Source organism: Bradyrhizobium sp. S69 (genome assembly GCF_009766005.1).
Lineage (GTDB): Bacteria > Pseudomonadota > Alphaproteobacteria > Rhizobiales > Xanthobacteraceae > Bradyrhizobium.
Window position 1 is genome coordinate 55506 of the sequence record NZ_LMUK01000038.1, and the last position, 57671, is coordinate 113176.

47 protein-coding genes and 2 pseudogenes (1 of these 49 only partly in view) are annotated in these 57671 nt (G+C 59.1%); 33 read left to right on the forward strand and 16 right to left on the reverse strand.

The window, feature by feature from the left end; genetic code table 11:
- The first annotated feature begins 359 nt into the window (after nucleotides 1-359).
- Entirely contained in the window at nucleotides 360-1220 is an 861-nt protein-coding gene (locus tag GSQ88_RS15075) for a L,D-transpeptidase (RefSeq protein ID WP_174248024.1), read from the forward strand.
- Between the two features lie 69 nt (nucleotides 1221-1289).
- Here the strand turns inward: GSQ88_RS15075 and GSQ88_RS15080 are convergent.
- Nucleotides 1290-1442: pseudogene (locus GSQ88_RS15080) on the reverse strand (non-homologous end-joining DNA ligase); the annotation flags it as partial.
- 521 nt (nucleotides 1443-1963) lie between these two features.
- Here GSQ88_RS15080 and GSQ88_RS15085 point away from each other — a divergent pair.
- The 5 genes and pseudogenes from GSQ88_RS15085 (at nucleotide 1964) to GSQ88_RS15105 (ending at nucleotide 5372) form a co-directional block, all read left to right on the forward strand.
- Nucleotides 1964-2365 carry a globin family protein gene (locus GSQ88_RS15085; RefSeq protein WP_159008537.1) on the forward strand — a complete coding sequence of 134 codons (402 nt, stop codon included), beginning with the start codon at nucleotides 1964-1966 and terminating at the stop codon, nucleotides 2363-2365.
- A gap of 1 nt (nucleotide 2366) precedes the next feature.
- The gene (locus tag GSQ88_RS15090) at nucleotides 2367-2855 is read left to right on the forward strand and encodes a GntR family transcriptional regulator (protein WP_159008538.1); all 489 of its coding nucleotides are present in this window, start codon (nucleotides 2367-2369) and stop codon (nucleotides 2853-2855) included.
- A gap of 18 nt (nucleotides 2856-2873) precedes the next feature.
- Nucleotides 2874-3143, forward strand: a pseudogene (locus GSQ88_RS36180) (FCD domain-containing protein); the annotation flags it as partial.
- A gap of 515 nt (nucleotides 3144-3658) precedes the next feature.
- Nucleotides 3659-4132, forward strand: a complete 474-nt coding sequence (locus GSQ88_RS15100; protein WP_159008540.1) for a YbjN domain-containing protein — start codon at nucleotides 3659-3661, stop codon at nucleotides 4130-4132.
- A 280-nt stretch (nucleotides 4133-4412) separates the two neighbouring features.
- On the forward strand, nucleotides 4413-5372 hold the full coding sequence (locus tag GSQ88_RS15105) for a M20/M25/M40 family metallo-hydrolase (RefSeq protein WP_283810686.1): 960 nt from the start codon (nucleotides 4413-4415) through the stop codon (nucleotides 5370-5372).
- A 378-nt stretch (nucleotides 5373-5750) separates the two neighbouring features.
- Here the strand turns inward: GSQ88_RS15105 and GSQ88_RS15110 are convergent, their stop codons facing one another.
- Nucleotides 5751-6995: an MFS transporter gene (locus GSQ88_RS15110; RefSeq protein WP_159008542.1), complete on the reverse strand. Its 1245-nt coding sequence runs from the start codon at nucleotides 6993-6995 to the stop codon at nucleotides 5751-5753.
- A 100-nt stretch (nucleotides 6996-7095) separates the two neighbouring features.
- On the reverse strand, nucleotides 7096-7683 hold the full coding sequence (locus GSQ88_RS15115; RefSeq protein WP_210253818.1) for a DUF1203 domain-containing protein: 588 nt from the start codon (nucleotides 7681-7683) through the stop codon (nucleotides 7096-7098).
- Nucleotides 7684-8168: 485 nt separating this feature from the next.
- Between GSQ88_RS15115 and GSQ88_RS15120 the strand changes: the two genes are divergently transcribed.
- Nucleotides 8169-9350 carry an acyl-CoA dehydrogenase family protein gene (locus tag GSQ88_RS15120; RefSeq protein ID WP_159008543.1) on the forward strand — a complete coding sequence of 394 codons (1182 nt, stop codon included), beginning with the start codon at nucleotides 8169-8171 and terminating at the stop codon, nucleotides 9348-9350.
- A gap of 103 nt (nucleotides 9351-9453) precedes the next feature.
- On the opposite strand, the gene GSQ88_RS15125 is transcribed toward GSQ88_RS15120, so the two are convergent.
- The 3 genes from GSQ88_RS15125 to GSQ88_RS15135 all read right to left on the reverse strand — a co-directional run bounded on the left by GSQ88_RS15125 (nucleotide 9454) and on the right by GSQ88_RS15135 (nucleotide 13420).
- Nucleotides 9454-10662 (reverse strand): ABC transporter substrate-binding protein, encoded by a 1209-nt coding sequence (locus GSQ88_RS15125; RefSeq protein WP_159008544.1) that lies wholly within the window; start codon nucleotides 10660-10662, stop codon nucleotides 9454-9456.
- Between the two features lie 32 nt (nucleotides 10663-10694).
- On the reverse strand, nucleotides 10695-12221 hold the full coding sequence (locus tag GSQ88_RS15130) for an acyl-CoA synthetase (protein ID WP_246784807.1): 1527 nt from the start codon (nucleotides 12219-12221) through the stop codon (nucleotides 10695-10697).
- A 128-nt stretch (nucleotides 12222-12349) separates the two neighbouring features.
- Entirely contained in the window at nucleotides 12350-13420 is a 1071-nt protein-coding gene (locus tag GSQ88_RS15135) for an AraC family transcriptional regulator (protein ID WP_159008545.1), read from the reverse strand.
- A 212-nt stretch (nucleotides 13421-13632) separates the two neighbouring features.
- On the opposite strand from GSQ88_RS15135, the gene GSQ88_RS15140 reads away from it, so the two are divergent.
- The 8 genes from GSQ88_RS15140 (at nucleotide 13633) to GSQ88_RS15175 (ending at nucleotide 27809) form a co-directional block, all read left to right on the forward strand.
- Complete coding sequence (locus tag GSQ88_RS15140; protein WP_246784808.1) at nucleotides 13633-14580, forward strand: NADPH:quinone oxidoreductase family protein; 948 nt, start codon at nucleotides 13633-13635, stop codon at nucleotides 14578-14580.
- Between the two features lie 471 nt (nucleotides 14581-15051).
- Nucleotides 15052-16569 carry a benzoate-CoA ligase family protein gene (locus tag GSQ88_RS15145; RefSeq protein ID WP_159008547.1) on the forward strand — a complete coding sequence of 506 codons (1518 nt, stop codon included), beginning with the start codon at nucleotides 15052-15054 and terminating at the stop codon, nucleotides 16567-16569.
- A gap of 214 nt (nucleotides 16570-16783) precedes the next feature.
- Nucleotides 16784-18472 carry a 2,3-epoxybenzoyl-CoA dihydrolase gene (boxC, locus tag GSQ88_RS15150; protein WP_159008548.1) on the forward strand — a complete coding sequence of 563 codons (1689 nt, stop codon included), beginning with the start codon at nucleotides 16784-16786 and terminating at the stop codon, nucleotides 18470-18472.
- Between the two features lie 99 nt (nucleotides 18473-18571).
- Nucleotides 18572-20017 (forward strand): benzoyl-CoA 2,3-epoxidase subunit BoxB, encoded by a 1446-nt coding sequence (gene boxB, locus GSQ88_RS15155; RefSeq protein WP_159008549.1) that lies wholly within the window; start codon nucleotides 18572-18574, stop codon nucleotides 20015-20017.
- Between the two features lie 113 nt (nucleotides 20018-20130).
- A complete protein-coding gene (boxA, locus tag GSQ88_RS15160) occupies nucleotides 20131-21339 on the forward strand; it encodes a benzoyl-CoA 2,3-epoxidase subunit BoxA (RefSeq protein ID WP_159008550.1) in 1209 nt (402 codons plus the stop codon).
- A 1094-nt stretch (nucleotides 21340-22433) separates the two neighbouring features.
- Nucleotides 22434-23654 (forward strand): efflux RND transporter periplasmic adaptor subunit, encoded by a 1221-nt coding sequence (locus GSQ88_RS15165; RefSeq protein WP_159008551.1) that lies wholly within the window; start codon nucleotides 22434-22436, stop codon nucleotides 23652-23654.
- Nucleotides 23655-23766: 112 nt separating this feature from the next.
- Nucleotides 23767-26937, forward strand: coding sequence for an efflux RND transporter permease subunit (locus tag GSQ88_RS15170; RefSeq protein ID WP_159008552.1), 3171 nt, complete (start codon nucleotides 23767-23769; stop codon nucleotides 26935-26937).
- Nucleotides 26938-27083: 146 nt separating this feature from the next.
- Entirely contained in the window at nucleotides 27084-27809 is a 726-nt protein-coding gene (locus GSQ88_RS15175) for a hypothetical protein (protein WP_159008553.1), read from the forward strand.
- 73 nt (nucleotides 27810-27882) lie between these two features.
- Here the strand turns inward: GSQ88_RS15175 and GSQ88_RS35975 are convergent, their stop codons facing one another.
- A complete protein-coding gene (locus GSQ88_RS35975; RefSeq protein ID WP_283810687.1) occupies nucleotides 27883-28014 on the reverse strand; it encodes a hypothetical protein in 132 nt (43 codons plus the stop codon).
- A 987-nt stretch (nucleotides 28015-29001) separates the two neighbouring features.
- On the opposite strand from GSQ88_RS35975, the gene GSQ88_RS15180 reads away from it, so the two are divergent.
- Complete coding sequence (locus tag GSQ88_RS15180; RefSeq protein ID WP_159008554.1) at nucleotides 29002-29451, forward strand: ester cyclase; 450 nt, start codon at nucleotides 29002-29004, stop codon at nucleotides 29449-29451.
- Nucleotides 29452-30433: 982 nt separating this feature from the next.
- Complete coding sequence (locus GSQ88_RS15185; protein ID WP_159008555.1) at nucleotides 30434-31087, forward strand: flavin reductase family protein; 654 nt, start codon at nucleotides 30434-30436, stop codon at nucleotides 31085-31087.
- Between the two features lie 99 nt (nucleotides 31088-31186).
- Here the strand turns inward: GSQ88_RS15185 and GSQ88_RS15190 are convergent, their stop codons facing one another.
- Nucleotides 31187-31573, reverse strand: coding sequence for a winged helix-turn-helix transcriptional regulator (locus GSQ88_RS15190; RefSeq protein ID WP_159008556.1), 387 nt, complete (start codon nucleotides 31571-31573; stop codon nucleotides 31187-31189).
- 103 nt (nucleotides 31574-31676) lie between these two features.
- Between GSQ88_RS15190 and GSQ88_RS15195 the strand changes: the two genes are divergently transcribed.
- Nucleotides 31677-32285 carry an NAD(P)-dependent oxidoreductase gene (locus GSQ88_RS15195; RefSeq protein ID WP_159008557.1) on the forward strand — a complete coding sequence of 203 codons (609 nt, stop codon included), beginning with the start codon at nucleotides 31677-31679 and terminating at the stop codon, nucleotides 32283-32285.
- A gap of 158 nt (nucleotides 32286-32443) precedes the next feature.
- Here the strand turns inward: GSQ88_RS15195 and GSQ88_RS15200 are convergent, their stop codons facing one another.
- Nucleotides 32444-32632: a hypothetical protein gene (locus GSQ88_RS15200; protein ID WP_159008558.1), complete on the reverse strand. Its 189-nt coding sequence runs from the start codon at nucleotides 32630-32632 to the stop codon at nucleotides 32444-32446.
- 27 nt (nucleotides 32633-32659) lie between these two features.
- Here GSQ88_RS15200 and GSQ88_RS15205 point away from each other — a divergent pair, with 27 nt between their 5' ends.
- The 15 genes from GSQ88_RS15205 to GSQ88_RS15275 all read left to right on the forward strand — a co-directional run bounded on the left by GSQ88_RS15205 (nucleotide 32660) and on the right by GSQ88_RS15275 (nucleotide 50699).
- Nucleotides 32660-34102, forward strand: coding sequence for a benzaldehyde dehydrogenase (locus GSQ88_RS15205; protein WP_159008559.1), 1443 nt, complete (start codon nucleotides 32660-32662; stop codon nucleotides 34100-34102).
- A 155-nt stretch (nucleotides 34103-34257) separates the two neighbouring features.
- On the forward strand, nucleotides 34258-35895 hold the full coding sequence (locus GSQ88_RS15210) for a GMC family oxidoreductase N-terminal domain-containing protein (protein ID WP_159008923.1): 1638 nt from the start codon (nucleotides 34258-34260) through the stop codon (nucleotides 35893-35895).
- A 342-nt stretch (nucleotides 35896-36237) separates the two neighbouring features.
- A complete protein-coding gene (locus GSQ88_RS15215; protein ID WP_159008560.1) occupies nucleotides 36238-37704 on the forward strand; it encodes an amidase family protein in 1467 nt (488 codons plus the stop codon).
- A 183-nt stretch (nucleotides 37705-37887) separates the two neighbouring features.
- On the forward strand, nucleotides 37888-38052 hold the full coding sequence (locus tag GSQ88_RS15220; protein WP_159008561.1) for a hypothetical protein: 165 nt from the start codon (nucleotides 37888-37890) through the stop codon (nucleotides 38050-38052).
- A gap of 370 nt (nucleotides 38053-38422) precedes the next feature.
- Nucleotides 38423-38845, forward strand: a complete 423-nt coding sequence (locus GSQ88_RS15225; protein ID WP_159008562.1) for a YybH family protein — start codon at nucleotides 38423-38425, stop codon at nucleotides 38843-38845.
- Nucleotides 38846-39052: 207 nt separating this feature from the next.
- Nucleotides 39053-39952 carry a class II glutamine amidotransferase gene (locus GSQ88_RS15230; RefSeq protein WP_159008924.1) on the forward strand — a complete coding sequence of 300 codons (900 nt, stop codon included), beginning with the start codon at nucleotides 39053-39055 and terminating at the stop codon, nucleotides 39950-39952.
- Nucleotides 39952-40638, forward strand: coding sequence for a protein glxC (locus GSQ88_RS15235; RefSeq protein ID WP_159008563.1), 687 nt, complete (start codon nucleotides 39952-39954; stop codon nucleotides 40636-40638). Before GSQ88_RS15230 ends, GSQ88_RS15235 begins: the two co-directional genes overlap by 1 nt.
- A gap of 14 nt (nucleotides 40639-40652) precedes the next feature.
- Nucleotides 40653-41993, forward strand: coding sequence for an FMN-binding glutamate synthase family protein (locus tag GSQ88_RS15240; RefSeq protein WP_159008564.1), 1341 nt, complete (start codon nucleotides 40653-40655; stop codon nucleotides 41991-41993).
- A 30-nt stretch (nucleotides 41994-42023) separates the two neighbouring features.
- A complete protein-coding gene (glnT, locus tag GSQ88_RS15245; RefSeq protein ID WP_159008565.1) occupies nucleotides 42024-43322 on the forward strand; it encodes a type III glutamate--ammonia ligase in 1299 nt (432 codons plus the stop codon).
- Nucleotides 43323-43477: 155 nt separating this feature from the next.
- Nucleotides 43478-44242, forward strand: a complete 765-nt coding sequence (locus GSQ88_RS15250; RefSeq protein WP_159008566.1) for a response regulator transcription factor — start codon at nucleotides 43478-43480, stop codon at nucleotides 44240-44242.
- A gap of 540 nt (nucleotides 44243-44782) precedes the next feature.
- Nucleotides 44783-45979: a substrate-binding domain-containing protein gene (locus GSQ88_RS15255; protein WP_159008567.1), complete on the forward strand. Its 1197-nt coding sequence runs from the start codon at nucleotides 44783-44785 to the stop codon at nucleotides 45977-45979.
- A complete protein-coding gene (locus GSQ88_RS15260) occupies nucleotides 45967-46821 on the forward strand; it encodes a branched-chain amino acid ABC transporter permease (protein ID WP_159008568.1) in 855 nt (284 codons plus the stop codon). Before GSQ88_RS15255 ends, GSQ88_RS15260 begins: the two co-directional genes overlap by 13 nt.
- A gap of 10 nt (nucleotides 46822-46831) precedes the next feature.
- Nucleotides 46832-48535, forward strand: coding sequence for a branched-chain amino acid ABC transporter ATP-binding protein/permease (locus tag GSQ88_RS15265; protein ID WP_246784809.1), 1704 nt, complete (start codon nucleotides 46832-46834; stop codon nucleotides 48533-48535).
- A complete protein-coding gene (locus GSQ88_RS15270) occupies nucleotides 48532-49227 on the forward strand; it encodes an ATP-binding cassette domain-containing protein (RefSeq protein WP_159008570.1) in 696 nt (231 codons plus the stop codon). The genes GSQ88_RS15265 and GSQ88_RS15270 overlap by 4 nt, the downstream gene beginning before the upstream one ends.
- A gap of 50 nt (nucleotides 49228-49277) precedes the next feature.
- Complete coding sequence (locus tag GSQ88_RS15275) at nucleotides 49278-50699, forward strand: amidase (protein WP_159008571.1); 1422 nt, start codon at nucleotides 49278-49280, stop codon at nucleotides 50697-50699.
- Between the two features lie 77 nt (nucleotides 50700-50776).
- Here the strand turns inward: GSQ88_RS15275 and GSQ88_RS15280 are convergent, their stop codons facing one another.
- The 7 genes from GSQ88_RS15280 to GSQ88_RS15310 all read right to left on the reverse strand — a co-directional run.
- A complete protein-coding gene (locus GSQ88_RS15280) occupies nucleotides 50777-51442 on the reverse strand; it encodes a helix-turn-helix domain-containing protein (RefSeq protein ID WP_159008572.1) in 666 nt (221 codons plus the stop codon).
- Between the two features lie 313 nt (nucleotides 51443-51755).
- Nucleotides 51756-52625: a bifunctional methylenetetrahydrofolate dehydrogenase/methenyltetrahydrofolate cyclohydrolase FolD gene (gene folD, locus GSQ88_RS15285; RefSeq protein WP_159008573.1), complete on the reverse strand. Its 870-nt coding sequence runs from the start codon at nucleotides 52623-52625 to the stop codon at nucleotides 51756-51758.
- 3 nt (nucleotides 52626-52628) lie between these two features.
- Nucleotides 52629-53483 (reverse strand): formyltetrahydrofolate deformylase, encoded by an 855-nt coding sequence (gene purU / locus GSQ88_RS15290; RefSeq protein ID WP_159008574.1) that lies wholly within the window; start codon nucleotides 53481-53483, stop codon nucleotides 52629-52631.
- A 36-nt stretch (nucleotides 53484-53519) separates the two neighbouring features.
- A complete protein-coding gene (locus tag GSQ88_RS15295) occupies nucleotides 53520-53966 on the reverse strand; it encodes a sarcosine oxidase subunit gamma (RefSeq protein ID WP_210253820.1) in 447 nt (148 codons plus the stop codon).
- Nucleotides 53967-54012: 46 nt separating this feature from the next.
- Nucleotides 54013-56970 (reverse strand): sarcosine oxidase subunit alpha family protein, encoded by a 2958-nt coding sequence (locus GSQ88_RS15300; RefSeq protein WP_159008576.1) that lies wholly within the window; start codon nucleotides 56968-56970, stop codon nucleotides 54013-54015.
- Complete coding sequence (locus GSQ88_RS15305) at nucleotides 56967-57218, reverse strand: sarcosine oxidase subunit delta (RefSeq protein WP_159008577.1); 252 nt, start codon at nucleotides 57216-57218, stop codon at nucleotides 56967-56969. The genes GSQ88_RS15300 and GSQ88_RS15305 overlap by 4 nt, the downstream gene beginning before the upstream one ends.
- A 10-nt stretch (nucleotides 57219-57228) precedes the next feature.
- A protein-coding gene (locus GSQ88_RS15310) for a sarcosine oxidase subunit beta family protein (RefSeq protein ID WP_159008578.1) crosses the window boundary here: on the reverse strand, nucleotides 57229-57671 show its 3' portion. 811 nt of this gene lie beyond the right edge of the window; 443 of the gene's 1254 nt are visible here — the last part of the coding sequence; its start codon lies beyond the right edge, outside the window — the gene reads right to left on this strand; its stop codon occupies nucleotides 57229-57231.

Consider the following 57671-nt stretch of genomic DNA (forward strand, 5'->3'; position numbering starts at 1 on the left):
GCGCCATCAGCCCGCATTGGCCTACGAAGGAGCGGCTACGCTCTGCTTCCGCTTTCGGCGGCATAGCTGACGTGGCCGGACTTGCCGCTCTGTCGCTCGTGTAGCGATTTACCCAAAGGCGACGTTAACGAAAGAGTGGAGGCGTGTCCGCTCCGCTGGGCGATTCAGACCTCGCTCGTTCGGCGATGTGCGTTGTCCACGTCGCTGGCTAAATATCAAGCGGAACTCCCAACTATTATAGTGCCGAACAAGAGTTCGGCGTTAACCATCGCCAACGGTTCCAGTCTGGGCGACATCGCTTCGAAGTTTCTTAAATTTTGCTGGGTACCTCTTCAGGGCATTGTGACTTGGAGAGAGATATGAGTAAGCGGGCCAAACGTGGAATGGCAGACACGCTCGCACTCCCAATGGTCGGGAGAGTTGCAATTGGCGCCGTGGCCGTCGCCGCATTGGGGTACAGCTTGCTGTTTCGCCCGGCGAGCGTGCAACCGATACGAAAACCGTCTGCACCCCAGGCCCAGGCATCGTCAACTCCGGTATACGTGTCAACTCCGGTTCATGCATCAGCGCCAGCTCCGGCTCCGATTCTGGCCCCGGCGCCTCTGGTCGAACCACCAAAAGCCGCTGACGGTCCCGGAGCATTTGTTCGGCAGGTGGTCGACTACGCCAGCCACCAGACGCCGGGCACCGTGATCATCGATACCGGAAACACATTTCTTTATTTCGTTCTGAACGACACGCAGGCGATGCGCTACGGCATCGGCGTTGGCCGCGAAGGTTTCGCATGGTCAGGCCAGCAGACCGTGGCTCGTAAAGCAGAATGGCCGGATTGGCATCCGCCTGTGGAAATGGTCTCGCGTCAGCCTTATCTGCCGCGCTTTATGGCAGGCGGCCCCGGCAACCCGCTCGGCGCTCGGGCGATGTATCTAGGCGAGACCGAATTTAGAATTCACGGCACCAACAAGCCCGAGACGATCGGGAAGCGGGTTTCGTCCGGCTGTATCCGGCTGACCAATGAGGACGTCGTGGACCTTTATGAGCGGGTGAAAGTCGGAGCGAAAGTGATCGTGCTTCCGGCAACCGCTGCCCGTCGACCATCCCAGGGAGCGCCGCCAGACGCCGCTTTCCGATCGCCGGACCCGGCATCGCCGTCGAACCGGCCCTCGGCAACTAACGCGCAGATGCTGTCATCTGGACCGAAGATCGCGGAGGTCCAGTAGCTCAGTCCTCCTGTCCTCGATCTGCACCTGAGGACAAGGAGGCAATTCAAGTCGTCGCTTCCAAGTCAGCTCTGCCTCGGCGAAGAATTTCGTGCCGTCGCCTTTGCGGTGAGCGCTGATGGCGATCAGCTTGTCGCGCGGCAGAATCGCCTTCAGCCGCTTCTTGCGCTCGAGGAGAGGCTTCTTGCGCAAGTCCACTGCGTTCTCGAACATGAGATCAAAGGTGCGGATCGGCGTGGCTTTTGACCCCCAATCGGCGCCCAAGGTTGACCCCGCGTAGTGCGCCGTAAGTGTCGAAACCCATTTTGGAATTTTCTGCTTCACTGGGGTCAATGTTGGACGCCGAAAGGGGTCAATATTCGGAGCCGCGACACAGCCTTTAGTAGGTTGACGAGGCCCGTAACCGCCATTTCCGCGGTCCGCTCGACAAAAAGGCGAGCTCGCGGAATTCCGCCGGTGTCGGAGTTCATCGCCAGATTAACGCCGGCCCAGCATGTGTTTGCCGCGTCTATGCGCTTCAGTCCGCCGCCGAGAATTTTCCCACAGCAGTCACGATCACGGTCTATTCGATTCTTCGACTCGACAACAATCGATGATTAATGACAATCCGCAGATATCTGCGTAGCCACGTGGGGCCCCTGTTGGATTTGATTTGAAAGCAAGGATCGGATTGCGACGAGGCTACGCGCCATACTAATCTGCTTACTATCGTAGTTTATCCGACCCGGAGTGTGAGCCAAGACATGACTCCTGCTGACATCGATTTAGTAAAAGAATCGTACGCTTGGGTGAAGCCCATTTCCGAAGTAGCGGCTGAACTATTTTACCAACGCCTGTTTTTGATCGCGCCGGAGGTGAAGCCGCTGTTCAAGGGGGACATGAAAGAACAAGGCCGTAAGCTGATGATGACCACCGGATCGGTGGTGAATGCGCTAGATCGGCTTGAAACCATTCTTCCCACTGTGAAGGAGCTGGCCGTCCGCCACGTCGGTTATGGCGTCCGTGATGAGCATTATGATAAAGTCGGAAGCGCCCTCCTATGGACGCTTGAAACGGGTCTGGGAGCGCCTTTCACAAAATCACATAGCGCTGCTTGGGGTGAAGCCTACGCCGCATTGTCAGGCGTAATGCGTAAAGCAGCCTAAGATGCCTCCAACGCCACGGCAAGATATTATCAGGTTCGCTGCTGAAGCTCTGCCTCGGGAAGCCGATTCGCTGCAACCGAAGAGCGTGGCTATTGACCGGGCCAGGACGTTCTCGAAGAACTCGTACGTTCTAGCCGCGCTTCGAAGCGACATTATCTCAGCGAAGTTCAAGCCCAATGCGCGATTACATCTGAAATCGCTGATGGCCTGTTATGACACGAGTGTCGCGCCGGTCCGCGAGGCTCTTGCGGTTCTCGCCGGCGTGGGCCTGGCAATCTCCGAAGGTCGGCGCGGTTTTCGCGTCGCGCCTGTTTCGAGAGAAGACTTCCTCGACACAGCCGCGATGCGGAAGCTTCTTGAGGTCTCCGCCCTGAAGACGTCGATCGAGTTGGGCAGCGATGATTGGGTCAGGGAGATCCGGCGGGTACATAAGACATTCTCGCGAATTTCGCAAAAGGCCGGCCATGATGATCCCATCTCGGGTGCCTGAGAAGCCTATCATCGCGAGTTCCATTTTTCATTGATCTCGAAATGCGGTTCGCCCACGTTTTTGAAATTCTGGTCTCAGTTGTATGACCGATTCGATCGATACCGTTGTCTGACGCTATCATCCGGCTCATACATGGCAGGGACGGCAAGCGACCACGATGCTATTATGGAAGCGGTGACAGAGAGAGACATTCCCAGGGCTGCGGCGCTCGTGGGCAATCACATTCAAAGCGTTGCCGATGTTGTTCTTGAACAGTACGTGGATCCAGACGTCGCAAGATTGTCCTGAAGGAAGCCTCGGCGCGGGACAAATCTCCTGTCGTTCGGACGGTCTCGGATCGGGCGAGGAGTAGATTCCGCAACGGTTGCCGGAAGTTCTCGCGTACCGCGTCCGTTTGAAAGCGCGAGGCGGCCACTTGCCGATACGCCGGTGGCCGAGAAAAGTGGAGTACGCGTTGCGATCCGTACTTTCTTCGATCACCAGTAGCTGCGATCCGCCAGCGATCGGATACCGTGTCTTCACAAGCCAGCGTTCCGATAGGAAGCGCAAGGGATCGGTCTGAGTTCCAGTCCTCTCGCAAGCCAGACCTGGAATTCGACGGCAAGAAACGGAGTGCTTTTTTCGTCGCATTAGACATCTTTCGACTCCTGCCGGCCGACCTCGCAGGGCATGACGAAACGACGCAGACATAAATCGACGGAGCACACGTCCGAAACCAGGCCGCCGGCGCGCCAAGCATCCGACTCCGCGAATGTGGGCGATGCCGACCCGCCACCAAGAAATCTTTCACCAAGGTGAACGCAGTGTCCGATAACGCCGTTGCCAAACTTACGCTTGAGAGCCTGCGCCAGATGCTCCAGCAGAGCGGCTACCAGGTCGAGGTGGCGACCGATCGGGTCGACCACCTTTCCTATCTGCGTTCGACATCAAACGGGGTGAGCTTCGCCGTTCATCTCGGCAATCCGGTCCCCGGAGACGCGCACGGCTTCGCGGATGCTGCGTTCACCGCGGCCATCCACGTTCAGGGCGACTTTCCATTTGACATCATCAATAACTGGAACGCGCAACGCCGCTTTTGCCGCCTTCAACGCACGCCGACGATGATCGTGCTGTGTATGGACGTCAGCGTCGCTGGCGGTGTGACGCCTGATTTCCTTCTGGTTCAGATCGCAACCTGGGGCCGGCTGATCGGAGAGTTGATCACTTATCTGCAAGAACCGAATGCCGGTGGCGTCCTGGTAATGGCACCGAGAGAGCCGGTAGCCTGCGCTGACTGACGGTCTAATCGTGAACCTGTCCGGCAAATCATCATGATCCAATTATCGATCGTAGACTTGACGCCCGTCACCAGCATGGTGGTCCAAGGCTGGGAGCGGGGCTGAAGAAGAAGGCGCCATGCAGATTGACCCCGTCTCCCTAACCCGCGAACTGCTGACTTTTGATACCGTTAACCCACCGGGAAACGAAAAACCCTGCGTGGAGCATTTGGCCACGCTACTGGCATCGGCGGGCTATGACGTTCAACGATTTTAGATCGGCGAAAACCGCCTCAGCATTGTGGCACGACTCGAGGCCGCAATGGCCGCGCGGCCGCCGCTTGTCTTCACCGGGCACCTCGACACCGTGCCGCTGGGAACAAGGCCATGGACATTTTCGCCGTTCGAAGGTGATGTACGCGACGGCAAGCTCTACGGGCGGGGTGTCTCGGACATGAAAGCGGGTGTGGCCGCGGCCGTCGCTGCAGCCGTGGAGGCCGCCACCGGTCGGCCGAACCGTAACATAGCCCTTATTCTGACGGCGAGCGAGGAAGCCGGATGTGTCGGCGCGAGATCGATTGTCGAAACCGGCGGACTGGGGATCGCCAGCGCCTTGGTGATAGCCGAACCGACCGGCAACCTTCCTGTTATTGGTCACAAGGGGGCGCTCCATTTGCGGGTCAACGCCGCAGGCGCGACCGCGCATGGGTCGATGCCGGAGTTAGGCGTCAATGCAATCTACCACGCGGCAGCGGCAATAGGCAGGATCGAGGCCTATTCGCTGAGCCGGACACCCGCCCACGATTGGCTCGGTAAGGAAACGGCCGTAGTCGGCACGATACGGGGCGGACAGAACTTAAACTCGGTTCCAGACGCCTGCGAATTTACTATTGATATCCTGACAGTGGGAGACAGGGCCCACGCCGCCATTCTGGTGGAGATCGGAGAGGTACTTGGCGAACATGCGAGTGTCGCTGAGACTGTTGCCAACCTACCATCCGTTTTCACCGAACCCGAGCATCCGTTCATTGCCTGTGTGCTGAGAATTCTTCGTAAACGAAGGCCCGAGGTTGCCTTCGAGCTCGGGATCATGCCCTATTTTTCGGACGGATCGGTGCTGCAACCCGGCTATGGTAACTGCCCAGCGATCATTCTGGGGCCCGGCGAAGCGTCGCAGGCCCACCAGACCGACGAATTCTGCTTCGTGCCGAACATCCGTGATGCGAAGGACATTTATATTGATCTGTGCCGTAGCTGGTAGGGTCTGATCCGAGTGCGGTCCCGAGCTTCCTCGGTCCATCGATCGCGGACTGTCCGATAGACTGGCGAGGCACTGAGTCCTCCGGTTCGTATAAACGGACTAGATTTTGCGATGCAACGAATGAAGCATTTGCCGTGGACTCCCACATTCGTATCCCATCGTCCATCGACGATCATTGTTTCCAAGGGTCGGTCGCAGGGCAATTATTCCGCGGCGACAGTGCCAGGAGATGCCGACCAAGCCCTTTGCGAAGGTTCGAGAGGAGCTGCCGCCAGAACCACGTGGATGGTCACGCCGCAGAGACCCGGCGGGTAACGCCGTCATCCCTATGGGATCGCACTCGGTTCGGCCGTTACCGCAGTCTGTGGCATCTTGCTTTCACGCCCTCGGCGAATCTACGGCCATATCCGGCTGGCGTTGCAGCGAGACCGCGGGCGAGGCCAAAATTACAATCATCTGCCAGGCAAAAGCGGCAACGGCAAGGTAGAGACAAGCCTCGGCATTGTACATTCCGCCGACGATGGCAGCGATACCGGTACCGACGGGACGTGCACCGAAGCTGAGGACATTGATTGCCGAAACGCGGCCGAGCAGACTCGGCGGCGTCACCGACTGTCGCAACGTTGCGGTCGATATGACCCAAAGGATTGGGCCGACGCCGAGCAGAAAGAAGCTCAGGCAGGCAAGGGCAGGCGATGGAAGCCATATCGTCAGTGCCATGACGACGGAAGCGGCGAAACCAACTATTGGCCCCAGCGCGATCACCGTACCAAATGGCAGTCGCTGCATAAGTCGCGCCGCGACCAGCGCGCCGATCACCATGCCGACGCCATACATCGCAAGCGTCAGACCGACGCCCGAGGCAGAAAGTCCAAGATGTCTGACGGCATATGGCACGAACACCGCGAGGGTCAAGAATGACGCGGCGCTGAAAATGAATTGCGTCACGAACACAGGGCGCAAAAGTGCATGATTCGCAACGAAGGAAAGCCCCTCAGCGATGTCGTGCGTTGGTTTGCGCCGCGGGATAATCGGGCGCGCCGGCTCGTGGATGCCCGACAGCAGGACGACAGCGATGATCGACAAGGCGGCAGCGAAGCCGAACGCGGGTGCCGCACCCACAAATCCTACCAGAGCGCCCCCCACGGCAGGTCCGCCGGCAAAGGCTACCGTACGCGCCAATTCGATCCGGGCGTTGGCGATCGGAAGGTGATGTGGACGAACAAGCGAAGGCACCAGGGAAGGCGCCGCCACGCTGTAAACGACGGTGCCACAAACTGCGACGAAGCCCAGCAGGGCGAGCAGCCACATGGACAAGGTGCCCGACCAGACCAAAGACAAGATCGCGAGCAGCGATGCCGCGCGGAGTGCCTCTGCCGACGCCATGAGGGTCCGCCGTGATATCCGGTCGGCCATCAAGCCGGCGGGGATCGCGAACAAAACAAAGGGCAGCGTTAGCGCGGTCTGCAGCAGACTGGTCTCGCTTACGCCTGCGCCCAGCAGAAGCACGGCCACGATCGGCGCCGCCGCCAGCGCGATCTGTTCGGCGGACTGCGCCGCGAGATTAGACCAAGCAAGACGGTTGAAAGTGTCGGGTAAGAGGCGCTCGGGTGAAGCGGGCATGGTGTCTCCGTTAAGTCCCGAAATGCAACGCGCGATCCGCCCCGCGGTGCTCGGCGACGTGTCGCCCAGTCCTGCGAGGCGGCGCTGGCCAAGTGTGTGTTTAGGCCCGCTCGATCTTTGCTGCGTAGCAGCCGGGACGAGCGTAGTGCGCGTGAAGATAGGCGACGGCCGGATCGTTGAAGAATTTTTCGATCAACGGGGGTAACTGATCGCCATCGACGACGTCCGCGGCCGCCAGTTCATGTTCGTGCGAAAACGCGCGAAGCGAAATCAGGCGTGTCTTCAGCAAATCAGGGATGACATCGACCTCGTTGCAGGATTGAACCGCTCCCTCACGAATGAATATCGCGTGACTGGCGCGGTAAGCTGTGTCCGCGGGCTGGTGCAGGTAATTCAGCAGGATCGCGGTTTCGCCAGCCCGGACTTCGCGAAGCTCGATGCGGTCCGGGACTACGGAACCCTCGGCCAAGACTTTCCTGCGGGCACCGTGCTTCGCGAGTTCCTCGTCAGTCATGCCGTAAAGATGAGAAAATTGATCGGAATCCAACCCGGTGATCCGGAATGACATTTGCGTCGTCCTTTTGTCTATGGCGCTTGGCCCGATTCGAAATGGGCCAACCTCGGAGCTCTCGGAACGGATGGATCGTAGCCTGATCGCGCGGATGTGCCGTTGGGCGATCCTCTCCACCGTTCGTCTGATATGTACGAATTTTGCACTGCGCTCGACCGAGCCGAACTCCGAATCTTGTCATCGTATTGGAAGTCGCTTGCTTCCAAATCGAAAAACGCGGGGTGAAACATGCGAGCGGCTGCGCCGGAATTTGGGCCGTGAGCGGCGAGGGAACGGGAGCGTCCATTGATTGCGTTTTGCACCGATATGCGGTGCGGGAGCCCTGTAATGACCACGCTCTATGGTCAAGCTCGAGTCTCCCGGCGCTCCGGATCACAACGTTTCGCCCGCAAAGGGCTCGATCAGCGAACCGGCGCGGATCCGGATCGGGAAGTTCTTTGCCGGGATCTGCGTTCTCGACGGGGACCGTCAGGTGCTCATCGAACTCGGATGGGTAAATGTGCGCAGCGCATTTAGCCAATCACTTTGGTCGGCGCTGCCATATCGCATCCCGCCTTCGGCCGCTAACGTCCTCGATGTCATCTCGCAGCAGGAGCGGTCGAATGGATTTCGAATTGTCGAAAGAACAAAGGGAGATAAAGGCACGTGCATCCGCCTTTGTCGACGATGTGTGCCGCCCGCTCGAAGACATGTGGGGGATCGACGATTACGCCGTTCCTCACGATATATTCATGGGTGTAGTAAGAAAATTCCGGGAATACGGCTTCCGCGGTCTTGCTGTACCGAAGGATGCGGGCGGTCAGGGGCTCGGTACCGTAGCAAAATGCCTGGTTTATGAAGAGATAGTCAGGTCGCCTGTGATGCACGGTCTCCTGACTTCATGGTCGGGATTCCTGGATCCTCATCCGGCTTTGCACTCGGCACCCGAATGGCAGAAGGAGGCCTATCTCTACCCGATCCTGAAAGAGGATAAATTCTATCACATCAACATCTCAGAGCCGGGAGCGGGATCGGATGCTGCCGGCATCGAGACCACGGCCAGGCGCGACGGAAATAATTTCGTCATCAACGGCATCAAGCGTTGGGCGCCGCCGCCGAACCATCCCGGCATCGTGCCCAAGTACCTGCTGTGTTACGCGGTTACGGACTCGACCAAAGGCTACGAGGGTATCAGCCTATTCCTGGTAGACTATCCGAATCCAGGCGTTTCGGTATTGCGCGAGTACGAAACGATGGCGCCCGGCACCTACTTGGGACGTAGCTGCGACTACGAATACAAGGACTGCAATGTGCCTGCGAAGAACATGCTTGGCGGCGAGGGCATGGGCTTTCGCTATTTGATGGATCAGCTCAACCGCAACCGCACCGTGATCGGCGCGCGTCTCACTGGAACCGCCACATGGGCGCAGAAGCAAGCAGTCAAGCGCGCGAAGGAGCGCGAGACTTTCGGAAAGCCGCTTGCCGACCGGCAGGCGATCCAATGGATGCTGGCAGAGTCGGAGATGGATCTCGAGCAGTCGCGTCTCATGGTGTACAAGACCGCCTGGATGCTCGATCGCGGGTTGGACGCCCGCAAGGAAGCGGCAATGGTGAAATGCTTCTCACCGCTTGCAGCTTGCCGGGTGATTGATCGTGCCATTCAAATCCACGGGGGACTTGGTGTCCTTAAGGAAAACCGCTTCGGGCAGCTCTACTTTCAAAGCCGGATCGCGCAGGTGGCCGAGGGCACTACCGAGATCATGAAAATGACCATAGCTCGCGAGGTTCTCAAGCAATATTCCTGACAGTGTTCAACGAGGTTTTTCGGCCCTCGTGGAAGCCATCGCGATATGCTCGGCTGGAGCCCAGACATAACTCCGTTCGTCTGGCCCAGCAGCACGGAATCGGTCATTTTTCCGCGTCAATGACATCACCCACTGGCACCCATTTGGTACCGTCGAACTGCATGAGATGTTCCTGACTCATCGGCGTGTAACGGCTCGCGCTGGTATTGAACTTTATGCCGGGAAGCATGATCGAGAGTTCGAGATCCTTGATACTTGCCGCCTGTTTCATCAGATTGTCGCGCGTGATGTCGTCGCCGCAGTTCTTCAGGACATGTTCGAAGGTTTGTGCCGTGGCGTAACCGAATACGTAATACGTTTCCGTCGGATTCGCGTCAGGCATGTACTGTTTCATGAAGGCCATGTATTCCTTCATGCCGGGATCGTTTGCCCAGATCGGATCGTTAGGATCCTTTCGGAACGCAACCGTGATGACTCCCTTCGCGTTTTCCAAACCGGCCGGCACGAGCGTGCTGGCAATTGAACCTGCCGCGTCGCTCAGCAGATGAAGGGCTCCCCATTTGACCTCGGCCATGCGTTTGATCGCCTGGGCTGTGAATTTCGGTGTCGAAATGTCGATCAGGACGTCAGCGCCGGTGGATTTTAACACCAGAATCTGTGAATCGATTGTCGGGTCGGTCAGCTCGTAGCTGACTTCCTTCAGAATCATCGAGTTAGCTTTGTCGCCAAGGCCGTCGCGAAAGCCTTTCGCGTAGTCCCGGCCGAAGTCATCGTTCTGAAACAGGACCGCGATTTTGGCGTTGGGGCGTTCGGCCAGGATATACTTGGCATAGATCACACCTTTGGCGTGGTTGTTGGGTTGCCATCCCATCGACCATGGGTAGGTCTGCGGCTCCGCAATCCGATTGGCGCCCGTGCCGAGGAAAAGACCAGGTACCTTTTTGGCGTTAAGGTACTTCTGAATCGCAAAGTTGGTCGGTGAACCGAATGTCCCCACGATCGCCAATACCTCATCGCTTTCAACTAGGCGGCGCGTCTGCTCCACGGCTTTCGGCGGGCTGTAGGCGTCATCGAGTGAAATCAGGTTGATCTTGCGTCCGTTCACGCCGCCCTCGGCATTGATTTTCTGGAAATAGGCGGACATGGCCCGACCGATAGCAGCGAAGCTGGAAGCGGCTCCACTGTACGGCATGGTCTGGCCTATCCTCACCTCGGTGTCGCTCACGCCCGGCCCGTAATCTTTGCTTTGAGCCGATCCGGCCGCCCCGCCAACGATTGCCAGCGTAAGGCCGGCCGCAAGCAAGATTCTCATTTTTTTCCCCTGGGCTTTGGGTGGGTCCGGCGTCATGCTGAAGGAAGGTAACGCTGCTTCAGCACGTGCTTAAAAAGCTTGCCGTTATCCTGCCGTGGCATCTCGGTTTCGAAGTCGATCGACCGGGGGCACTTCACGCTTGAAAGTGTCTCCCGGCAGAACGCGGTAAGCTGCATTGCAAGATCGACCGACGCCTTTGAGGGGTCCTTGAGTTGGACGACCGCCTTCACTTCCTCGCCGTACTCCGGATTCGGAATCCCAAAGACCGCCACGTCCTCCACGTCCGGATGCACGGATAGCCGGTTCTCGATTTCGGCGGGGTAGATGTTGACGCCGCCCGAGATGATCATGTGAGACCTCCGGTCGGTCAAATATAGATAACCATCACCGTCGAGGTATCCGACGTCGCCGATGCTGGACCAACCCTTGTCGTTGCGCGAGCGTGCGGTCTTCTCCGGATCGTTGTGATAGACGAAGGTCGGGCCTTCGAAATAGACGTCGCCGATCTCACCCGATGCCAGTTCGTGTTTATCCTCATCGAGGATGTGCAGTTTGCCGACACAGGCGCGGCCGACCGAACCGCGATGAGTCATCCAATCCGGAGCGGAAATGCACGTGGCGCCATTGCGCTCCGAACCCGCGTAGTATTCCCAGAGGATTGGTCCCCACCAGGCGATCATGCTTTCCTTGATGTCCGGAGGACAGGGTGCCGCGGCGTGGATGGCACAAACATGGGAGGAAAGGTCGTACGATCCCCGCGTTTCAGAGGGCAACCCGAGTAGGCGGAAGAACATCGTCGGCACCCACTGGCTGTGGGTCACTTTGTATTTCTGAATGGCTGCGAGCGCCGGCTCGGCAGCGAATTTCGGCAGCACGACCACTGTGCCGCCGGATTCCAGTGTTCGCATGGTGAAGCGCAACGGGGCGCCGTGATACAGTGGAGCAGGCGAAAGATAGATGGTGTTTTCGCCGAACCCGAAATTTTCGCGAACCCAGTCGCCGGAAGCTTGTGCCTGCGCGATGTTCTGGAAGAGCGGTTGCTTGATCCCCTTCGGTTTCCCCGTGGTGCCGGACGAGTAGAAAAAATCTTTCCCGACGGGGCCGTCCGGAATCTCCAGATAGCGTTCGAATCTCTTCAATTCACGCTCGTAGTCCAGAGCCCCTGTTATTTCGCCCCGCAGCACGATCGACTTGCAACGCGCCGGGTTGTTGGCGGCGAGCGCTTCCACGACGCCGGCGAAGCGCGCTGCGACAAACAGAATCTTGGCTCCGCTGTCTCTGACGATGTAGGCCGCTTCCGCCGGCGTCAGGTGGGTGCTGACCGGCGTGTAATACACGCCATGGCGGCGGGCACCCCAGACCAGTTCGAAGAAGGCCAGGTCGTTGTCGAGCAGGATGGCAACCCCGTCGCCTTGGGTCAGCCCCATCCACATGAGGAGTTGCGCCACCGAGTTGGCACGGTCGTCGAGCGCACGATATGTCATTGCCTCTTCGGTAAAGGCGATCAGGGACGCGGTCTTTTCGGGGTGGAGTTCCGCCCATTTGCGCAGTGTCGGCATTTCGATCCCGTTGGAGCGCCGGGTTCGGACCCCAGCTGGGCAACGGATTATCGGGTCAGCCCTTGGCAATGAATGACCGCACCTGACAAATTCATTGGCGGCGTCTCAGATGGCGTCAGGGTCCTGGACTAGGCGACCGATTTGCGATTGGCCTGCCGGTATTCACCTGGAGCCGCTCCGGTCCAGCGGCGGAAAGCGCGATGGAACGTGCTAAGTTCCGAAAAACCGAGCGACAAACCGATGTCCTCTAGCGATAGCCGGGATTTTCGCAAAAGGTGGATCGCGACGTCCCGGCGCACACGGTCTTTGAGATCCTGAAAGCCGCAGTTGTCTTCGTCCTGGAGCCGCCGTCTCAGCGTCTGAGGCGTGACCGCCAGCATTGCCGCGACTTCCTCGAGGGATAGATGTTTCGTGAGGTTGCGGCGCAAGATGCCACGCACCCGCTCGGATACGCTGCTTTCGTCCCGATAGCGCACCAAGAGAACGCTCGGCACCGATGCAAGAAAGCGAAGCAATCGTTCCTCGTCCGGAATGATCGGCAAATCCAGGACATCAGTTTCAAATCTTAATTCGGTTCGCAACTGATTGTAAAGAAGAGGTGCTTTGTACACCGGCTCCAATTCCGAACTGAACGGTTGTTCGGGAAACACGTAATGAACGGTGCTCAGCGGGACAGTCCTGCCCACCAACCAGCACATCAGGCCGTAGATGAAGAAGATGATTGCGCCGTTGATCATCCGGCGCCGTTCCGCATCGGCCACGCGATCAGTCATCCAGATGCAGGCTTCCTGGTCGTCTTCGCGAAAGCGAACGGTGAAATCATCAACTACCAGATGGTAAAACTGACAGCCGGTACTGATGGCTTCCCGCAATGTGCCGCAGCGTACGAGAAGTTTGCACATGGTGCGGAAGGTTCCCGGACGAACGGGGCGGCCACAGAGAAGCCAGAACTCGTCGCGGGTAATCCGGGTCAGTACCACGATCAAACGCGCAAACTCTCGCTGCGACAGCCGTGAGTTCGGGTCTGACATTCTGGCAGGGTCGATGCCGGAACGCATCAATATCCGGTCGGTGTCTAATCCCGCTTGTCGCACACCGCTCATGACCAGTTTGACGTAACCGGCATCGATCACGGATCGCGCCATGCCAGTGCCCGAACCCGGTTGCTGCAAGTCTGTGTGGTATGCGGCCTTTGTCATTGTGTCCTATTCTACGACGTTGGCCGACGCGCTACCAGAACCCGCCAGAGCTGAGGGGCCAATGGAATTGGTTGTTTCCGCCATATCCCGACGGCCGTGGAGGCCTGATGTTCGGTGAACGCCGGACACGATAGCGGGAGTTTTGCCCTGGAGACGAGAATGCGATGCGCGCTCTGATAAGCAGGGAAGCCGGCGGTCCCGAGACGCTTCGCTTGGAGCAGATTCCCGATCCGGTAGCGGGGCCTGGCCAGCTCGCAATCTCGATCAAGGCCTGCGGCGTGAACTTTCCAGACCTCTTAATGATTCAAGACTTGTATCAGGTCAAGGCAGCGCGCCCGTTCTCGCCTGGTGCGGAGATAGCTGGTTTCGTAAGCGCCGTCGGGGAGGGGGTCGGGGATTTCGTGGTTGGAGATCGCGTCATCGGCCGCTGCGGCGTCGGCGGGATGGCTGAAGGCATCGCCCTCGACGCGTCAAAGTGTACGCGGATCCCGGGTACCATGCCGTTTCCGGATGCGGCCGCGTTCCAGTTCGCCTACGAGACCTCCTACTACGCACTCGTGACGCGCGGACGGCTCAAGTCAGACGAGACCGTGCTCGTGCTCGGCGCGTCCGGCGGCGTCGGGGTCGCCGCGACTCAGGTTGCCAAGGCCTTGGGTGCCCGGGTGATCGCCGCCGTCTCATCGGAAGAGAAGCTCGCATTTGCACGCATTCACGGGGCAGACGACGGTCTCATCTATCCCGCTTCGATTAGCCAGCCTCCCGACTCCCGGGAACTATCGCGAGCGCTGAAGGCTGCAGTCGGCGCGGCTGGCGCCGACGTGATTGTCGACCCGGTCTGCGGAGCGTTAGCCGAACCGGCTTTGCGCTGCATCGCAGAGCGTGGTCGCTACCTCATTCTAGGATTTACCGCCGGGATCGCCGCGCTTCCGATGAATCTGCCGCTGCTCAAGTCGTGCGACATCCTAGGGATCAACTGGCGTACCTTCACGATGTCGCAGCCCGAAGAGAACCACTCCAATCGGGAAACGCTTTTACAAATGTATTCGCGAGGTAAAATCTCGCCCGTCATCACCGCGACTTTCCCGCTCAAGCGGGGCGGAGAGGCCATTGCGCGCCTTAAAGACCGCGGCGCCATGGGTAAGATAGTCGTCACCAATTAGGCGGTTGTCCATTAGGTCGAAGACCACGCCGCCGCACAAACGAGAGCGACCTTGGCGCGGCTCTGGAAGAGGCCGGCGGCAATCAGGCACAGGGTGGCGGCCAAATTTGATGCCTGGGATCGCCGCGAGCGACGCGCTTGGGCGATCTGCACCGCGCTTCAATTCCCGCGGAACGTGAACCCTTTATGAAATAAAATTCTACTTTCGTGGCGTATGCAGGATTGACTATGTATTATAATTCACTATGAGTTGCGTTATAATTCATAGCAGCGTGCGGCTCGCGGTGGATGCCGGGAACACGTCGGTGCCGACCAATATCCCGGGAGGGAATGACACTTCGGTGCAACGGACTCGGGGCAGATCGCCGTAGCAGCGCGATCCAGTAGCGAAGCGTCGCCTTTGCGGCGGCATGGCGCCCATACCACCGCAAATTCCCACACATTATTTTCGCGATAGATCAGAGGCAGTCCCATGTCCGTTTACAATGCGTGTGCCGAGCTACTTGATTCCAACGTCGAGCACGGACGGGGCGATAAGATTGCTTTCGTCGACGACGCCGGCTCCATCACTTACGCCGAGCTCCAGATTGCTACGCGGCGTTTCGCCAATCTCCTAAAATCACGCGGGGTACGACGAGAAGAGCGGATAGCGCTGATACTTTCAGACACGATCGATTATCCCATTGCCGTCCTGGGCGCTATTCGAGCCGGTGTTGTGCCGGTGCTGATCAACACGCTGCTTGCGTCCGAGCATTACAATTACATGCTAAACGACTCACGGGCCAAGGCCGTGTTCGTTTCGGCGTCGCTACTGGAAAACGTCGGGAGATGTCTGGACGGGCGCCAAAACATCCTTGTCAGCCGTGGCGCGGCGGCTGTGCACGAAGATCTCGCCACCGCCCTAGCCGCCGAGACTTGCGACTTCGAGACCGTGGAATGCCATCAAGACGAAGTCGCCTTTTGGCTCTATTCCTCCGGTTCAACGGGGGTGCCGAAAGGCACCAAGCACGTACACAAAAGTCTGGCGCTGACGGCCAAGTTATTTGCGCAAGGTGTGCTAGGCCTGCGTGAAGACGACGTGGTCCATTCGGCGGCAAAGCTCTTTTTCGCTTACGGTCTCGGAAATTCACTTTCCTTCCCGTTGTCGGTCGGCGCGACCACGATACTCAATCCGCTGCGCCCAACGCCTCAAACAGTATTCGGGATTCTCGAAAAACATCAACCGACCGTCTTCTGCGGCGTTCCGACCCTCTATGCCGGGATGCTTCATGACGTAGAGCATGCAAACTCCGCGGGTTCGGTCCGCTTGCGCCTTTGCACCTCAGCCGGCGAAGCCCTGCCGGAACATATCGGTCAAACCTGGCAGGCCCGGTTCGCGGCGCCAATCATAGACGGGGTCGGTTCAACCGAGCTGCTCCATGTCTACCTTTCCAATGCGCCCGGCGACATCATCTATGGCACGTCGGGTCGCGCGGTCCCCGGTTATGAACTCCGTCTGCAGAACGAAAACGGCGTACTGACACCAGACGGAGAAATCGGAGAACTCTATGTAAGAGGACCGACTTCAGCCGAAGGTTATTGGAATCAGCGGGACAAAAGCCGCGAGACCTTTCAGGGCGAGTGGACCAAAACCGGAGATAAATACGTCCGCGACGCCTCGGCCCGATACACATACTGCGGTCGAGCAGACGATATGTTCAAAGTAAGCGGAATCTGGGTCTCACCGTTCGAAGTCGAAGCGGTGTTGGCAAGTCACCCCTGCGTACTCGAAGCGGCGGTCGTGCCGCACGAGGACGAGGAAGGCTTGCTGAAGCCGAAAGCCTTCATCGTGCTGAAGGACGGCGTCGTGATCGATGGCTTCGAAGCAAGCATCAAGGATCACGTGAAGAAACATATCGGCATGTGGAAATATCCGCGTTGGATCAAGATCCTCGACGCGCTGCCGAAGACGGCCACCGGCAAAGTTCAACGCTTCAAGCTGCGGGCCTAATACCCGTGCGAGCCGACCGGACGTCGTCTTCCGCTGATAAACGGGCTTTGCAGCTCACGGGATGCAAGATCGGGCGGGGGTGGCCCGAGAAAGCATTCACCAGCGCGCCGCCATTATGAAATAAAATGCACGATTTGGTCTTTCAAGCGCTGGACATGCAAGTAAACATGCATTATTGTGCATATAAGGCATCGACGAAGAAAACGAGGGCAACATGGCTACCGGAAACCGAAAACTCGCGAACAATGCGACCTTCATCGATTTCCAGACTGAGCCCTCGCGGTATAGGCACTGGAGGATCGATGTGGCTGGCGACGTCGCTACATTGACTATGGATGTCGATGAGAACGGCGGCCTGTTTGAGGGTTACCAACTCAAGCTGAACTCGTACGATCTCGGGGTCGATATCGAACTCGCAGACGCGGTCCAGCGGCTGCGCTTTGAGCAGCCGGGCGTGAAAGTTGTTGTGCTGCGATCGGCAAAAAACCGCGTGTTTTGCGCCGGGGCCAATATCCGCATGCTCGCCGGATCCACCCACGCTCACAAGGTCAATTTCTGCAAGTTTACGAACGAGACCCGCAATGGCATCGAGGATTCAAACGAGAATTCCGGTCAACGCTTCATCACCGTCGTCAACGGCACCGCTGCCGGCGGCGGGTATGAACTGGCGCTCGCGACCGACCACATCATAATGGCAGACGATGGCGCAGCGGCCGTGGCCTTACCTGAGGTGCCGCTGCTCGCTGTTCTTCCCGGAACTGGCGGCCTCACCCGCGTCGTCGACAAACGCAAGGTGCGGCGCGACCATGCGGATTACTTCTGCACGATCGAGGAAGGCATCAAGGGGAAGCGCGCAGTGGATTGGCGACTCGTGGACGAGATCATCTCGAACACTAAGCTTGAGGAAACGGTCGCAGTTCGTGCAAAGGAGTTCGCCGCAAGTTCGAAAAGAGCGGGCGAGGGCAAAGGAATCGCGCTCGCGCCGCTCCAGCGCGAATTCACGGACGCCGGCATCCGATACGGTTTCGTCGGCGTCAATGTAAATCGCGACGACCGTATCGCGACCATCACCATCAGGGCGCCGGAAACCGAACCGCCGGCAGACATCAACGGCATTGTCGAACAGGGTGCCAGTTTCTGGCTGCTTCAAGTTGCACGCGAGCTCGACGACGCGATCCTGCATCTGCGCATCAACGAGACAGCGACAGCGATGCTCGTATTTAAGTCGACGGGTGACCCGCTGCGGGTGCTTGCCTATGATGCCTTTGTCCTCGCGCATGGATCGCATTGGCTTGTTAACGAGATCAGCCATTATTGGAAGCGTGTGCTTAAGCGCATAGACGTGACTTCGCGCACGCTGGTCGCATTGGTCGAGCCGGAGTCGTGTTTCGCAGGGTCACTGGCCGAGCTCGTGCTGGCCGCAGACCGTTCCTACATGTTGATCGGCACAAAACAGGGCAACAATCATGCACCGGCGGAAATCGCTCTGAGTGCCTTGAATTTTGGTGCCTATCCGATGAGCCACGGCCTGACGCGGCTGCAGTCGCGCTTCCAAGCTGATCCGTCCAACGTAGAGACCGCGAAGTCCAGAATCGGGGAGCCGCTCGACGCAGCCGCTGCCGAAGAGCTAGGCCTCGTGACGTTTGCCCTTGACGACATCGACTGGGACGACGAGGTCCGCGTGTTTTGCGAGGAGCGAGCCAGCTTCTCACCCGACAGCCTTACCGGCATGGAAGCCAACCTCAGGTTCGTAGGCCCCGAAACCATGGAATCAAAAATCTTTTCAAGGCTTACCGCCTGGCAGAACTGGATATTCCAACGTCCCAACGCGGTCGGTGAAGAAGGTGCCTTGCTCCGCTACGGAACCGGCATGAAGGCGGAATTCGACATGACGAGAATATAGAGCCGACCAGGCATATGAAGAAAGCTTTCAACCCCGTCCGCTGATTTCCGTTGCCACCGCCGAAACATAAGTATTCGCCCAACACGGGAGGACAATTCCATGAATTCGATGAACGTCGATTACACCACCAAGATCCCCAACAACGTGAATCTTGCCGAAGACCGCCAGGTGCTGAAGGCATTGGAGGGCTGGTATCCGGGCTACCTTGATTGGTGGAATGACATGGGACCGGAAGGCTTTCAGGAATCGCTTGTGTATCTGCGCACGGCTATCAGCGTCGACCCGAAGGGTTGGGCCAAATTCGACTACGTACGCATGCCCGAATATCGTTGGGGCATCCTCCTCGCACCGCAGCAGGAGCAGCGGAAGGTCAATTTCGGGCAGCATATGGGCGAAAATGCCTGGCAGGAAGTACCGGGAGAATATCGCGCCATGCTGCGGCGTCTGGTCGTAATCCAGGGTGATACCGAGCCGGCATCCGTCGAACAGCAACGTTATCTTGGTAAGACCGCACCATCGCTCTACGACATGCGTAACCTTTTTCAGGTCAACGTGGAGGAGGGCCGCCATCTCTGGGCAATGGTCTACCTGCTGCAGAAGTATTTCGGCCGCGACGGCCGCGAGGAAGCGGACGATCTGTTGCGCCGCCGTTCCGGAGACGCTGATGCACCGCGCATGTTGGGCGCTTTCAACGAGGCAACGCCGGATTGGTTGTCATTTTTCATGTTCACGTTCTTCACGGACCGCGACGGCAAGATGCAGTTGGAGAGTCTGGCGCAATCCGGCTTCGACCCCCTCTCGCGCACCTGCAGGTTCATGCTGACCGAGGAAGCGCACCACATGTTCGTCGGCGAAACGGGCGTTGGCCGCGTCCTGCAGCGCACTTGCGAGGCAATGAAGGCCGCCGGTATCGAGGACCCCAACGCAATTGAGCAGATTAGGGCGCTCGGCGTTATTGACCTGCCTACGATGCAGAAGAAGATGAACCTGCATTACTCTTTGTCGCTGGATCTGTTCGGCTCGGAAGTGTCCACGAACGCCGCTAATTTTTACAATTCCGGATTGAAGGGGCGCTTTCAGGAGACCAAGATCAACGACGACCATCGCCTCGCCAACGATAAGTACAAGGTCTTGAAGCTAGTTGATGGACGGATCACGTCCGTGGACGAGCCCGCGCTGACCGCGCTAAACATGCGTCTGCGCGATGATTACACCGAGGATTGCGGAAAGGGCGTCGAACGCTGGAACAAGATCATCGAGAAGGCTGGGGTCAGCTTTCGGCTGGAACTGCCGCATACTGCGTTTCATCGTCAGATAGGCGAATTCGCAAACGTCCAGGCAACGCCAAAGGGCATAATCATCAGCGGCGCCGAATGGGAACGCAGCAAGAATCAATACGTACCCTCGGTGGAGGACGGCGATTTTATCGCATCCTTGATGGAGCCTGTCAGCGAACCAGGCACGTATGCCAACTGGATCTCCCCGCCCAAGATGGGGATCGATAACAAGCCCGGTGAATTCGAATATGTGAAAATTGCGGCCTGATCCGATCGCCTTCGGGCCTGGTAACATGGGAGGGGCTCAATAGCCGGCGCGACGGGTCCCTCCTGCAAGTCGACGTCCCAGGACCATCACCCCGTATGTTAGGGAATAGAACCATGAACGGACCTGCAGAGATCACGACCTTCACAAAGCAGCACCTGATCGATCCTGAGATATGCATCAGATGCAATACCTGCGAGGAGTCCTGCCCGATCGATGCGGTCACGCATGACAACAACAATTATGTCGTCAACGCGGAGATATGCAATCAATGCATGGACTGTATTGCACCGTGTCCAACCGGCGCGATAGATAATTGGCGCGTTGTAGCGGCCCCATACTCGTTGGAGGAACAGTTTTCCTGGGAGGATCTGCCTGTCCAACAAGAATTCAGTACCGCTGCCACGAGCGCCGGGGTTGAGGCGCTGGAGGACGAAATCGGAGCGCTGCTTGCAGAGGCCCGCAAGGGACTCGGTGGCAAGGCCGTCGCGCCCCATTCGGCGAGCAAGCCTACGGTCAATCTTTACAATCGAGAAAAGACCGCGAAGGCGACGGTGACCGGCAATTTCCGGTTGACCAGCGCGGACTCAGACACAGACGTCCGCCACATCATTCTGGAGTTCGGCGATCAGCCGTTCCCCGTGCTGGAAGGCCAGAGCATAGGAATCATAGCCCCAGGCGCCGACGACAATGGCAAGCCACATCTGGTCCGCCTCTATTCGGTCGCAAGCGCGCGCGACGGCGAAAAGCCGAATGCAAGCAACTTGTCGCTCACCGTCAAGCGAGAAGCGACCGGTGTTTGTTCTAATTATCTATGCGACCTGCCTCGTGGCGCAAAAATCGAGGTGACCGGTCCGTTCGGCGCGACTTTCCTCATGCCAAACGATCCTAGCGCGAACATCGTGATGATCTGCACGGGCACCGGCTCGGCACCGTTCCGCGCCTTCACCGAGCGCCGCCGTCGCGCCATGCCGGAAGCCCCGGGACGATTGTTGTTGTTCTTCGGCGCCCGGCGACCGGAGGAACTTCCATACTTCGGTCCATTGCAGAAAGTACCTGAAACAATCCTCGGAAAGCATCTGTGCTATTCACGGGTGCCAGGCAAGCCGCGCGTCTATGTGCAGGACCGAATCCGCACCGAAGCCAGTCAGATGGCCGCGCTTCTGAGCGACTCCCGCACGCACGTTTATATCTGCGGGCTGAGGGGAATGGAATCGGGTGTCGATGAAGCGTTCGCCGACGCCTGCCGCAGTGCATCGGTCGATTGGGCCGCGCTGAAACCCGAGATGCGCGAGAACGGCCGATATCACGTTGAAACATACTAACACGCTAGGACGGTCGGCCTGGTCCGATCGGCCAGTGTCGCTTGACGGTCATTGTCCGAGAGCTCAGATTTTTCCGAAACGGCGCCAAACACGTCCGCGATAGCTGACATTTTTACTCTGAAATCCATAAAGGGTGCTGAACAGCCTCGGGTTGGCAATGGCAACCCAACGAGGGGCGCGATAAGTTCTCGCCCGAGGGGTAGCCTGATTTCCTGACGGGATAGTGCCATGACAAGACCCGGAGTTCTGCCCTGCTTGAGAGCCCGCACGGTGGGCCTTCACGGCGGACGGTGATCGTCCGTTCGCCGCCTCGTTGGGGATACCGATCAATATCAGCAAGTCAGAAGGTAACAAGGCGCTCGTTGGTTGGGCGCTGGCTTACGGACTTTTGAGATAAGACACGTGCAACCTCGCCATCGCCAACGAGCTTGCTGCTCCCGAAAAACTTCACCAAGGCATGAGCCGCGCCATTCATGCCGATACCAAAGCTCCCTGACTGGCTTCCGGAAGGCGTTCCGCGATCTCGCGCTTCGAGGCGCAGCAGGCCTGATCGCTGAAGGCGACTACGTGGCCGGCCGATGAAAGAGCGGTCGGACGCACACCGGACCGGCATTCAACGAATTTTTGTGGTGCCACTGCCAGCCGCGACGGAACGGAAGATGTATTTCACCGGCACCACCTTGCTCCGCATCCCAAACGGCACGACCGCCAAAAAGATCTGCCTGGACAAAGGGCACACCCAGCCCCCAGCAACGGCCTCATCCGAGCCGTGTAAGTTACGAGACTATCCCGGATCGTTGCCGCGCGCCGATCCGTTCCGAACGACAGAACTCCTCGTCATTAAATCCGAAACTCAGAAAATCTCATGCGGCACGGCGCTCTGTTGCAATTTGCAGCCGTCGGGCCACGACGGAACTTCGATGTAGTACGTCGTCCGGGGCCGCGCACAAGTCGCCGACGGGTTGCGGCGGAATGGCCGGCTTCGATACGAGGACAAGATCCGGAGTTTGATCCCGCCGCCTCGAGTCTACTTCCTATCCTCTCGATCATGCTCTTCAAAGAAAAGCGGCGGAGCACGGGACAAAGGGGAAAACATGAAGAACGTTCTTTCACGAAATGCCCGGATCGGTGCCGGCGGGGCGCTTATCATTCTCGCCGTCGCTGGAGCCGTGACGCTCGATTATCGCGGCGCAGGCGTAGGAACCAATGCGGCCAGTGCCGCGACAGCCGAAGCGGCCCCGTTGGCGGCTTCGGTGGCCATCGTCACTTCCCGCGACATGGTTTCGTCCGATGAGTTTTCAGGCCGCCTTGAGGCGGTAGAGCGAGTGGAAATCCGGTCCCGTGTCGCGGGCGCGATCTTGGGGGTTCATTTCCGGGAGGGAGAACTCGTCCAGCAAAATGATCTTATGATCTCGATCGATCCATCACTCTATGCCGCCGACGTGGCAAAGGCGGAGGGTCAGGTCGCCGCGGCCAACGCCCGTCTCGTTCTGACGAAAAGCGATTTCGAACGCGGGCAGCAACTTACTGACTCACATACGATCTCGCAGCGCGACTTTGACGGTCGTGTCAACGCGTACCGGGAGGCTGACGCTAACCTAAAGGTGGCGGAGGCCGCGCTTCAGACGGCGAAACTCAACTTGAGCTATACCGAGATCCGGGCGCCTGTTGCCGGCAGGGTCGGAAAGCTGGAAATCACGATCGGCAACCTCATATCGGCTGGGCCCGGAGCGCCCGTATTGACCACGCTGGTTTCGGTCAATCCGATCTATGTAAGCTTCAATGCTGACGAGCACGTCGTCACCCGGGCGCTGAAGGCACTAAACGACGATTCCGCGCCCGACGACGTGGGCCGCATCCCCGTCGAAATGCGGGTGGGAGGCGGCGACGGTGTGCTTCTCCGAGGCAAAATGCAGCTCATAGATAATCAAGTCGATGCCAATAGCGGAACGGTCCGGGTTAGGGCCGTTTTTGATAACGCGGATGGCCGCTTGATCCCGGGGCAGTTCGCCCGGGTTTCGATGGGACAACCCAAGGCTGAGCCGGTGCTGCTTATAAGCGAGCGCGCGATAGGGACGGACCAGAACAAAAAATTTGTGATGGTCGTCGACCACGACAACAGGACGCAATACCGCGAAGTGGTTCTCGGTGGATCGGGCTCCGGAATGCGGGCGGTTACGGCCGGCCTCAAAGCGGGCGAGCGCATCGTCGTGCGCGGGTTACAGAAAATTCGTCCAGGCGTTCCGATCCAGCCAGAAATGGTCGCGATGTGCAGTTCGGACGTGGCGTCCGCGGCGGCCGCCGTACAGAGGTAGTGCACAATGCGTCCCGACAGTGTCGGGACGTCTTCTGGAGTGCTCCCGGTCGGTGGTCTGTCGGTCCCGAACGAGCCAGTTACGCTCCCTCTTTGCTCAAATGGACTGTGACATGAATTTCTCGAGGTTCTTCATTGACAGGCCAATCTTCGCGGGGGTGCTTTCCGCGCTCATCTTCGTCGCGGGCCTGTTGTCGCTCCCTGCGCTTCCCATTTCGGAATACCCGGAGATAGTGCCGCCGACCGTCGTAGTCCGCGCGCAATATCCGGGCGCCAACCCAAAGGTGATCGCTGAAACGGTCGCGACACCGATTGAGGAACAGATCAACGGGGTCGAGGACATGCTCTACATGAGTAGTCAGGCGACTACGGACGGCCTAATGACGCTGAGCGTGACGTTTCGGCTCGGCACCGACCCGGACAAAGCGCAGCAATTGGTGCAAAACCGAGTCGCGCAGGCGATTGCGCGGTTGCCATCCGAAGTGCAGACTCTGGGCATCACTACAATTAAAGCCTCGCCCGATCTCACTATGGTGGTGCACCTCACATCCCCCAATAGCAGGTATGATCTCAAGTATCTGCGCAACTATGCCGTGCTGAACGTCAAGGACCGCTTGGCGCGCGTTGAAGGCGTCGGCGACGTGCAGCTGTTCGGCTCTGGAGACTATTCGATGCGGATCTGGCTCGATCCGCAGAAAGTCGCTGAGCGTGGTCTTTCGCCGGGCGACATCGTAAAGGAAATCCGCGCGCAGAACGTCCAGGCCGCAGCCGGCGTGGTCGGTGCGCCGCCGAATGAAACGGGACTTGACCTGCAGCTTTCCGTCAACGCGCAAGGGCGGCTGCAGACGGAGGAGGAATTCGGCGAGATCATCGTAAAAAAAGGCGCAAACGGCGAAATAGCGAGACTGCGGGATGTCGCCCGGATCGAACTGGGAGCGGCCGACTACTCCTTGCGGTCTTTGCTCAACAATGTTGAGGCGGTCGCAATTCCTATCTCGCAGTCGCCCGGCTCCAATGCGATCGAGATATCGGACAACGTCCGCAAATTGATGGCCGAGCTTAAGCAGAATATGCCGGACGGAATGGACTACAGTATCGTATACGACACCACCCAGTTCGTCCGCGCCTCAATCGAGGCCGTGGTCCACACGCTGCTCGAAGCCGTGGTGCTGGTGGTGCTGGTCGTCATCCTCTTTTTGCAGACATGGCGGGCGTCAATCATTCCGCTCATCGCGGTCCCGGTGTCCATCGTCGGGACGTTCGCGGTGATGCGTCTTTTCGGCTTTTCGATCAATGCACTGACGCTGTTCGGACTTGTGCTGGCGATCGGCATCGTCGTCGACGACGCAATCGTCGTCGTCGAGAATGTGGAGCGTAACATCGAGAGAGGGTTGGCGCCGAAAGAGGCCGTATATCAGGCGATGCGCGAAGTCACAGGTCCGATCATAGCGATTGCGCTGGTATTGCTCGCCGTTTTCGTGCCGTTGGCTTTCATCACGGGCCTGACCGGACAGTTCTACAAGCAATTCGCATTGACGGTGGCGATTTCGACGGTGATCTCCGCGTTCAATTCGCTGACGTTGTCACCGGCACTGGCGGCGCTGTTGCTTAAGTCGCACGATGCACCTCGGGACGGGCTCACTCGGGTCATGGACCGGTCACTCGGCTGGTTCTTTAGTCGCTTCAATCGCGTATTTAACCGAAGCTCCGACGTTTACAGCGGGGGCGTCCGAACCGTGATCTCGCGCCGCGCCGCGGCGATGGTAGCGTATGTCCTGCTGGTCGGCCTCGCCGCCGCCTTGTTCGAAACGGTTCCCGGAGGTTTCGTGCCGGGCCAGGACAAGCAGTATCTGGTCGGAATCGCCCAGTTGCCCGACGGCGCGACGCTGGATCGAACCGAGGAGGTCGTCCGACAGATGGGGGAAATTGCGTTGAAGGAGCCGGGGGTCGAAGCCGCGGTGCAGACGCCGGGTCTTTCAATCAACGGGTTCACCAATAGTTCGAATTCCGGGGTCGTTTTCGTGACGCTAAAGCCGTTCGCGGAACGCAGGGACAAAAACTTGAGCGGCGGCGGCATCGCTATGACGCTGAACGCCAAGTTCTCGAAGATCCAGGACGCAGTCATCGTCGTGTTCCCGCCACCGCCGGTTTCGGGGCTAGGCACGATCGGCGGTTTCAAGTTGGAGATCGAGGATCGCGCCGGCCTCGGCTATGAGCGGCTGAATAACGCGACCAAGGCGTTCATCGCCAAGGCGTCCGCGGCGAACGAACTGGCTGGGCTATTCACCAGCTATCAGATCAACGTGCCGCAGCTCTATGCCGATATTGACCGCACCAAGGCACGGCAATTGAACATTCCCGTCACGAGCGTGTTCGAAACGATGCAGATCTATCTCGGATCACTCTACGTTAACGACTTCAACAAGTTCGGCCGAACCTATTCGGTGAGGGTTCAGGCGGATACCAGATTCCGAACCCGCGCCGATGACATCGGCCGGTTCAAGGCGCGATCTGATACGGGAGAGATGGTCCCGCTGGCGGCACTGCTCAAAATCAGGGAGAATGCGGGTCCCGAGCGCGCCATGCGCTACAACGGCTTTCTGTCTGCAGACGTTAACGGTGGTGCCGCGCCTGGTTACTCGACCGGGCAAGCGCGAGCTGCCGTTGAGCGCATTGCGGCGGATACCCTACCGAAGGGCATTTCCTTCGAATGGACTGATCTAACTTATCAAGAAATCATCGCCGGTGATTCGTCCCTGGTCGTATTCCCGGTCGCGTTGCTGTTGGTCTTTCTCGTGTTAGCCGCCCAATACGAAAGCCTTACGCTGCCGCTGTCGATCGTCATGATTGTTCCAATGGGATTGCTGGCGGCGATGCTTGGGGTTTGGATCACGAAGGGCGATAACAACGTCTTCACCCAAATCGGATTAATCGTGTTAGTCGGACTTTCGGCAAAGAACGCGATCTTGATTGTAGAGTTTGCGCGCGAGCTCGAATTCGGTGGCCGCACTCCGGTAGAGGCGGCAATCGAGGCCAGCCGGCTACGATTGCGACCGATTCTGATGACGTCGATGGCCTTCATCATGGGAGTTGTCCCGTTGGTGATATCCACCGGCGCAGGCTCCGAAATGCGGCACGCGATGGGCGTGGCGGTTTTCTCGGGCATGATCGGCGTCACAGCTTTCGGCATTTTCTTCACGCCGATGTTCTATGTGTTTCTCCGCGCGCTGACCGGCAACCGTCCGCTGACGCAACACGCGGAAACTGCGATCAGTCACGCGTGAGGCGGGGATGTGAGACTACCAGCGGGAAACCGGACAATCGACCTGCTGCCGCAGTACAGCCATTATGGCCTCTTGCTGCTTTCATTCCCGTTGGAGCTGCGAAACATATATGCGGCCTGCGGGCCGAACGCTGAAGAGGATCATCCATGGTTTACGTGTCTTTCGCGAGATTCCTGCACGCCTTCGTCGCTGCGACTCTTTCGTCGCTTTCGACAGCCACATTGGCGAGGGACATAGGTTGGCACGACCGGATCGAAAGTCGGATCGAGGCGTTGGCACTGCTTCAATCACTGAATGCGGACCTGCTCAGTCACGACAGTGCCACTCTGACTCTCGACCGCTGGTGTCGCGCCCACCGTCTTGCCTCAAGCTCCCTAATTTTTGCCGACCTCCTCAGGAACGATACGAAGGCTGCAACCGAAGAACAGCGTGCGGTGCTCGGTGTGTCGCCCGACGTTCCAGTCAACTATCGCCATGTTCGCCTGCGTTGTGGAGATCGCGTTTTGTCGGAGGCTGAGAATTGGTACGTACCATCTCGTCTTACCCCGGAAATGAACCGCACCCTTGAGACTAGCGACATAGCCTTCGGACGTGCGGTGAAGGCCCTGCGGTTCCAGCGGCACACGCTGTCGGCGGAGCTGTTGTGGTCGCCCCTGCCGGAAGGGTGGGAGATAGGGGCGGCCCTGCCAATGGAATCGGACGCCCCTCTGCCAGTCCCGGATCACGTAATACGGCATCGTGCAGTGCTAGTCCTGCCGGATGGAACACCCTTCAGCGAAGTCATCGAGAACTATACGAGTGATGTACTCGCCATTCCCGAACCGCACCTCTCGCCCACGCAGGCGACGTCCCCGGTCATTCCAGCAAAATAGACGTTTGGCCGTGAACAATCCCCAAGCGTGAGCGCAGGACCGCGGCGTGCATAACATAACAGATATCGGATAATCAGATGCAGGCGCCAAACCACACATCGATCGCATTGACGATCTTGGCGTTAGCCGGATTGTCTGGCGCCGCAATCGCGAAGACAGGCGGGTCTTCATTGCGGATCGATGTGCTTCCGCTGAAAGCCGGCATGTATGTCTCGTCAGGGCAGGATTGCCGCTTTCCCGCTAACGCCGGCATCCGTTGGTACGACGGCAAAGGGCTTAACGGTTCGGCCACCCATGACTGTCGAAGTAAGATCGTCAAGAGGCTAGGCGACGCCTACGTGATCGACCAAAATTGCATTGATGCGCCGTCCGTAGGCGGACCTAGGAGTTCCGAGCGGCAAATCATCACGGTCCGGAGCCCTCGGCGCTTCTCGCTCAAGATCGGGCGAGATAGCACTGAGTATGGCTATTGCGAACCAGGCGGACACCTCCCAGCGCCTGGCGAAGCCGCTCGCTGATCGCGCAACTTAGGGGAGGCGAGCCATTACAGATCACTTGGAGTGTTCGTCCACCGGGCATGTTCCGCGAGGTGACGCCGCTGAGAGCAGATCTAAGCTCTCCATCGCCCTTTCCGTTAGTGAAATCCTCGCCGTTAGCGGGACGGAGTATTTCTTGGACGCGCCGATCAAAGGCAACCGCAAAAGAAATCAGACATCAGACGAACGGATCTCAACCTTCCACTCGTTGTCCTGGTTCGCCATGATGTACGTTGAATCATATCCACCGATGACCGACCCATCAGCGCGAAACCGAGTGTATGTCGCAGTCATATGGACCTTTGTCGGATCAGGCTGGACGGGGTTCGCTTATCCCATGTGCAGGCCTCACCAGTCGCCTTCGGCGAGTTGGGAACGAAGCAGGATGTGCCGGAGCCGCGATAAACGGCACCGTCGGCAGGTCGCGCGGCTTTTGCTGCCGAATCGAATAATCTCAGTTTTGCGATTCCGACAACTCCCTAAATGACGCTAGTCGCATCGGTGGTCGTGACAATTTTGTGGTTCAGCTTCCCACCCACTCCGTCTTTGATATGAAGACAAGATCCGGAGTTCGGCTCCGGGCTCCGTCATCTAGACCAATGCGCGCGGACCAACGGCAATCGTCCGTTTAGCACGGCATTAAAAAGGAAGACACCATGAGCAAGGCAGAAGACAATAAGGCGATCGTGGGCCGTTGGTTCACCGATTTTTGGGGTAAGACCTGTAATCTCGCCATCGTCGATGAACTCGCCGCTCCCGACATGCTCCTGCAGTATTCGCTGCACGAGCCGCGCCGCGGCCACGCCGACATCAAAGCCTTCATGAAGGGATTTAGGGAAGCGTTTCCGGATCTCATGTTCGAGGGCGCCGCGGACCTTATTGCGGAAGGAGACTACGTCGTCGGCCGTTGGAAGGGTGGCGGAACCCACACCGGTCCGGCGTTCAGCGATTTCCTGATCGGCTCGCTGCCTGCGGCCACTGGACGGAAGATGTATTTCACCGGAACTACCGTACTTCGGATCGCGAACGGGAAGATTGCGGAAGAGATCGGTCTGGACGACGGTGTCACCGCGCTCCAGCAGCTTAAGCTCATTCGGGCAGCCTAACCGCCAGGCCGCTATTTCGCGTCGGTCCGAAAGTTCCGGAGACGACCGCTAATCATGTCAACCAATGAGGCGCAGCGCACATTGTGCGATGCGCCTCATTTTTGCTGGGCAGTTGTAAAATCTCCCAAGCGGCAGATCTAACCGCGGTCGATGAGGCTCGCATTTCGAGATCTCGCATCGAGCCGCTGGTCCAACCTCCTCCGCCACTGTGAAGACCGAGCCGCTTTTCTTTTGATCGGTAAGCGCCGATGGGGCGATCGGATGCGCGGCTCTCGCCGCGGCGAAAGCCGATCGACACGCCCCGTGCGTCGCCCATTGGGTCACTTCTACCCAGGTTTCCAGAATACGCGCTGCGACGTTGATTCGGAACTTGGTTCGGCTGCCAGCAGCGCGTGCGTGCCACATGCGGCCCTGACAGTGATCACGGTGTCATCGTGAGTTGGCTTTGCTGCTGACTCGTCACGACAGCATCGAGCTGCCGCGCTGTCTCTGTAATCTGCACTCACTCAAGTGTGACAGCCGCATTGCGTTGAGGAGCTGCGCCCCTCCGCGGAAACGGCGGAGCTGTCCGACGTATCGTTACCGTACTGTCCGAAATGGCGCGCGGCCGAAAGCCGGAGCGTAAGATAGCCGTATCGAAGCGCTTCGGTCAGCGCCTGCTGCAAGATCATATCCATCGTAGTCACCAATTCGCGTTTTCTGTCGCGACTATCGATGTTCACCGACGGAGTCGCACCCCAAAGATTGCTTTCAAATCGAAATTAGCCCTTATGAGCTTCTATTGCCGAAACACAACGGTTCGAGCAGATGAAGATCGGGCCGGCCGGAGCAGCCGCAGTTCATTAAAACGGAGCGCCTTTACGGCAACGCGGATCGGATGCGCGCCACCGGTCGCCATGTAAATTTCTTTTGAAAGCAAGAATCGGAGCGTCGGCCACTTCCTTCCAAGCCATACTCGCATGACATTCGCAGGAGAAGCCAGATGCACGTGAACGCCAAACCAACCATTCTCTACTTCGGAACGCCGGTCGCGCTTCTGAGCACAATGAACGAAGACGGGACCGCAAACTTGGCTCCGATGTCGTCGGTGTTCTGGCTCAGTTGGCGATGCATGATCGGACTCGAGTCGATTTCGAAGAGCACGGAAAACCTGCGGCGAACCGGAGAAATGGTGATCAACCTACCTTCGGTAGAGCAGGTAGGAGCTGTCGATCGTTTGGCCAAACTTACTGGCACCGACCCCGTCCCCGAAAGCAAAATGCCGCGCGGCTTCAAATTTGAAAAGAACAAGTTCGAGGTGGCAGGTCTTACGCCGGTACCCTCTCAGATAGTCGCGCCTCCTCGCGTTCTCGAATGCCCCGTTCAACTCGAAGCGACGCTCGAAGCGGAACGCAGCCTCGATGTTGGTGGGCCGATGGAGGGCTTTCTCATCACGTTCGAGATGCGGATCCGAAACATCCATATCGAGGAGTCCATTCTAATGGACGGGAATAAAAACCGGGTTGATCCGAACAAGTGGCGCCCGCTGATCTTCAATTTCCAGCAGTTTTACGGGCTGGGACCCCAAGTGCACCCTTCGACTCTTGGCCAGATTCCCGAGGATCTCTATCGAACGCCCGACATGGCGGACGCATAGTATCCGCCGGCGTTGGCTCGAAAAGCCCGAGCGGAGGGTCTTACCCCTCCGCTCGTCGGAAGGCGGGGCTTCGACGAAGCAGACAGTCGCCGGCGGGTATCAGCGCGATCCTCGCGAACCGGAGTCGTAGCGTTTCTGAGCAATCAGAACCTTTTCGATATGGGTTTCTGCCCACACACGCAGGCCGTCCAACATGGCGGAGAGCGTTCTGCCGAGCGGTGTAATCGAATATTCCACCGTAACCGGTACCGTGGGGATTGCCTTGCGCCCCACCAATCCATCTCGCTCAAGCTTTTTCAATGTCTGGGAGAGCATCTTTTGAGAGATGCCCTCGATCTGCTTCCTCAGCCTGTTGAACCTAATCGGCTCTTCTTGAAGAAGCCCGAGGATCAGGACTGCCCACTTGTCCGCGATTCGATCCAGCACAACCCGCGTTGGACAAGCAGCAGCGTACGCGTTCGATCCTTTAGTTGTCGTCGATTTCAAGAGGCGGTCTCCTGCGGGTTACCAGCTCACACTAAGGTGCCTTCTTCACACTTAGATGTCGTTGACATACTTAGTATCGAATTGAAACCTAAGGAATGGACAAATGAAAATCGCGCTAATCGGAGCTACTGGCAACGCAGGCTCCCGGATTCTTGCGGAGCTTGCTCGGCGAGGGCATGCCGTCACTGCCATCGCTCGCAATCCAGAAAAAGTACCCACACTTCCCGGCGTTACCGCCAAGAAAGCCGACGCCGGTGACGTGACCGGAATGGCGGCCGCACTTAGCGGGCACGACGCCGTCATCAGTTCGGTTCATTTCACGGCCAGCGACCCGAACAAGCTGATCGCGGCCGTGACCAAATCTGGCGCAGGACGATATTTGGTCGTCGGCGGCGCCGGCAGTCTTGAAGTCGCTCCGGGCGTGAAGCTTGTGGATACTCCGCAATTCCCCGAGCTTTACAAGTCGGAAGCACTGGCTGGCGGAGTGTTCCTCGACCTGCTGCGGAAGGATACGAGCCTCAATTGGACCTATCTGTCGCCATCGGCGATGTTCGTCCCGGGGGAACGGACCGGCCACTTCCGGCTCGGCCGGGACAAATTGCTGACCAATGAAAAGGGAAGCAGTATTTCCATGGAAGACTATGCCGTGGCGATGGCGGATGAAATCGAAAAGCCCGCGCATCCCCGCCAGCGCTTTACCGTCGGGTACTAACGCAAGCAGATCTGCCTCGGTGCCGGCGGCTAGTTCCGTGCGACACCGAGGCAAGCACTAGGTAAAGCGATAACCGCCGGTCATCCCACGGGCCTTCACTAATCTTGACGCTCGTACTGCTCCGTACCGAACGTATCGAAACGCAATCCCCAGGTTATCTAGCCGCCCGCCTGTTGGGTGGTGGCGCAGCCCGCCAAGAATCGTAATGAAAAACGACAAGAAAAATAGTTGCCTGCTAAGAAAGAAAAATAGTTGACTGAGAAGAAAAAATAAGGGAACGCTGCGTCAGCGAGCCCGGCCAGTAAGAGTCCGGCCGCCACGAACACAAAAAACGTACCGGCCGGCATGACCGGGCCATCGAGGGGAAACGATAAATGCGCGCAGAGCTCGATCTTGCGGTGGACGAACGCTGGCTATCACCAGCGAAAAATTCGGTGGCTGTGGCGGAGCCCGGCAATGGGAAGTCGCTGTTCTCGCTACGAATGGCGGATGCAGCCGACGTGGCAGATGCTACGCGACGCGCGCGTGCGGCGCAGGCCGGATGGTTTGCATTGCCGTATGACGAACGCGCGCGGGTGCTTCGCAAGGCCGCCGATCTTATGGAGGCGAATGCCGACCTATACCTGCAATGGATCGTACGTGAGACGGGATCGGTTCCGGCCAAGGCCGGATTTGAGATTACCCTGGTCGTAAAGGCATTCCGGGAGGCTGCGGCTATGCCATCACAGCCGCAGGGTTTGATTCTGCCGTCAGATCCAGGCAAGATCAGCTTCTGCAGACGTATGCCTTTGGGCGTCGTAGCGGTGATATCCCCCTTCAATTTTCCCATGTATCTCGGACTGCGCGCCGTCGCCCCTGCTTTGGCCGTAGGCAATGCGGTTATCTTGAAGCCCGATCCTCGCACCACGGTGAGCGGTGGATTGCTGCTCGCGCGACTCCTTGCCGCGGCTGGTCTGCCACCGGATGTCCTGCTCGTACTACCGGGAGGAGCGGAGGCCGGAGAGGCCCTTTGCACGGACCCCAATGTTGCGATGGTCCAGTTCACCGGATCGACGGCCGTGGGCCGTAAGATAGGGGCACTCGCAGGCGGCAATCTGAAGAAATTGTCGCTCGAACTGGGCGGCAAGAATTCGCTGATCATTCTCGACGATGCTGATCCCGACTTGGCCGCCTCCAATGCCGCATGGTCTGCATATCTGCATCAGGGCCAGATCTGCATGTCCAGCGGCCGCATTCTCGTGCAGGAGTCGATTTTCGCCGCCGTCGCAGAGAGGCTCGCGAAAAAAGCGACAGCGCTTCCCGTGGGTGATCCGTCGACCGGAGAAGTAGCGCTTGGCCCCATCATCAGCGCCGGCCAGGCCGACCACGCGAGGGGTATCGTCGAGGATTCGGTAGCCGCCGGCGCAACTCTGTTGGCGGGTGGCACCGTAGACGGATTGTTCTTTAGGCCGACGGTGCTCGCGGGCGTAACCCCGGACATGCGCGCGTTTCGCGAAGAAATTTTTGGGCCGGTCGCGGTGCTTACTTCCTTCAAGACAGACGACGACGCCGTAGCGTTGGCCAACGACACCGATTACGGCCTATCGGCGGCCGTCATTTCCGCCTCGGTAGGCCGAGCGATGAGTCTCGGTGCGAGACTACGCACCGGCCTGCTCCATATCAACGATCAGACGGTGGCCGACGAAGTCGTGAATCCGTTTGGCGGCCGCGGGCAGTCTGGCAATGGCACCAGCATCGGAGGTCCGGCGAACTGGGATGAATTCTCCCAATGGCAATGGGTGACGGTGCGCGACAAGGCTCCGCAATATCCGTTCTAAACTTTAATCGCGCTCAGACGCGTTATGCCCTCGAGGAGGATTAAATGATAGTCGATAATGGCCACCGCGAGGCGCCGCAGCAGCTCGCCATGCAGGACAAGGTCGAGAGGGCGGAGCGAGCGCTTCTCCATGGACGTATCGGGCGCCGCGACTTCATGCGAGTTGCGCTTTCCGCGGGAGTTTCGGTTGGCACCGCGACAGGGCTCGCGGGATTTGCCCAGCGCGCGCGGGCGAACCAGATTGCAAATGCGACCAACCTCAAACGGCAATATGACTACATCGTCTGTGGCTCCGGCTCATCGGGTTCCGTGGTAGCGCGCCGTTTGGCGGAAAACCCCGACGCGAGCGTTCTCATGCTCGAGGCGGGCGGCAACGACGACGTGCCAAGCGTCACAAATCCATCGGCGTGGTTCACCAATCTCGGTACCGCCTTGGATTGGGGCTTTAAGGGAGAGCCGAATCCGAACCTCAACAATCGCAGCATTCCGCTGTCGATGGGTAAGGTGTTGGGCGGCGGCTCCTCTATCAATGTGATGGTCTGGTCGCGGGGTCATAAAAACGATTGGGATTATTTCGCCGCGGAAGCCGGAGACGACGCTTGGAACTACAACTCGGTCCTCAACATCTACAAACGGATCGAAGACTGGCACGGCGCACCCGATAGCGCGCGTCGCGGCACCGGAGGCCTCGTCTACGTGCAGCCGGCACCGAATCCCATCGCGATCGCGCCGGCGATGCTCGAGGGAGCCAGGTCCGTGGGCATTCCCACATTCGCGGACCAGAACGGATCGATGATGGAGGGTGAGGGCGGTGCCGCCCTCGCAAACGTCCGGATCCGCGACGGTCAGCGGCAATCGGTCTTCCGCACCTATGCCTATCCGCTGATGGACCGGCCTAACCTTACCGTGCTTACCGGGGCGCTGGTCACAAAAGTCGCGTTCAACGGAAAGCGCGCGACCGGCGTCGAAATCGAATATGACGGCAAGCTGATGCGCATCGCCGCGGGTCGCGAGGTAATTCTCTCTACCGGCGCGATCAACACGCCGAAGATATTGATGCAGTCCGGTATAGGCGATGCCGCCCATCTCAAGAGCCACGACATTCCGGTCACCCAGGATCTCCCCGGCGTCGGGAAAAATTTCCAGGATCATTTCATGGTCGCCGGCTGTGTGTGGGAATATTCGGATCCCATCGCGTTCAAAAATAACGCGGCAGAGGCGACATTCTTCTGGAAGAGCGATTCAAGCCTCGATACGCCGGACCTGCAGCCTTTTCAGATCGAGGTACCTTACACAAGCCCCGAAACGCAGTCCAAATATAACCCGCCGGCAACTTGCTGGTCCATCTCGCCGGCGGTCGTACGGCCCAAAAGTTGTGGCGAAATCTCGTTGAGCGGAGCCAATCCGGGCGATCCCGTCCGTATCAACGCCAATACTTTATCCGATCCGGCCGACATGACCGCAATCTTGCGCTGCGTTGAATTGTGCCGCGAGATCGGTAATTCGGTGCCGATGCGGCCTTTCATAAAGCGCGAAGTTATGCCCGGTGGGCTGCAAGGCGATATGCTCAAGAACTTCGTGCGCGACGCGACCGTGACCTACTGGCACCAGAGCTGCACAGCCAAGATGGGGCGGGACAAAATGTCGGTCGTGGACGCAAAACTGAAAGTCTACGGTGTCGATGGGCTGCGTATCGCGGACGCGTCGATCATGCCGCGCGTCACCACAGGCAACACCATGGCCGGATGCGTCGTGATAGGCGAGCGCATGGGGGAAATCTTGAACTCGAAGTGAGAACCGAAAATGTCTGCTGGCCGGCTATCCCCTGGGGCGATCTTCGAGCGATTGCCGCATGGAGGGAGTCCGAGGGCAAGCCACGATCTGCTCCCGATAGAGGCTGGCCGCCAAATAAGCGTGCAAATCAAATATTCCTAAAGAGAACAAATTGTTCTTGTCAGTAATATAACTGTCGGTTAGCGTTCACGCCGCGAGTGAGCCCCATGCTGAACATCGATAAATACATTCGGCAAAACAAATATCTCTCTCCTCCGACCAGGGCTCGCGGGTCGGTCTGAAGAAGCGAGTGCGAAAAAGCACCGCAACAATCGATTGTGCAATCACATATGGAGAACGACCATGAGTAGAGATGGGATGGAGAAGAGATCGTCAGGCCCGCTATGGCAGTGGTCCGCGACGCAGATGGCCCACGGCGTCAAGACCCGGCAGGTCTCGGCGCGAGAAGTCGCCGAGAGCTGCATCGCGCGGATTGAAGAGGTCAACCCCAAGATCAATGCGCTCGTCGAGTTTTCTCCGCGTGAAGCGCGCGAGATGGCCGACAATGCCGACAAGGCGGTCGCAGCCGGAGGCCCACTGGGGATTCTCCACGGCGTCCCGGTATCGATCAAAATCAACACGGACCAGATCGGGCATCCGACGTCCGACGGCGTCGTGGCGTGGAAAGAAAACACCGCTGCGCAAGATTCCCCGCACGCAGCCGCCCTTCGACGCGCCGGCGCGGTGTTCCTGGGTCGGAGCAACTCTCCCGCCATTTCGTATCGCTGGTTTACGGACAACGAGCTTCACGGCCAGTCGCTTAATCCTTGGGACCCGACCCGCACGCCCGGCGGATCCAGTGGCGGCGCCGCGGCCGCCGTTGCAACGGGCATGATGCCGATCGGACAGGGGAACGACATCGCGGGATCGATCAGATATCCAGCGTACGGTTGCGGTATAGTCGGCATACGTCCCACCGTGGGCCGAGTATCCGGCACCTACGGCGCCCCGGACGGAAGCGGTCCTTTGTGCCAACAGATGATCCTTGTTCAAGGTCCCATGGCCCGTAATATACCCGATCTTCGGATCGCCCTCGCTGCGATGAGCGAATTTGACCCGCGTGACCCCGTCTTCGCACCAGCGCCGCTGGAAGGGCCCCCCCTCAAAAGGCCTATCAAAGTTGGCTTGGTGCGCGACGCCGGCATCCACAAGCCGGTTGCCGCCGTCGACTCCGCGCTTGACGATGCCGCTCGCTGGCTCGGGGAGGCGGGGTACATCGTCGAGGAGGTCTCACTCCCGCTTTTCAACGAGGCAATGCGCCTTTGGTGGTTCCTCTGCATGGAGGAATTCCGAACGATCTACCCGCTCGTCAAGGAAATCGGCGGCGTCATGGTCAACAAGGCGGCTGCAAACTACTATAAAGTGGCCGAGGCTTGGTGGGGGCCGGCTCCTACCCTGACCGACTACATCACCGGTTATGGTCGACGTGCTGCACTGATCCGGCAATTGCAGACATTCATGGAGGACTATCCCATCCTGCTTCTGCCAACATCGGCCGAAATGATCCATGAGCATGACAAGGACATCGTCAATGTCGAAAGCTGCCGCAAGGTGATGTCGAGCAACTGGTCGATGAATGCGATCCCCATCCTGGGTCACCCGGCGCTTTCGGTGCCGACGGGTAACGTCGGCGGCCTTCCGGTCGGCGTCCAGCTAGTCGGCCGAAGATTCCGGGAGGATACGATCTTCGACGCGGCGGAGATCATCGAAGCGCGATTCAGCAACGGGACGCCGATCAATCCGAGGTCGAGTGTCGGAGTGCCGGCCTAAGGCCTTCGGCGCCTCCGCACCGACGAAAGCTACGATCGGCCCGGGGCCGCCGCACCGCCGCTACCACAACTCGCCTACGGCACAACGTGCCGTAGGCTTCGCAGAACATCGAGTTCTCGTTGTTCGCGGCCTCCGGGTCGGTTGTCCGAATGCTCGCCAGGCTTGCCGCGCTTGAACATGTCGATGACCCGCGATGCCCCGATCGTCGGGGCGGGCTCCGCGAGCGAATGCACCGCGACCTATATCGCCATCAGCGATGATGTGCCTGATGCCGTAATGATATTCGCGGTACTTCTTCATAAAGCCCGTCAATCCGGCTGGCTCACCTTCCACGCCGTCGGCGACTAGCAGATTGCGCTGCGTATAGGGCGGCGCGGCGTGCTTGTTGAAAGCTTCGTCCCGCCTTTTGTTTGAAAGCCATATCGAGAAATTCAGCGGAAACGGCGGCTTGAGGAGCCCTCGAAAGCTTGGCGGCTGGTAGAGCGCGTTCCTCGACAGAATTGCATTTGAGAGCGTCGGGAACTTCTCGAAATCCTCTCTTTAGCCCCGCGCAGGCGGCCTTCCATTCGGAGGCTAAAGAGCAAAGAGGCACATCCAGAAAACCAGGGAAGCTGAAGGAAGCCGGAATGCTCGGAAATCGCCGCACGGCGCATGCAGAAGAGCACCGCAACGCAGAATCTTAAGCGCTACTGGAGGCCCAGCCGGAATGGCGAGCCCCATGAAGGAAAATAACGCAATGCAGCTCTCTCTTCCGGATGCGGCGCCGCTGGCTGCAGCCGCAATCGCACGGTGGATGTTGGCGTTCAACGCTCGGAACATCGACGAAATCGTTTCCCTTTATGCACCAGATGCCTCCATTCACGGCACCACTTACGGCGTTCTCGCGATCGGGAGCGATGCGATACACTCCTACTTCGGTGGTGCCTTCCGAAGCGGTGTCTCAGTGAAGCTAACAAGCACCGGGGTGACCATCCGCTCGGGCGATATTCTACTTTCGGCCGGCCACTATGAGTTCAGCGGCACGGGATCAGACGGGACGGCGTACGTAACCCCTGCGCGGTTTACGTTTGTTCTCGGCAAAATGAGCGACGTTTGGCTCATCGTGCATCATCACTCCTCGACGGCGAGCGCTTCGCGATGATGAGCAGTCCAAGTTTCCACGCCGGTTGGGCCTAGCGCAGAGTATGTCCAAGCGAGGTGACCGCAATTCACGAGACAGGTGCCTGAGTCGAGATCGGCGTGTCATTCACCATGCTCAAAATGTCGGCAAGTTTCAGTATGCCAACTATTGACAGCATTGTGACCTGCAGATACTTCTCAAGATATAATGTTTCTTGAGAGGAAAATTATGTGTGGCATTGCTGGTCTCTTTCTTAAGACCCCTTCGCTAGAGGCGCAGCTCGGTTCGATGATGAGCGGCATGCTGGCGGTTCTGTCGGAACGCGGCCCCGACAGCGCCGGCTTCGCCATCTATGGCAGTGGCACGCGCGACCTGGTCAAGCTAACGTTGAGGCTTCTCCCGGTGCCTGATATCGAGGCTGCAGTCATTTCCGCCGCCCGAACACTCGATCTCAAAATTCCCTCGTTTCATGCCAACCATGCCGTCATCTCGGTACCGCAGGGGAGGTTGCAAGCCGTCAAAGACTTCATTCGCGAGTCGACCATCCTGCAAGGGACTGAAATCGTCGGGAGCGGCACCCGCATGGAATTGTACAAGGACGTGGGACTCCCGGCCGCAGTGGCAAAGCGGTTCGGCCTCGAGCACATGTCGGGTACGCATGCCATCGGTCACACTCGCATGGCGACTGAATCGGCAGTCACGACGAAAGGAGCCCATCCCTTCTCAACGGGGCTCGACCAATGCCTCGTCCACAACGGCTCGCTGTCCAATCACAACGGAGTTAGGCGCGGGCTGCAACGCGAGGGATTGTCTTTCGAGACCGACAACGATTCCGAGGTCGCGGCCGGTTATCTGACTTGGCGGATACGTGAGGGAGCCTCTCTGGAGGACGCCCTCAAGCTCAGCCTGAAGGATCTCGACGGCTTCTATACCTTCGTCGTCGCTACCGAGTCAGGCTTTGCGGTTCTTCGCGACCCAGTGGCATGCAAGCCAGCGCTCGTGGCTGAGACCGAGCATTACGTTGCCTTCGGAACGGAATATCGCGCACTTGCAAATCTGCCCGGCATCGCCGCCGCGAAGGTTTTCGAGCCCGAACCCGCAACCGTATATGCGTGGAAGAGAAACTGATGCCGACCGTGGATCTGGCCGAGACGAAACTGCGGGATCTCAACTCGGCCCTGCACAAGCTCCCGCACGATACCAATGAAACACGGTGGATCGTAGCCAATCCGGGCGGCAAGCACGCCATAGCCTGCGGCGTTAGCCTGCCTATCACCGTCGAGATCGAAGGACATGTCGGATACTATTGCGCAGGAATGAATAGCGCCGCGACAGTCGTTATCCGAGGTAATGCCGGCGTTGGCGTCGCCGAAAACATGATGTCGGGACAGGTCCGGGTGACGGGTGACGCAAGCCAGGCCGCAGGTGCGACCGGCAACGGCGGCCTCCTGGTCATCGAGGGCAACGCCTCGGCGCGATGCGGCATATCGATGAAAGGCATCGACATCGTGGTGAAGGGGTCGATCGGAGCAATGAGCGCATTCATGGCGCAGTCCGGGAACTTGGTCGTGCTGGGCGATGCAGGCGAAGCGTTGGGGGACTCGATATACGAGGCGCGGTTATTTGTACGCGGCTCGGTGGCAAGCCTCGGAGCGGATTGCATCGAGAAACAGATGAACCAGCAAGACCGCGCAGAGCTCAACGCCGTCCTGGCGAGAGCGGAAATCTCCGGCGTTTCCGCCGACGATTTCAAGCTCTACGGATCCGCACGCCGCCTCTATCATTTTCATGTCGACAACGCTGACGCCTACTGATCGGAGCCGCCTCAATGTCCGCGCAAGATCCAACGGCATCCGCCTCCCAACGCACGTTGCCGCGCTATTCGGCAACGTTTGATCCGCATGCCATCTCCGAAATTCGGCGAGCGGCTGCCACCGGAATTTACGACATCCGGGGCGGCGGCGCGAAACGAAAAGTGCCGCATTTCGACGACCTGCTGTTTCTGGGGGCATCAATCTCCCGCTATCCGCTCGAAGGATACAGAGAGAAATGCGGAACGGGCGTGATGCTGGGAACGCGTTTCGCCAAATCCCCGATCGAACTCAAGATTCCCGTTACGATCGCCGGTATGAGCTTCGGCGCGCTATCCGGTCCCGCAAAGGAGGCGCTAGGCCGCGGTGCCTCGGCCAGCGGAACGTCCACGACGACCGGCGATGGCGGCATGACGGCGGAGGAGCGCTCGCACTCAAGAACACTCGTGTATCAATATCTGCCGTCGCGCTACGGAATGAACCCCGAGGACCTGCGAAAGGCCGACGCCATCGAAGTCGTGATCGGACAGGGTGCAAAACCGGGCGGCGGCGGCATGCTGCTGGGGCAGAAGATTTCCGCGCGCGTCGCGAAGATGCGCAATCTTCCGGAAGGGATCGACCAGCGTTCGGCATGCCGGCATCCGGATTGGACCGGACCTGACGATCTCGAGATCAAGATCGAGGAACTGCGCGAGCTCACCGATTGGGAAAAACCGATATACGTAAAGGTCGGAGCCAGCAGGCCATACTACGACACGGCGCTCGCCGCGAAGGCAGGCGCAGATGTGGTGGTCCTCGACGGAATGCAAGGCGGCACCGCCGCGACCCAGGATGTGTTCATAGAAAATGTCGGGCTTCCTATCCTTGCGGCAATCCGGCCTGCCGTGCAGGCGCTACAGGACCTTGGGCTGCACCGCAAAGTGCAGTTGATCGTATCCGGCGGAATCCGCACGGGCGCCGACGTCGCCAAGGCCCTGGCATTAGGTGCGGATGCGGTCGCGATCGGTACAGCGGCGCTCATCGCGCTGGGCGACAACGATCCGAATCTTGAGGAAGAATACCGCAAGCTGGGCACGACGGCTGGAGCTTATGACGATTGGCACGAAGGACGGGATCCGGCGGGCATCACCACGCAGGATCCCGTGCTCGCAGCACGTTTGGATCCGGTGAAGGCCGGCCGCCGTCTTGCTAACTATCTCGCGGTTCTGACGCTGGAATGCCAGACGATCGCAAGAGCGTGCGGCAAGAGTCATGTGCACAACCTCGAACCGGAAGACCTCGTCGCGTTGACGGTCGAAGCGGCCGCCATGGCTGGCGTACCGCTCGCCGGCACGAACTGGATCCCGGGAAAATTTTGAAGCCGGAATTGCCGAGGCAAAGGAAACCCGATGACAGTCGATCTTGAGGACGTGGCCAAGCAGAAAGGCATCAAATACTTCCTGGTCTCGTATACGGACCTGTTCGGGGTGCAGCGCGCCAAGCTGGTGCCGGCCGCCGCTATAAACGGAATGGCCAAAAATGGCGCCGGCTTTGCGGGTTTCGCAACTTGGCTGGATCTGTCGCCGGCAGACGCCGACATGTTCGCGGTGCCAGATCCGCAAAGCCTGGTGCAATTGCCTTGGAAGCCCGAGGTTGGCTGGCTTGCGGCGGATTTGCACATGGATGGCGCGGAAATCGCCCAGGGGCCGCGCAACCTGCTGAAAAAGCTCAAAGGGGAGGCTCTGCGAAAAGGACTGCAGATCAAGACCGGTGTTGAGTGCGAATTCTTTCTTACCACTCCCGACGGTCTCGCTGTTTGCGACGGAGCAGACCGGCAGGCCAAGCCCTGCTATGACCAGTCGGCATTGATGCGGCAGTACGATATCATCGCGGAAATGTCGGACGCGATGCTTGCGCTGGGCTGGAAACCCTACCAAAGCGACCATGAGGACGCGAACGGCCAATTCGAGATGAACTGGGACTACGACGACACGCTGGTGACCGCTGACCGCCATTCGTTCTTCAAGTATATGGCCAAGTCCGTGGCTGAGAAGCACGGCTTGCGCGCGACGTTCATGCCGAAGCCTTTCCTCGATCTGACCGGATCGGGATGCCATGCCCACGTATCCCTGTGGCAAGAGGGAAAGAATCTGTTCGAGAGCGAGACCGGCGAATTGGGGATCTCCGAACTAGGATATAATTTTATCGGGGGCATCATCCACTCCGCTGACGCTTTATGCGCGCTCTTCAATCCGACAGTGAATTCCTACAAGCGTATCAATGCGCCCAGGACGACGTCGGGTGCGACGTGGGCACCTAATACCGTGACTTATACCGGAAACAACCGCACCCACATGATTCGCATCCCAGATGCCGGCCGGTTTGAAGTTCGGCTCGCGGACGCCGCGGCGAACCCATATCTCCTGCAGGCGGGAATCATAGCGGCCGGCCTTGATGGCATTGAAAGCAAACGAGATCCCGGCAAAAGGCTGGACATCAACATGTACACGGAAGGACACACCGTAAAAGATGCGAAGCGCCTGCCGCTAAACATGCTTGATGCACTCCGAGCCCTGGATATGAGTTCGACCATGCGAGAGCGGTTGGGAGAATTTGTTCCTGCTTTTCTGAAACTGAAGCACGATGAATGGAACAGTTACTGCCGCCACTTGACGCAGTGGGAGCGGGACGCGACGCTGGATTGCTAACCTAGTTCGCGCATCAGATCCGGGATCGAGCCACGTAGGCCCCATGAGCAAAGTATTTCTTAAGAATTGGAAAATCTAACGAACCAAAGCTAAACTTGCGTCCAGGCGGCATGCGCTATGCATGATTTCCAACATTCGTCGCAGGAGAAGCGCCAGTGTCGCTCAGGGATGTGTCCTCCGTTGACTTTCAGCTATTCGGCGACATCGTCGCTCGATTCGGCGATCCCGGGTCATTTGGAGAATTACACCCGGAAACCCTGACTGACATAGCGCGGCTCTTGCGCGCCGATTACGCGGCATCCTATGTATGGTGCGGGAAGAGCGGCACTTCCAGCGGAGGTGTCGCCTGGAATATGGAATCCGACCACGTCAACAGATACGAAAATTGGTTTCAATACCGGGATCCAATGACGCGCGAGCTCCGCCAACGCTGCCACGCGACGCCGGTGGACGCGGTCATTTCGTCTGACGCGCTGTCTCGTACCGAATTCTTCAACGATTTTCTCGCACGCGACGGGCTGCATCATGGAATGAGCATGTTCGTCGTCGACGGCGCGCGGGACGTAAGGGATTTTCGGATATGGCGCGCAAAGGGCAAAGCCGAATTCAGTCCGCGAGACATCGCGCTCCTTGACGCGCTGGAGCCGTTTGCTCGGCGTTCGTTGCGGCGAAGCGGGAGGGCCGCCACTAATCTCACCCCCCGAGAAGCGGAAGTAGCAAATCTCGTCGCCCGGGGATGCACCGACAGGGACATTGGCCGCGTCTTGAAAATATCTTTTGCCACGGTGCGAACCCACATCAACAACGCGATGCAAAAGCACGGGTATGCAAATAGAGCAGAGCTCGCCGCGCTGGTGGCACGCTGCGCTGCGCTGTCTGCCGGAGGCGCAACGGCTCCCGCACTGCACGGCGGTCCGTAGAGCACGTCCTGACGGTCCAGGCAACAAATGCGAACTCGCCTGTGTCTGCCGTGCGGATCATTCCAGGGTCAGTTGCGAAACAGCCTTTCATAGAGGGTGGTACCACCGCAGCTTGAAGGACCACCTGGTCGCGGTAACCCGAGGCGAGCGTCGATCCATCTGGAGTCTGCAATTATCCGCCAAGACCGTTAAGCCGGAGCCCCTGCGCCTGTCCGGATGCTCAGCGTGCATGTATCCGCCTCAACATTTGTGTCGATGGCGTGACGTCGCTTCCAGCGGCTAGGGTCCCGAGTGCCGGCGCAAGTCTAACTGAACATCCCGCAGGGGCGCGCGCGAGAGCAGCAGGATGCATACAGATGAAGAGAACCCGCATGCGGGAGTTCACCTCGGCATTGGTTGTCGCTCTTGGCCGCTACCGCGATGACGCTGTCTGGGACTTGCGTGGTGCCCGACGAACTAAATCGGGCAAGCTGAAAGGCACCGCTCGGGGTCGCCCGGGGGTAGCCGCCTATTAGGTTTAACGGAATGGGAGGATAGACAATGCGAAAACCAATGGTGCCTACGCGAAGGCAATTTCTCGGCTACTCGTCCAGCGCGCTTGTTGGTCTTGCCGCGTTCCCGTCAAGCCGAGCGAAGGCGGATGCTGCGGAGTTCAAGGTTGGGATGTTTCTTCCGCAAGGCGGACCGGCTTCGATATTCCTGGCAGGAGGCCGCGCTTGTGCAGAACTTGCTGTCGATGAAGTGAATGCCGGCGGCGGGATAAGCGGACGCAAGGTCCGTCTGGTGTTTGCAGACGGGGGGGTGGCGCCTGCCGAGGCCGCCAAAAGCGCCATCCGCCTCATTCTCGACGAGCGCGTCGAGATCATCACAGGTTCCCACGATGGCGGCGTACGTGAGGCGCTGGTCTCCGCAATAAAGGGCAAGGTGCCTTATGTGTTCAGTCCGGTGACCGAAAACGGAAATTGCTCCGCCAATACGTACTATTTGGGCGAAACCGCGCAACAGCAGAACGAAATCATATTCGACGCGCTGGTGAAACCCCGCAACTTGAAGAGCTTCTACCTGGTCGGTAACGACTATAGCTGGCCGCGTGCCGTCAATGAAAACAGCAAGAAGTTCATCGCCGAATCGGGCGGAAAAATCGTCGGGGAGGAATACGTCCCCTTCGGTACGCCCAACAGGTTCGAGGAGATCGTCACCCGCATCAAATCGGTGAATCCCGACGTCATTCTTATAACTCTCGTCGGTGGCGACAACGTCACGTTCAACCGCACGTTCGGAGCTTTCGGCACCGACGGTCGGATACTACGCGTGGGGTATCTCCTGGAAGAGCAGACACTTGCCGGAATAGGAGCGGACGGAAGCCGCAATCTATTTTCCGCCCTTGGTTACTTTTCGACCGCGCCGGGGGGCGCCGGTGATCAATTCAAGCAGGCGTTCTCGGCCAAATTTGGCGAGACGTCCCCACAGCTCTTTGCACAGGTCGGAACGATCGGAGTCGATTCCTACGCTGCCGTCCATTTTGCGAGGGCACTCATAGCCAAGGCCGGCAGTACGAAGGCCCGCGATTGCATGGCAGCCTCTGAAGGTCTGAGCTTCACGACCGCAACCGGGCCCGCCGTCATGATGCACCGGTACGTAAACCGGACAATGTACCTCGCCGAATGCAAGGGAACGACATTCTCGGTGGTCGCTACCAAGGAAGGCGTTCGGAACGAAAGCTCATGCAAGACCTGATTGCCGCCCAAACCATAAATTTGATCTACGCGGTGACGTTGCTTGCAGTGCTCTCCCTCGGACTGGCGGTCATCTTTGGGTTGCTCGGGGTGCTCAATCTGGCGCATGGCGAGTTCATCATGCTCGGCGCCTATTGCGCGGTCGTTGTTCGCCAGAATGGGTGGCCATTCCTCACAGCTATCCCTCTCGCAATCCTCGTGTGCGGATCGATCGGGTATGTGATCGAAGTCTTGATTATGCGGCGACTGTACCGGCGTACGTTCGACACGCTTGTGGCGACCTGGGGACTTAGTCTCCTGCTTCGCAAAAGCGCGGAGGCCGTTTTCGGGCTCACCTACCGCAGCGTCGAGACGCCTCTGCCGGGCACGATCGATGTATTCGGCGTTCCCTATCCGGCATACCGTCTCGCCGTGATCGGCCTGGGCGCAACCGCCATATTCGTGTTGGCGATTTGGTACGGCAACAGTCGGACCGGCCTCCGCATCAGGGCGATGACCGGGAACCCGGAACTTGCGCAGTCGCTTGGCTTGTCAGTGAAGCGATTGGCCGCCGGAACGTTCGTCACCGGGACATGCCTCGCCGCTCTTAGCGGCGTCATGATTGCGCCGCTGGTGCCCGTCTTCCCGTACATGGGGTTGGATTACGTGTTGCGCACCTTCTTCGTAATCGTCGTCGGAGGACTCGGAAGCGTGATCGGCCTTGTTTATGGTGCGTTGGCGATAGGCGGACTTGACAGTGCGGTCTCCGCCTTCAGCAACGGAACATACGGATATCTGTCGGTGATCGTGTTAGCGATTGCATTCCTTTGGCTTCGGCCACGGGGGATCCATGTCCGCGGCTAAAGCTGGCATCATGGTCGTACTCGCCGTTCCGTTCGCATTCGGCGAATACGCCTTGTATCAAATGTCACTCTACTTCCTGTACGCCGTCGCGGCTGTCGGCGTCGGGTTGTGCTGGGGGCAGGTCGGGGTTCTTCCACTCGGGCACGCGCTGTTCTTCGGCATCGCCGCCTATCTCGCCGGATTCGTCCTGATCGCGGGAGACAATGCGCCCTGGCTTTTGCTGTTGCTTCCGCTCGCCGCGCTCGTAGCGGGAATCATCGCTTTCGCTATCGGCATCCTCGTTTTCCGGAGAGTGGGCGAAAGCGGTCCATATTTTTCGATGATCACGCTGGCCCTTTCCCTTCTAGCATTCCAGGTCACAACGAACTGGGCGTCCTTGACGGGGGGATTTGACGGCCTAAAAGACATTCCTTCGCTGCCTGGCCTCGACAGCACAATGGCAAACTACGCTGCCTCGGCCGCCGCGCTAGTCGCCGTGCTTGCAGGCGGCCATTGGCTCATGGCTTCTCCGCTCGGGGTGTTGTGGCGTGCCATCGCGCAGAATGAGCGTCGCGTCGCCTTATTTGGATTCAATACGAATCTGCTCAAGGCCGTCGCCTTCGGAATCAGCGGCCTTTTCGCCGGCATTGGCGGGACGATCTACGCAAGCCAGCAAGGTTTCGTCACGCCGCAGGTCGTCGGCTTCGGTCTTTCTGCTGAATTAGTGATCTGGGCCGCCGTCGGCGGCCGAGGTTCGCTCGTCGGCCCGGTGATCGGCACGCTACTCATCGGAACTCTGACATCCGAGCTCCGCGACACATTTCGTTTTTGGGAGGTCCTGACCGCCGTATCCTTCATAGTTGTTGTTCTCTTCTTTCCCAGCGGGCTAGTCGGCCTAATGGATCCGGTCGTGCGTTGGTTGGATGGAAAACCCAAAGTCAGAGATGATATCGAAGCGCCTGTCTCTGTCCGCAACGGCGCTCCGCCCCGACGATTGAAAATCGACCAGGTGACTGTTAGGGCCGGTGAAGTCCTGATCCTGGACCGGCTCAACTTGGACCTGGGGTCAAAGGGAATCTCTTGCATCATCGGGCCGAACGGCGCCGGCAAGACATCGACCTTCAACGTCGTCTCGGGCGAGATGCGGGCCTCGCAGGGCGTCGTGACCTATGGCGATCTAGTTTTGACACGGATGGCTGCGCACAGGATCGCCGCCACAGCCGGCATCGGTCGCAAGCTTCAATTTCCGAGCGTGTTTCCCGATCTTTCAATAGCAGAAAATCTTGCCATTGCGCTCTGGAGCGGCCGGGCGTCCGCTTCAGATCTGCTCCGCCCGTGGGTCCGGCGCTGGACAAGCCCGCTACTTCGCCAGTTGAGGCTCCGCTATGCATTTCTCTCTTCCGGAGCCCGCAAGGCGTCCGAATTGTCGCATGGCGAGCGGCAAATCCTCGAACTTTCAATGGCAATTTTGACAGAACCAAGGATCCTGCTTCTTGACGAACCTTGTGCCGGTCTTTCGCCCGACGAGACTTCGACCGTCATCGATGTCATCCGATGGGCGAGCGAAGCGACAGGTTGCGCCGTTGTGATCATAGAGCACGACATGAGCCTTGTGCTGAAGTTGGCCGACGCCGTGTACGTATTGCACAACGGCACGCTACTGGCACGAGGGTCGGTAAAGGAAATTCAGGCGAACGAAGACGTCAGATCGATTTATGCTGGAAACCGAAAATGAGCAACGCGCGCCTCGCATTCGTAGATCTTACGGGCGGCTACGGCGGCGCTATCGTCGTCCGCGGAATTAGCGGCAACGTCCGGGCCGGCGAAGTCCTCTGCGTCCTGGGACGTAACGGCGTCGGTAAGAGCACTCTGGTAAAGTTGCTTATGGGGCATTTGCGCTGTTGGAGCGGTGAGATATTACATACCGGCACGGCGATCCAGCACCTCGAATGCTCGGCACGCAGCCGATACGGCATCAGCTACTGCCCGCAGGAACGGACGGTGTTCGACGACTTGTCGGTACGCAACAATCTCACGCTCATGGGCGACAACCGGGATTTGGGACGCTTTGAAGCGTATTTCGCAAGATTCCCGATTCTCAAGAGGCGTCTCAAGCAGCAAGCGGGTTCGCTTTCCGGCGGCGAGAAGAAGATCCTCTCGTTTTCGCGCGCGCTTAGCGAAGGAAAAGGCGTTACATTGCTCGACGAACCGAGCGAGGGCGTCCAGTGGGAGAACATCCTCCACATGGCCGCGCTCATCAATGACAGCAAGCGCGCAGGCGCATCAATGGTCATTGTCGAACAGAATCTAGAATTCGCGGAAACGATCGCGGATCGGTACCTCGTTCTCGATCAAGGCCGCGTTGTGCTTGAGGGCACGCGACGCGACCTGAACCGCGAAGATTTGCTCTCCCATCTGCACGTATAGGTATCGCCGGTAGTGGTGAAAGTCTCGCTATAAAAAAGGAGGATGCGAAAATGTCGACATTTAGGGAATACAGGAACTACGACGCAATGGGGTTGGCCTCCCTCATGAAGAAGGGCGAAGTTTCGCGCACGGAGGTGCTGGAGACCGCCATCGGTCTTCTGGAGGAACTCAATCCGAAGCTGAATGCGGTCGTTTATAAGGAATACGATCGCGCGAGATCCGCGACCGCGTCGGCGGAAGGTCCGCTTGCCGGCGTTCCGTTCCTTATGAAAGATACCAACGACCTTAAAGGCGCTCCGACCGGGTGGGGGTCCAAACTTTATCAGAAGCTCGTGGCCGAGATGACCGACACGTTGACGAAAAGACATCAGGACGCCGGCTTGGTGATCTTCGGCAAGACAAATGTTCCGGAGTTTGCCTTGGTCGGAACTACAGAGCCCCTTGTCACCGGTCCGTCGCGCAATCCTTTCGACACCAACCTGACACCGGGAGGTTCGTCCGGTGGTTCAGCCGCAGCCGTGGCCGCCCGAATTGTTCCCGCCGCGGGTGCCAGCGACGGCGGCGGCTCGATAAGGTGTCCAGCCTCGGCATGCGGTGTATTCGGCCTAAAGCCAACGCGTGCCCGCAACCCGTCCGGTCCCGTCGTGGGCGAGGGATGGCAGAGCCTGCTGCAGCAGCACGTCGTCACCCGAAGCGTACGCGATAGTGCCGCCATACTCGACGCCACACATGGTCCCGAACTGGGTGATCCGTACGGACTTGCCGCGCCGGCAAGACCCTTTCTGGAAGAAGTGGGTAGCGACCCCGGATCCTTAAAGATCGCGCTCATGACGGACTACGCAAACGGGCCACCCACCGATCGGATATGCGCGGTCGCCGCGCAGGACGCCGCCAGATTGTGCGAGTCTCACGGCCATAACGTCGAAGTGGCGGCTCTTCCGATTGCGGTGGAAGATATGTTCAGGTTGCTAGGAACGGTCTGCTCTGTCTGGGTCCGTAGCATGCTCAAGCGGCGCGGGGCCCAAATTGGCCGCGAGGTGACGGAATCGGACGTGGAGCCGATGACATGGGAGATGTACAATCTCGCCGACAAGATAACCTCGACGGAGTACTACGATACGATCGAGGCTATCCATCAAACGGGGCGTAGAGTGGCTGCATTCTTCGAAAAATATGACGCCCTCATCACGCCCGGTCTGGCGAAGTTGCCAGTCCCCTTGGGCAACATCAACACGTCGCTCAGTCTCGCGGAAGCCGGCGGAGCATTGGCCAACTTCTGTCCGTTTACGACGACTTTCAACGTGACCGGACAGCCCGCCGCGTCAATACCGCTTTCATGGACGCCGGAAGGCCTGCCTGTCGGCGTACAGCTTGTGACCCGTTTCGGCGACGAGGCCACGCTGTTGAGGCTCGCATCCCAGCTCGAGAAGAGCGCACCGTGGGAGTCGCGATACGCCGGCATCAGGGTTTAGCCGGCGTCAAGGTGCACGATACGCTTCCGGGTGCCCCTTGCGGTCGCCCGGGTGCGGGGTCCGCAGCCGCGGCCAGGTCATTCTCGCCGCGGGTAGATGATGACGGAAAGGTACGTCATGGGGGCTTTGATGAGCTCTTCGGGACCGTGGCGACCTGCCGCGTCGAAGAAGAGCGCATCGCCCGGCTCCAAAAGATAGCTGCGGTCGGCGTGCCTGTATCTGACCTTGCCGCTCAGCATATAAATGAACTCTACGCCGGCATGCCGGAAGTCAGTGTAGGGTTCGGCATCGCCCTTGAGCGTGATCAGGTACGGTTCGACTGTCACCTCGCCGCCGAGGGAATGACCCAGGAGATCGTAAAGGTGACCTGCCTTCGTGCCGCGGCGTTCGATTCTGACTCCCGTACCCGCTTTCACGAACGAGCAGTCGCGCTGCTCGCCCGTCTCGTGAAACAGGCGCGTGATAGGCACGTTTAGCGCCTTCGCTAAGGATGATAAAGTTGCCAGTGACGGCGAGATGGAGCCGGTCTCGATCTTTGAGAGCATGCCGGTCGAGATGCCGGATGCAGCGCCAAGTTCCGCAACGGTGAGGTCGAAGCTCTTGCGAAGCCTGCGCACCTCAGCGCCGATCTCCGATTCCAGTGTCGGTGGGATTTCCTTCGGCGCGAGCGAACCGGTTAGAAGCTCGGACCCCCTCGTGCGCTTGCTACCGGGCTTGCCGCGCTGGGGAACACTTTTCTTCAAAATCGTTTCTCTGTCCTGGGTGGGCCTGGGGCAAGTCTAGGCCTGGCAGCGGCGCCTGACGAGGATATCCGCTCGAATCATGCGGAATCCTAACAAAAATTAGGCGGCGTAGTCCTTGAAACGGGCTTTTGGGCAACGGGAATACCTACCAGGGCGATTTTGGCGGTGGCAATGGCAGCCAAAAATCGCAGAAAGGCCCACTCATCTGCGGGCGGGGCGGCTTCGCGGATGCTTCGAAATCGCCCTTTGGAGGAGCCGCCCGGTGCAAGTTGCTGTGCCCAGAGATTAAGTCCAGGCCCGCGAAGCGGCTCTGCTAGAAGCCCCCTCGACGTACTCGGGCGGCCTCAACGGTATTCTTCAGGAGACACGCTATAGTCATCGGCCCGACGCCGCCCGGAACCGGCGTGATCGCTTGCGCGACCTCGATGGCTTCGGCGAACGCAACGTCGCCGACCAGCCGGGATTTTCCGGTCTCATCGGTCACACGATTTATGCCGACGTCGATGACGATAGCGCCCGGCTTGATCCACGTTCCGCGGATCATTTCCGGCCGGCCGACCGCCGCGACGAGGATATCTGCGGCCCGGGCGATTGCCGGGAGATCCCTGCTCTTCGAATGCGCGATGGTGACGGTGCAGCCTTCCTTGAGCAGCAATTGGGCCACCGGCTTCCCGACGATATTCGAACGCCCTACGACTACGGCGTTCAGCCCGGACATATCGGAACGTACGGCCCTCAGCAGCATCAGGGATCCGAGTGGTGTGCAGGGGACGATGCCTCCCGCTCCTATAGTCGTGAGGCCGACGTTAATGGGATGGAAGCCGTCCACATCCTTCGCGGGATCGATGGCGCGTATCACCTTGTCGGCGTCAATCTGTGCCGGCAGCGGCAATTGCACCAGAATGCCGTCGACAGATTGATTCGTGTTAAGTTTATCTACCACTGCGAGCAGATCGGCTTCCGTCGTATCGGCGGCAAGGCGATATTCGAACGACTCCATGCCGACTTCCACGGTCTGCTTGGCCTTGGAGCGGACGTATACCTGGCTCGCCGGGTCGTCGCCCACCAGCACGACGGCGAGCCCGGGCCTGATGCCCTTGGAGACAAGTTTTGCGACGTCGTGAGCGAGAGCCGCCCTTAGTTGGGAAGCGAGCGCCTTACCGTCGATGATTTGCGCCGTCATGTGTCAATCCCTGAAGACGACGGTCTTATGCGCGTTCGCGAATGCGCGCCCGTCCAGATGAAAGGAAACGGCGCGCGAAAGCACGCGGCGTTCGATGTCCCGACCCCTGCGTATGAGATCCTCAGGGCTGTCCTGATGGCTGATGCGCTCGACGTCCTGCTCGATGATCGGGCCTTCATCGAGGTCCGCCGTAACATAGTGTGCCGTGGCGCCGATCAGTTTGACCCCACGCGCATGCGCCTGGTGATACGGCCTTGCCCCCTTGAAGCCGGGAAGGAAGCTGTGGTGGATGTTGATGCAGCGGCCGGATAGAAATGTCGCCAGATCATCCGACAGAATCTGCATATAACGCGCGAGTACGACGAGATCGGCATTCGTGACCGCGACGATCTTCTTGATCTGCGCTTCCTGCTGTGGCTTGGTCCCCGCGGTGACCGGCAGATGGTGAAACGGTATCGCGTCGAAATCCGCGGAAAACGTCTCACGCGGATGGTTCGAAACGATGCCTACGACATCCATCCTCAGTTCGCCGATGCGCCAGCGGTAGAGCAGATCGACCAGACAATGGTCGGATTTCGACGCCAAAAGCAGTACTTTTTGGCGTTCGTATCGGGGTCGTATTTTCCATTTCATCCCGTAATGGTCGCCGATCGGCGTGAAACCCTTGATGATATTTCCGATTTCATTCTCGTCATGGAGATTGAACACGATACGCGCGAAGAAGTGGTTGGTCTCCGTGTCGTCGTATTGGTGGGCCTCGCGTATATTGCCGCCATGGGCGAACAATTCGGCCGTAACCCGTGCGACGATCCCGGGTTGGTTTGGACAGGACAACGTCAAAAGATACGGTTCGGACATCGGTGCCTCGGGCAAAGGTTGGAGAAAGCGGATGCGTCAGGATGCGGCGGCTAATTCGAACCAATGACGAATGTTCGACGCAAAGCTTCGGAAAGTTGCGATCTCGAACGTCGGAACATCGTCAAGCTGCCAGAGCACGACGCCGATGTGTTCGATCACCGTAGTTGCGGCGGATCCACTCCTGAAAACGGCCGGATGCAAATCGATGAATACGCCGCGCTGAAGCGTTTCGCGGGCGCCGGAGCCTGCAATCCGTAATACGACATAGCTTCCCGACTGATCCGAGACCGAGGCCAATCCGTTGAGCTTGTTCGCAAGTTGCGTGACCCAATCCGCCTCCGGTGTTTCAGCAAGCGCAAGCCAGGTTCCGGGGCCCGTGCCGATCAGAGCCAGACGTGCGTCGGCCGCGCGCTCAGGTCCATCCGGAGGCAGGAAGCCAAGAACTGCGCCGATGACCGCCGGCTGGATGCCTTTACGGGCCATGATCGTAGCCATTCCCAGGCCCGGACGCTCGGTCAACCTATAATCACTATCCACGGACGCGCACTCCTTCAGGATCGACGAACACCGGGTCGCAGATTTCGGCAGCGAAATCGGGTCCGCGAACGGGGTCATGAACTGTGACGAGTTCACCATGGCGTGCCGCTCCGCCCTGAAGCAGAGCGAGCCCGATCCATTGGCCGCGTGAGGGTGAGTATGCCGCCGAGGTGATGTAGCCTTGATCATTGGCGGCCAAAGGGTCACGGCCCTGTGGCAGGAGGTGCGCGCCAGCCCTCAGACGGGCGCCGCCCAACGGGCGGACACCTACTAGCGATGGGCGATTGGTGTCTGACAATGCCGGACGTTCCGCCATCGCGCGCCCGATGTAGTCCTTTTTCTTCGACATCATCCGACCCATTGCCAGGTCGGCGGCGGTGGTCTGACCGTTGATTTCGTTTCCGGCCGGATGTCCCTTCTCGATGCGCATCACGCCCAGCGCTTCGGTGCCGTATGGAACGGCGTGGAATGCGTCACCGGCCGTGAAAAGCGCGCGGACAAGCATTTCGCCGTGCGACGCCGGCACGCTGATCTCGTAGGCGAGCTCGCCGGAAAACGAGAGGCGGGAAAGCCGCGCGGGCAAATTGCGCCAACGAAGTTCGATGGCGGCCATGAAGGCGAAACTGTCGTTCGAAAGATCGAGATCGGGCAGGAGCATCTGCAGCAGCGGACGCGAAAGGGGGCCGGCGACGGAATAGGTCGACCATTGTTCGGTGACCGAAGTGGCTTGAACGTCGAGTTCCGGCCACAGCACCTGCCTTGCATAGTCGATGTGCTGCATGATTTTTGCTGCATTCAGCGTGGTGGTCGTGACGTAGAAACGGTCCTCCCCGAGCCTGGCAGTCGTACCGTCATCCATCACGAATCCGTCTTCGCGCAGCATGACTCCGTACCGGGCTCGGCCGACCGGCAGAGTCGAAAACATGTTGATGTAAAGTCGGTCGAGGAGAATTCCGGCGTCCGGGCCATGGACATCGATCTTTCCCAAGGTGGAGACGTCGCATATGCCGACACCGCTGCGCGTCATCGACACTTCGCGGCTGACCGTCTGGAGCCAGTCTCGCTCTCCTGGGTGCGCGAACCATTGGGCCCGCTTCCAAAGGCCGGCGTCGACAAAGGTCGCGCCGCGTTCCCTGGCCCACTCGTGGCTGGCAGTTCGACGCTCCGGGCGGAAGGCTGTGTTTTGATGGTGTCCGGCGAGGGCGCCTATTGCGACCGGCAGATACGGCGGCCTCGACATTATCGTGCCGGCCTCCGCGATCGACTTGCCGGTGGCGGCTGCGAGCACGGCGTGGCCGTTCAATTGGCTCGTCTTGCCCTGATCCGTCGCCATACCGAGCGTGGTGTAGCGCTTCAAATGTTCGATCGAAACGAAACCTTCCCGCGCCGCGAGGCTGACGTCGGCATCGGTCACGTCATTCTGGAAGTCGACGAAGGCTTTTGAGCGGTGTCCGCGCGAGTACCAGGGAGGCGACGATGCGGAAGGTTCATCGCCGGCCAAGGGCGCAGGCGCCACCGCCGAGGTCCGGCCCAACTCGCGCAAGGTCTCCTCCGCCGCCCGAACGCCGTCCGCAAGGGATCCGGAGAGTGAGAAATGGCCTGCCGCAGCGCCTGTGGCTTTCATTCCCGGAGGAGCGGTATTGAGGACGAAACTGTGTACCAGATCGGACCACACTGGGCGGTCGCCGAGATTGCTGCCGAGACCGATGGAAGGATTCCAGCCGCCCGACATGAGCACCAGATCCGCGGAGATGCGTCGCCGGCTGCCGTCCTTTAAAAGAACGTCGACTGACCTGACAGTCCGGCCGTGTACGTCAGTCAGGGCGGCCCCGCTCAGGATCTCTATTCCGGCCTGCCGGAGGCGGGCCGCCGCGGGCGGTTGGGAATCGGTCCGTGGGTCGACGACGGCCGCGAGTTGAACGCCTGCGGACATCAGATCCTCAGCTGCGCTCCAACCGCTGTCTGTCGTGGTGAAAACTACTGCCCGACGGCCCGGAACAGCGGCAAAACGGTTCACGTAGGTTGCAGCGGCTGACGCAGTCATGACTCCGGGCTTATCGTTGCCGCCAAACACGAGCGGTCTCTCGATGGCGCCGGTTGCCAGAATCGTGCGGCCAGCGATGATTTTCCAGAATCTTTGCCGGGACTTGCCGGGCGGGATGTTGCCGAGATGGTCGGAAACCTGCTCCAACGCGCCGTATTCGCAGCCGTCGTAGGCACCGAATATCTGCGTGCGGCTGAGCAACGTTACGTTTGGCGTAGCCCGCAATTCGGCGACCGTATCGTCGACCCATTTTCCCGCGGCAGCTTCGTTGATAACGTGCCGCTCCGAGCAAAGGCGTCCGCCCAGCACCCAGTCTCCGTCGGCTATGATGACCCGCAAACCGGCACGTGCGGCCGTAACCGCCGCGATCAGTCCGGACGGTCCGGCGCCGATAACAAGCAGATCGCAGAATCCATGCGCGCGCTCATAGCTGTCCGGATCGGGCTCCATTGAGAGCTGACCGAGGCCGGCGGCGCGGCGGATAATCGGTTCGTAGAGCTTCTCCCAGTATTTTGCCGGCCACATGAAGGTCTTGTAGTAGAAGCCGGCCACCAGGATCGGCGCAAAGACCTGATTCAACGCCATTACATCGACCGAGAGGGTTGGCCATCGATTTTGGCTCTTAGCTTCGAGTCCTTCGAAGAGCTGCACCGTGGTGGCACGGGTGTTCGGCTCGGCGCGGGCGCCTGAGCGGAGCGTGACGAGCGCATTCGGCTCCTCGCTGCCGGCAGTCAGGATTCCCCGAGGACGGTGATACTTGAAAGAGCGGCCGACCAACTTGACGCCATTCGCGATTAGCGCCGAAGCCAGTGTGTCGCCGGCAAAACCCGCGTGCTTCATTCCGTCGAATGTAAAGTTCAGCGGTTGAGCGCGGTCGATCAGACCGCCGAAGGAAAGACGGCTCATCGGGAGTCCTCCCGGGCGAGCACGGCTGCCGATATGCGGTGCGTTCGCGTGTCCCGCGTCACGGTGATCCAGTTGCGGCAGCCCTGGGCGTGATACCAGTGCTCCCGCATCGGGCCCGGGACATTGTCGCGAAGATAGACGTAGTCGTACATGCCCTCCTCTGAAGAAGGCCGGGTCGGGGCGGCATCGCCGCGGTATACGAACTCACGGGAGTCGCGTTGGCCGCAGTACGGGCAGGGTAAACGCATCTTACCGTCCTCAGTGCAGATTAGGTTGGGCGCCTTGCCCTTTTTCGTCGATGATGCGGCCGGTGGCGAACCGGTCCAGCCGGTAAGCAACTGCCGTCTCCTCAGGCCGATCGGTTGCCAGCAAATGCGCGAAAGCGAGGCCCGATGCCGGCGTTGCCTTGAAGCCGCCGTAGCACCAACCCGCATTCAGATAGAGGCCCTCAATGGGCGAACGGTCGATGATCGGCGATCCATCCATCGACATGTCCACGATGCCGCCCCAGCTTCGCAGCAGGCGGGCTCTTCCGATCATCGGCATGATTGCCATGCCGCCTTCGCAGACGTCTTCGACGGTAGGAAGATTGCCGCGGCTCGCGTAGCTGTTGTAGCCGTCGATGTCGCCGCCGAAAACGAGACCGCCTTTGTCGGATTGGCTGATATAAAAGTGGCCGGCGCCGAATGTGATGACGCCCG

Bases quoted from the DNA above. Each gene is read 5' to 3' on its own strand.
- GSQ88_RS15300 (WP_159008576.1), bottom strand. From the start codon at position 56,970: ATGAGCCGTCTTTCCTTCGGCGGTCTGATCGACCGCGCTCAACCGCTG.
- GSQ88_RS15230 (WP_159008924.1), top strand. From the start codon at position 39,053: ATGTGTGGCATTGCTGGTCTCTTTCTTAAGACCCCTTCGCTAGAGGCG.
- GSQ88_RS15165 (WP_159008551.1), top strand. From the start codon at position 22,434: ATGAAGAACGTTCTTTCACGAAATGCCCGGATCGGTGCCGGCGGGGCG.
- GSQ88_RS15240 (WP_159008564.1), top strand. From the start codon at position 40,653: ATGTCCGCGCAAGATCCAACGGCATCCGCCTCCCAACGCACGTTGCCG.
- GSQ88_RS15275 (WP_159008571.1), top strand. From the start codon at position 49,278: ATGTCGACATTTAGGGAATACAGGAACTACGACGCAATGGGGTTGGCC.
- GSQ88_RS15170 (WP_159008552.1), top strand. From the start codon at position 23,767: ATGAATTTCTCGAGGTTCTTCATTGACAGGCCAATCTTCGCGGGGGTG.
- GSQ88_RS15135 (WP_159008545.1), bottom strand. From the start codon at position 13,420: ATGACAAAGGCCGCATACCACACAGACTTGCAGCAACCGGGTTCGGGC.
- GSQ88_RS15180 (WP_159008554.1), top strand. From the start codon at position 29,002: ATGAGCAAGGCAGAAGACAATAAGGCGATCGTGGGCCGTTGGTTCACC.
- folD (WP_159008573.1), bottom strand. From the start codon at position 52,625: ATGACGGCGCAAATCATCGACGGTAAGGCGCTCGCTTCCCAACTAAGG.
- GSQ88_RS15085 (WP_159008537.1), top strand. From the start codon at position 1,964: ATGACTCCTGCTGACATCGATTTAGTAAAAGAATCGTACGCTTGGGTG.
- boxB (WP_159008549.1), top strand. From the start codon at position 18,572: ATGAATTCGATGAACGTCGATTACACCACCAAGATCCCCAACAACGTG.
- GSQ88_RS15090 (WP_159008538.1), top strand. From the start codon at position 2,367: ATGCCTCCAACGCCACGGCAAGATATTATCAGGTTCGCTGCTGAAGCT.
- GSQ88_RS15235 (WP_159008563.1), top strand. From the start codon at position 39,952: ATGCCGACCGTGGATCTGGCCGAGACGAAACTGCGGGATCTCAACTCG.
- GSQ88_RS15120 (WP_159008543.1), top strand. From the start codon at position 8,169: ATGGATTTCGAATTGTCGAAAGAACAAAGGGAGATAAAGGCACGTGCA.
- GSQ88_RS15295 (WP_210253820.1), bottom strand. From the start codon at position 53,966: ATGGCCCGTAAAGGCATCCAGCCGGCGGTCATCGGCGCAGTTCTTGGC.
- glnT (WP_159008565.1), top strand. From the start codon at position 42,024: ATGACAGTCGATCTTGAGGACGTGGCCAAGCAGAAAGGCATCAAATAC.
- GSQ88_RS15075 (WP_174248024.1), top strand. From the start codon at position 360: ATGAGTAAGCGGGCCAAACGTGGAATGGCAGACACGCTCGCACTCCCA.
- GSQ88_RS15185 (WP_159008555.1), top strand. From the start codon at position 30,434: ATGCACGTGAACGCCAAACCAACCATTCTCTACTTCGGAACGCCGGTC.
- GSQ88_RS15210 (WP_159008923.1), top strand. From the start codon at position 34,258: ATGCGAGTTGCGCTTTCCGCGGGAGTTTCGGTTGGCACCGCGACAGGG.
- boxA (WP_159008550.1), top strand. From the start codon at position 20,131: ATGAACGGACCTGCAGAGATCACGACCTTCACAAAGCAGCACCTGATC.
- purU (WP_159008574.1), bottom strand. From the start codon at position 53,483: ATGTCCGAACCGTATCTTTTGACGTTGTCCTGTCCAAACCAACCCGGG.
- GSQ88_RS15255 (WP_159008567.1), top strand. From the start codon at position 44,783: ATGCGAAAACCAATGGTGCCTACGCGAAGGCAATTTCTCGGCTACTCG.
- GSQ88_RS15205 (WP_159008559.1), top strand. From the start codon at position 32,660: ATGCGCGCAGAGCTCGATCTTGCGGTGGACGAACGCTGGCTATCACCA.
- GSQ88_RS15265 (WP_246784809.1), top strand. From the start codon at position 46,832: ATGGTCGTACTCGCCGTTCCGTTCGCATTCGGCGAATACGCCTTGTAT.
- GSQ88_RS15270 (WP_159008570.1), top strand. From the start codon at position 48,532: ATGAGCAACGCGCGCCTCGCATTCGTAGATCTTACGGGCGGCTACGGC.
- GSQ88_RS15200 (WP_159008558.1), bottom strand. From the start codon at position 32,632: ATGCCGGCCGGTACGTTTTTTGTGTTCGTGGCGGCCGGACTCTTACTG.
- GSQ88_RS15220 (WP_159008561.1), top strand. From the start codon at position 37,888: ATGACCCGCGATGCCCCGATCGTCGGGGCGGGCTCCGCGAGCGAATGC.
- GSQ88_RS15145 (WP_159008547.1), top strand. From the start codon at position 15,052: ATGTCCGTTTACAATGCGTGTGCCGAGCTACTTGATTCCAACGTCGAG.
- GSQ88_RS15225 (WP_159008562.1), top strand. From the start codon at position 38,423: ATGAAGGAAAATAACGCAATGCAGCTCTCTCTTCCGGATGCGGCGCCG.
- GSQ88_RS15175 (WP_159008553.1), top strand. From the start codon at position 27,084: ATGGTTTACGTGTCTTTCGCGAGATTCCTGCACGCCTTCGTCGCTGCG.
- GSQ88_RS35975 (WP_283810687.1), bottom strand. From the start codon at position 28,014: ATGCCGGCTTTCAGCGGAAGCACATCGATCCGCAATGAAGACCCGCCT.
- GSQ88_RS15260 (WP_159008568.1), top strand. From the start codon at position 45,967: ATGCAAGACCTGATTGCCGCCCAAACCATAAATTTGATCTACGCGGTG.
- boxC (WP_159008548.1), top strand. From the start codon at position 16,784: ATGGCTACCGGAAACCGAAAACTCGCGAACAATGCGACCTTCATCGAT.
- GSQ88_RS15125 (WP_159008544.1), bottom strand. From the start codon at position 10,662: ATGAGAATCTTGCTTGCGGCCGGCCTTACGCTGGCAATCGTTGGCGGG.
- GSQ88_RS15130 (WP_246784807.1), bottom strand. From the start codon at position 12,221: ATGCCGACACTGCGCAAATGGGCGGAACTCCACCCCGAAAAGACCGCG.
- GSQ88_RS15110 (WP_159008542.1), bottom strand. From the start codon at position 6,995: ATGCCCGCTTCACCCGAGCGCCTCTTACCCGACACTTTCAACCGTCTT.
- GSQ88_RS15195 (WP_159008557.1), top strand. From the start codon at position 31,677: ATGAAAATCGCGCTAATCGGAGCTACTGGCAACGCAGGCTCCCGGATT.
- GSQ88_RS15305 (WP_159008577.1), bottom strand. From the start codon at position 57,218: ATGCGTTTACCCTGCCCGTACTGCGGCCAACGCGACTCCCGTGAGTTC.
- GSQ88_RS15215 (WP_159008560.1), top strand. From the start codon at position 36,238: ATGAGTAGAGATGGGATGGAGAAGAGATCGTCAGGCCCGCTATGGCAG.